The following is a 49376-nucleotide window of genomic DNA, read 5'->3' as shown; positions in this document are numbered from 1 at the left end:
GCGGTGAAGGGTGGGGACGCCGCCGCGGGGGCGCCGCCCGGCACCCCCCCCCCCCCCCCCCCCCCCCCCCCCCCCCCCCCCCCCCCCCCCCGCCCCCCCCCCCCCCCCCCCCCCCCCCCCGGCCGGCCGCCGGCCAGACGCAGCGCGCGCCTCCCGGCGCGCGCTGCGTCCGTTCCAGACAGATGTCGTGGGGAGAGGGTTGGTCCGATGCGAGCGATGGTGGTCGAGGCCGAGTGGGAGCCGCGTGCGAGCGCGGTGCTCGGGGACGACGAGCTGCGGGAGCGCTGGGCGCGGGACGGCACCCAGGTCTGGCGCCGCCCGCGCTGGTCGGTGGGGAGCCGGCCGGACCCGGTCATCGCGGCGCCCGACGACGTGATCGTGCGCAGCCGGGCGGTGGGCATCTGCGGCTCGGACGTGCACATGTACGAGACCGACGACGACGGCTACGTGCTCCTGCCCTATCGCATGCGGCTGCCCCTCGTCCCGGGGCACGAGGTCGCCGGTGAGGTGGTCGAGGTGGGCAGCGCCGTGCGCTCGCTGCGCCCCGGTGACCCCGTCGCGGTGGAGACGCTGCAGTACTGCGGCCGCTGCCGGGCGTGCCGGGCAGGGCTGTTCAACCACTGCCTCGACGCCCACGACCGGGGCTTCAGCCTCGACGGCGGGATGGCGGAGTTCCTCGTGACGCGGGAGGCGAACGCCCGGCCGCTGAGCTCGCTCCAGGAACGCCTGGACGCGCAGCAGGTCTTCGAGGTGGGTGCCCTGTGCGAGCCCGCGGGCGTGGCCTACGTGGGCATGTTCCTGCGGGCGGGGGGCTTCCTGCCCGGTTCCGTCGTCACGGTCTTCGGCTGCGGGCCGATCGGGCTGGCCGCCGTCGCACTCGCGCGGTGCGCAGGGGCGGCCACCATCCTCGCCTTCGACACCGAGCGGGCTCGCTGCGACCTGGCCCTCGCCGTCGGTGCCGACGTCGCACTCGACGTGACCGAGCTGCGCGCGGCCGGGATCCGCCCGGCGGAGCAGGTCCTCGAGCACAGCCGCGGCGCCGGTGCCGACATGGCGGTGGAGGCCTCGGGAGCGGGTCGGGCCGTCCTGCCCGAGATCGAGTCCTCGCTGGCCGTCGGAGCCAAGGTCGTCTACCTGGGCGCGGAGGGGCATGCCGTCCCGACCCGGACCTTCGCCTACCAGCTCAACGCCGCCTCCGCGCACGGCACCATCGGGCACGTCGGCGGCTTCGACCCGGTCATCGCGCTGCACGCGGCCGGCCGGGTGGACCTGCGGCCGGTCATCAGCGCCCGGTACCAGCTGGGACACGGCCCCGACGCGCTGGCCCGGGCCGCGCTGCGGCAGGACGCCAAGATTCTGATCGTCCCCGACGGAACGGACGGCGCGGCGTAGCCCGCAGCCCGTCCCCGCCGGCGCTCAGGCGCGGGCGCCGTCGCGGGGGGCCGTCCGGGGCCGGCGGCGCAACGAGCGGGCGACCGCGGCGCCCCACTCGTACTTGGTGAGGCCGACGGCGATGAGCAGGGCCAGCCCGTTGAACAGGTTCGGCAACCACACGGGGGCGCCGGCCAGTTGCAGGCCCTTGACGCCCACTGCGAGGACGTAGACGGCCAGTACGGTCCCGGCGATGTTGTAGCGCCCGCCGCGGAACTGGGTCGAGCCCAGGAAGACGGCGGCGAAGGCGGGGAGCAGGTAGGAACCGCCGACGGTCGGATCGCCGGTCGCCAGCTGCGACGTGAGGAGGATGCCGGCCACGGCGGCCAGCGCGGCCGACGTGACCAGGCTCAGGACGATGACGCGCGAGGTGGGGACGCCGGCCAGCCGGGCGGCGTCGGGGTTGCCGCCGGTCGCGTACACCCTCCGGCCGGCCGGCGTCCGGTCCATGACGTACCAGACCAGCAGTGCGAGCACGACCAGCACGTACACCGGGTAGGTGATGCCGAACAGCTGTCCGGTGGCGAGCTCCTGGAAGCCGACCCCGAGGTCGAGGATCTGCTGGCTGTCCGACACCCACGCCGTCAGCGCGGTGAGGACCGAGCTCATGCCCAGGGTGGCGATGAACGAGTCGATCCGTGCCTTGACCACCAGCAGGCCGCTGACCACCCCGATGAGCGCGCCCACCGCCAGGGCGAGGAGGACGGCCGGGACGACCGGCAGGCCGGCCTCGGCGAGCAGGTAGGCGACCACGATGGCGCCGAAGCCGACCTCCGCTCCGACCGCGAGGTCGAAGCAGCCGGCGGCGATGGGCACCGTGAGCCCGACCGCGACGATCGCAGTGATCGCCTGGTTGTCCAGCAGCGTGCGCCAGGTCCCCGGCGTCAGGAACGTCTCGGGGACCCACAGCGAGAAGATCGCGATTAGGGCGATCAGGATGTAGACGGCGCTGATGTTGCGGAACGACAGGGCGTGCGCGAGCCGGGCAGCCACGGACGGCGTGCCGGTGGCCGAGCTGGTCGTCGCCACGGCCGGCGGTTGCGGGGCGCCGCCGACCGGCGCGTCGGATCGCTCGTCATCCAGCATGGACATCGCGGTCCTCACTCCCTTGTCCGAACAGTGCTTCTGCCGCCGCGTTCTCGATGCCGAGGCTCTCCATCACCAGGCGGGTCTCCGAGAGCTCCTCTCGAGGTAGCTCGTTGACGAGCCGGCCCTCCCGGAACACGAGGACGCGATCGCACAGCGCCGCCAGCTCCTTGGTGTCGGAGGAGGTCACGAGCACCGCCGACCCGCGGTCGGCCGCCAGCCGGATCAGCTGGTAGATCGAGGCTTGCGCGCCGACGTCGACCCCCTGGGTGGGCTCGTCCAGCAGCAGCACCGGCGGCTCGTTGCGCAACCACTTGGCGAGCACGACCTTCTGCTGGTTGCCGCCGCTGAACAGCTCGAGCCGCCGCTCGGGCTCTGCCGGCCGCAACCCGACCTCCGAGGCCCAGTGGCGGGCCTCGGCGCGCTCGGCCCGGCCGTCCAGTCGCCCCGACCGGCGGCGCAACGAGGACAGGCGGGGGAGTGTCAGGTTCTCCCGTGCGTTCATGGTCATCACGGCTCCGGCCACGCGGCGGTCGGCGGGGACGAACCCCATGCCGGTCCGGATCGCGGCCCGGGGGTCCCCGCGGCGCAACGGCCGCCCGGCCACCCGCACCTCGCCGGCCCAGGAGGCGGTGGACCCGAACAGGAGGCTGCACAGCTGCTCGCGCCCGGAGCCCAGGATCCCCGTGACCCCGACGACCTCGCCCGGGTACAGCGTCAGGTCCACCCCGTGCACCGTCGCCCCGGTCAGCCCGCTGACCTCGAGGGCCGGCTGCGACGAGGCCGCCGGCCCGCCCCGGGCGAACTGCCGCTCGGCGACGTCCCGGCCGATGATGAGCCGGACCAGGCCGGCCCGGTCGAGCCCCGCCACGGGCACGTCGGCGACCTTGCGGCCGTCCCGCAGGACGACGACGCGGTCGGCGAGGTCGATGACCTCGTCGAGCCGGTGGGAGATGAAGACGACGCCCGCCCCGGCCGCGGCCACCCGCCGCACCGCCTCGAAGAGCCGGCCGACCTCCTCCCCGTGCAGCGAGGCGGTCGGCTCGTCGAGCACCAGGACGTTGTCCGGCCGGCTCCACCCGTCCAGGGCCCTGGCGATGGCGACGATGGTCCGCTCGCTCGCGGTCAGCTCCGACACCGGCACGTCCACGGGGAACGAGGCGCCGAACCGGGCGATGAGTTCCTGAGCCCGACGGCGTTCCTGGGCACCGCGCACGGCGGCGAGCGTCCGCAGACCGTGGGAGCGGCCGAGGTCGAGGTTCTCCACCGTGCTGAGCATCGGCACGAGACCGAGGTCCTGGTGGATGAAGTGCAGTTCGCCGTGTGCGGCCGGCCCCCCGGCGAGCGCGCCGCCGGGGCCACGGAGCTCGATCCGCGCCCCGGGATCGGGGTCGTGCAGGCCGGCCAGGACCTTCACCAGGGTCGACTTGCCCGAGCCGTTCTGCCCCACGACGGCGACGACCTCACCGGGGTAGACGTCGAGGTCCACTGCGTCCAGCGCCCGGAGACCCGGGAAGGTCTTCGACAGTCCGCGGACCCTGAGCAGCGGCTCGTCGGCCACGGGGGTGGCCGGTGTGCCGGGTGTCCCGCCGTCCATGAGCGCCTCCTCGCGCCGTGATTCGACCGGACGGACCCCCGCCGGGAGCCGGCGGGGGATCCGGAGGTCAGACCTCCCGGGGAGCGCGCATGGACTTCGGCCAGACGCCCTGCTTGCCCGGCTGCAGGATGCCGTTGGGGTCCAGGGCGTCCTTGAGCGTCTCGTGGAAGCGCAGGAGGGCGTGGTCGTTGAAGTCGAACGTCTTCGCCACCACGTCCATGTTCTGGATGTTGGTGCGGTACAGCGGATAGCCGATCTCCGCGAGCGCCTCGACCATCGGCGCGTAGTTGTCGTAGATCCGGCGCGTCATGGCCTCGTCCTTGGGGTCGAAGAACGAGACCGAGACGTGGATGATGCTCGAGGGGAGCAGCAGCAGCCCGGCGGCGTACGGCTCGCCGAGGCGCTGGTACAGCGAGCGCACCAACTTCACCGTGCTGAGCACTTCCTTGCCGCTCAGCGGGCCGACCGGGGAGAAGTCCAGGTGACCGGTGTCGGGGCCGTAGGGGATCTTGTACAGGTCGAGCAGCTCCATGCCCGGGATACCGGCCTGCACACGGTCCTCGTGGTTGGTGTTCGGCCCCACCCGGTCGTCGCCGCGGAAGGTGCGCCGGCCCAGCTCGACGCCCGGGATCGCGCCGAGGGTGCGCTCGACGACGCGGTACTGCGCCTCGACCACCTCCTCGTAGCCGTACAGCGCGAAGCGCATCGCCCAGGCCTCACCGGTCGGGTCCAGGTCGGGCTGGCCGTTCTCGTCGGCGACGACGCCGCGGCCGAGGAACGGGTAGTTGGAGATGGTGCCGTCCTGCATCAGCTGCCGCATGACGTCGATGACGGGCTCGAGGATGGCGTCCCCGTCGAAGCGCACCCAGCAGGAGACGTAGGTCTCCGGGCGGGGCATGAGCCGCCAGCCCATGCTCACCACGATGCCGAGGCTGGACTGCATGAACAGCCCGTCGACCGAGGGGCCGAACGCGCAGGGGTACACGTGCGCGGACTTGCTGTTGGTCATGGCGCCCATGCCGGTGCGCATCAGCTCACCGTTGGGGAGGACGACCTCCATGCCCACGATGTTCTCCGCGTGGGTGCCGAACCGCGTGTGACCGCGGCCGTACTCCAGGCTGTTGCCGATGACGCTGCCCCAGCCGAGGTCGGGGATGGACGACCAGTGGGTGTTGCCGGCGGTCTCGAGGGCCTCGCACAGGTCGAACCAGCGGACGCCGGGCTCGACGACCGCGTAGCCGAGCTCCTGGTTGATCTCCCGGACCCGGTTCATCCGGCTGAGGTTCACCAGGATCGAGCCGCGGATGCGGGGGGCCGCGCCGCCGTAGCCGTAGTTGCGGCCGGTACTGACCACCCACAGGGGGACCTGGTGCTCGTTGGCGATGCGGACGACGGCCTGGACCTCCTCGACCCTCGTCGGGAACACCGCGGCGGCGAGGTCGAACTCCTCGGAGCCCTGTAGCCAGAACGGGTCGCGGAACTCGGCGAGTTCCGCGCGCGACGTGAGCACGGAGCCGGCGCCCAGCGCGGCGGTGAAGGCCTCGATGGCCCGCGCGACCTGCTGCTCGTCGACGGTGACGGGGGCGAGTGCGCCCATTCTGACTCCTCACATACCCGCGCGGTCGCCCGAGGAACGCCACCACCGGGGCCGGATCCCGGGGTCGTGGACGAGCGTCCGCGCTCGCGGCTCGATGGCGCGGGACGCTATCAGACATAAGCGCAAGGATGGCAACGGTCTGAGGATAGACCACTCGACTTCTGTCCTCTACCGTCGCGGACATCCCCGCACGAACTGCGGCCGCGCGACGCTCGCTCGTTCGGCCACGACACCCTGCCCGGGCGCAGTCGCCCAGAAGCGGGGGACGGAAGGAAGGTCACCAGTGAGCATCGAGTCCGTTTCCCGGGCCCCCGTCGTGATCGCCGGCGGCGGCCCGGTGGGCATGTCGTTGGCCATCGACCTCGCGCTGCGGGACGTGCCGAGCATCGTGCTGGAGCAGCGCGAGGCCGGCGTGCCGTTCCTGCTCCGCACGAACATGACGAACGTCCGGTCGATGGAGCACTTCCGCCGCTGGGGCATCGCCGACGCCCTGCGGCGCAACGACCCGGTCAGCGACGTCATCCAGCGGGACGTCTCGTTCGTCACGCGGCTCAACGGCCACGAGGTCCTCCACCTCCCCAATACCTACGAGTGGACCGAGCCGCTGCCGTTCGCCTCCGAGGTGGCGGAGTGGGCGCCCAACGAGGCGATCGAGAAGACCCTCTGGGAGCGCGTGGCAGAGCTCCCGCAGATCGACTACCGCTACGGGCACGCGGCGCAGTCGTTCACCCAGGACGACACCGGCGTGTCCGTCCGGGTCATGACCTCTCACGGTCCGGTGCAGGTCGAGGGCGACTACCTGGCCGTCTGCGACGGCAGCCGCAGCACGCTGCGCCGCGAGTGCCTCAACGTGCGCATGGAGGGCATCCCCAACCTCGCGCCCAGCTTCTCGTGGCACTTCCGGGCGCCGAAGCTGCACGAGCTGTGGACCGCCGGGCCGATGGTCTCGATGGTCTACTTCTACAACGAGGACCGCGGGTCGGACCTGCTCGTCGCGCAGGGGTCGATCGACCGCTGGCAGTACTTCGCCGGGCCGACGCCGGAGGGCGTCGACGGCGACAACTGGGAGCACGTCCGCGAGATGCTCTTCCGCGCGGTGGGCCAGGAGTTCGAGGTCGAGCCGCTCGGCGGCGGGGCTTTCGCCCAGCACTCGCTGCTGGCGCCGCGCCTGGACTACGGCCGGGTGGCGCTGCTCGGCGACGCGGCGCACCTGGTCTCCCCGCAGGGCGGCTTCGGCATGAACCTCGGCATCGGGGACGCCGCCGACCTCGGCTGGAAGCTCGCGGCGATGGTGCAGGGCTGGGGCGGGCCGATGCTGCTGCCCAGCTACAGCATCGAGCGGCGCGAGGCCATCCGCTTCATCCAGCAGGGCGCCGAGGCCAACCACGCCCTCGGCGCGATCGAGCTGGTGCGGCCGGGCATCGAGGACGATGGCCCGGCCGGGGACGCCGTCCGAGAGGCGGTCAAGCAGGACATCCTGACCAGGAAGATGGTGCAGTTCAAGCGGATGGGCGGGCAGCTGGGCTACAAGTACACGCTGTCGCCGATCATCGTGCGGGACGGGACGGAGGAGCCGGCGCCCACCTTCGCGGACTACACCCCGTCGGCCCGGCCCGGTAACCGCGCGCCGCACCTGTGGCTGGCCGACGGCACCTCGCTGTTCGACCACTTCGGCCTCGGCTTCACCCTCCTGGACCTCGGCGGGCTCGACGCCGCTCCGCTGCTGGCGGCGGCGGCCGCGCGCGGCGTGCCGGTCGAGGTGTTCACGCCGGCCGAGGCGGACCTGCCGGCGCTGCGGGAGCTGTACCGGGCCGGCGGGGCGCTCGTCCGCACCGACCACCACGTCGCGTGGCGCGGTGACGCGCTACCCGAGGACGTCGACCACCTGTGGGCCGTCGTCACGGGGTCGCTGGCGTGGAGCCGGGCGGCGGCCGATGCGCCGGTCCCGGCCGCGGTGTGAGCATCCGCCGGTCCGAGGGGAGGCGGCCGTGAGCGACGACGCGTACGACGACGGCATGAGGGTGCGGCGGTCCGTGCTCGGGGACGCGGTCGTCGACCGCGCGATCGAGGCGACGACGCCGTTCACGGCCCCCTTCCAGGACCTCATCACCCGGTACGCGTGGGGGGCGGTCTGGAGCCGCGAGGGCCTGGACCGCCGCACCCGCAGCTGCATCACCCTCGGCATCCTCACGGCACTGGGCCGTGAGGACGAGATCGCGCTGCACGTCGGCGTCGCCCGGCGCAACGGGCTGACCCGCGAGGAGATCTCGGAGGTGCTCCTGCACTCCGCCGTCTACGCCGGCGTCCCTGCGGCCCGGGGCGCCTTCATCGTCGCCCAGCAGGTGCTGGATCGCGAGGAGGAGCAGCAGGACTGACCGGTCCGGGGCGCGGTCGCCGCGCCCCGGACCGGACACCAGCAGGCGGGACGCAAGCACGCCGGCCGGCTCCGGCGGAGCCGGCCGGCGTCGTCAGCGGCGGGTGCCGGCCGGGGGCGTCAGGCCGGTGAACGCGTCCAGGGCGGTGGGGTCGTCGACCGCGTCCAGGCTGAGGGCCTGGTCCGGGCGCGCACCCTGCAGGATCCGCTTGATCGGCACCTCGAGCTTCTTGCCGGTGCGCGTGTGCGGGATCGCCGGGACCTGGAGGATCTCGTCGGGCACGTGCCGGGGCGAGGTCTCCCGGCGGATGGCGCCGGCGATCTCGCTGCGGAAGGCCTCGTCGAGGGTCCGGCCGTCGTCGAGCACGACGAACAGCGGCATCCAGTAGCCGCCGTCCGCGAGGTCGACGCCGATGACCAGCGCCTCGCGGATCCCGGGCAGCTGCTCGACCACCTCGTAGATGTCGGCGCTCCCCAGTCGCACGCCGTGCCGGTTGAGGGTCGCGTCGGACCGTCCGTGGATCACGACGGTGCCCCGGTCGGTGACGGTCGCCCAGTCCCCGTGCCGCCAGATGCCGGGGAACGTGTCGAAGTACGCGCCTGCGTACTTCTCCCCGGTGGAGTCGTTCCAGAGGGTCACCGGCATGGTGGGCATCGGCCGGGTCACCACGAGCTCACCGACCTCGCCGTGTACCGCGGCGCCGGTCGGACCGAGTGTGTCGACCGCGGCGCCGAGCGCGCGGCAGGAGATCTCGCCCGGCCAGATCGGCTTGTTGGGGGCGCCGGTCGCCAGGGCCGAGACGATGTCCGTGCCGCCCGACATCGAGACCAGCGGCACCCGCGGGCCGAACTCCTCGCGCACCCAGTAGTAGGCGCCCGGCGGCACCGGCGACCCGGTGGCGCCGATCATGCGCAGGCCGGCCGGGCGGGGGACGTCGCCCCCCGCGCGCTCGGTGGCCAGGAGGTAGCCGGGGCTGGTGCCGACGACGGTCGCGGCGTGCTCGGTGGCGACCCGCCAGAACTGGTCGGGGACCGGATGGGCCGGGCTGCCGTCGTAGACGATGATCGACGCCCCGGTGAGCAGGGCGTTGACGTTGAAGTTCCACATCATCCAGTTGGTCGTGGTGTACCAGAACAGCCGGTCGTCGCCGGTCATGTCGAGGTGGAGCCCGGCCATCTTCTGGAAGTCCAGCGTGACGCTGCCGTGCCCGTGCACGAGGCCCTTCGGGATGCCGGTCGTGCCGGAGGAGTAGAGCACCCAGAGGGGGTGGGCGAAGGGAACGGCCTCCGGTCGCAGCTGGGGGGTGCCCGCGGCGGCCAGCGCGCCCTCCCACGTCATGACGCGGCGCCCGGGGACGTCCATCGGGTCCAGGCCGAGGTGCTGCACGTGGAGCACGTCGGTGGCCGTGGGCAGCAGGCCGGCGAGCTCCGCGGCCTCGTCGCGGCGGTCGTACGTGCGGCCACCGAAGTGGTAGCCGTCGGCACAGATGAGGACCCGCGGCTCGAGCTGGGCCAGCCGCTTGGCCGCCGCCTCGGCGGCGTAGTCGGGACCGCAGCACGACCAGACCGCCCCGAGAGCGGCCGTGGCGAGGAACGCGACCACCGATGCCGCGCAGTTGGGCACGTAGCCGACGACCCGGTCACCGGGAACGACGCCGAGCCCGCGCAGGGCCGCCGCTGCCGTCGCCACCTGTCGTTCCAGCTCGGCCCAGGTGAGGGAACGCGAGGCGCCGCTCTCCACCACCTCGACCACGGCGACGGCGTCCGGGTCACGATCGCGGAACACGTGCGCCACGTAGTTGAGCCGGACCCCGGGGAACCACTCGGCCCCCGGCATGTCGGACGACGCCAGGACGACGCCGGGTGCCGGGTCGCTGCGCATGTCGAAGAAGTCCCAGCATGCCTGCCAGAAGTCCTCGAGCGAGTCGACCGACCACCGCCAGAGCGCTTCGTAGTCCGGGAGGTCGACCCCATGGGTCCGCTCGACCGTGCGCATGAAGGCCGTAATGCGGCTGCGCTCGACCTGTGCGGGATCCGGTTCCCAGATGGGGGGGACGGCGACGACGGGGTCGACCGTGGAGCCGGTCATGTGGCTGCACCTCCGGGCGGGCGGGCGCACCGCGGCAGGCACGCCTGCCGCGATGCAGGGGGAGTGGGAGACACCGTCCACGCCGACTGACGGGGTAGGACTCAGGTCTTGACGCAACCGACCGTACCATTAGAGGCTGTCTGGGCTATTAGGCAATTGTTGGACCGAAGCACGGTCCGGTCCGGGCCACGGTCGTCCGCGCCGGAGTGCCGACGAGAGGTGAGATCGATGTCCGCCCCCGCCCCCACCCCCGCCCCCACCGCGTCGCCTCCGGTCAGCAAGCTCCGGTCGCTGGGGTACATCGGCCTGACCGCACCCGACCTGGGGGAGTGGGAGCGGTTCGGGACCCAGGTCGCCGGTCTGCAGGTCGCTCCCGAGTCGACCCCCGAGCGGCTGCTGTTCCGGGCCGACGAGCGGGCGTGGCGGATCGCCGTCACCCCCGGCGACGGCTCGGTCGCCCACATCGGCTGGGAGGTCTCCGGCGAGCGGGACCTCGAGGACCTGGCGGCGACCATGGAGGCGGCGGGCGTCCCCGTCACCCACGACCCGGAGACGGCGCGCGAGCGCATGGTGACGGGGCTGTTCCGGGCGAAGGACCCGGCCGGCATCGAGCTGGAGTTCTTCTACGGCGCCAAGGTCTCCTCCGAGCCCTTCCTGTCCCCGCGCGGAGCCACGTTCGTCACCGACGACATGGGTCTCGGCCACGTCGTCCTGATGATGCCGGACTTCGCCGAGGCGCAGGCCTTCTACGTCGACACCCTCGGCTTCCGCGTCAGCGACCGCGTGGTGACCGCGGACGCCAGCGTCCTGTTCACCCACCTCAACCCCCGCCACCACACCCTCGCCGTCTGGGAGGCGAAGCACGCCGTCGGGCTGCACCACTTCATGCTGGAGGTCACCGAGCTGGACACGGTCGGCCGCGCGCTCGACCAGGTCTACGCCGGCGGAGCGCAGCTGACCAGCACGCTCGGCAAGCACCTCAACGACCGGATGACCTCGTTCTACTGCCGGACGCCGTCGAACTGCGAGATGGAGTACGGCTGGAACGGCCGGCGCATCGACGACGCCACCTGGGTCACCGCCGAGTACGACTCCGCGCACCTGTGGGGACACGCCCGCGTCCCGGGTGCCCCGCCGGACGAGGACGGCTGAGCGACCGGCGCCGGCGCTCCGGAGGTGGACCTCGGTCCCTCCGGGCGCCGCGCCGGACCGGCAGGACCCCCAGCAACCGCTCGGACCCTCGAGGGCCGCGGCCCATCACCCCCGTAGAGGAAGTGCACAGTGGAGCTCCCCCCCGGCGGCGGGCCCCTCGACGGGGTGCGGGTGGTCGACATGACCACGTCGTACGCCGGCCCCACCGCGTCCATGTACCTGGCCGACCTGGGCGCGACCGTGATCAAGGTGGAGCGGCCGCGCTCCGGTGACGACGCCCGGAGCTGGGGGCCGCCGTTCTCCGACGGCACCTCGGCCTGGTTCGCCTCCGTCAATCGGAACAAGCGGTCGGTCGCCCTGGACATGCGCGCCCCGGGTGGGCGGGAGGCGCTGCTGCGGCTGGTGGACTCCGCCGACGTCTTCCTGCAGAGCACGAACCCGGCCAAGCTCGAGCAACTGGGCATCGACGGGCCGGCGCTGCTGGCGCGCAATCCACGGCTGGTCTACTGCGCGCTGTCCGGGTTCGGGCTCGACGGCCCGGACCGCGCCCTGCCCGGGTACGACCTTGTGGCCCAGGCCCGGTCGGGGCTCATGTCGGTCACGGGGGAGCGGGGGCGCAGCCCGCAGCGGGTCTCGACCGCCCTGTCGGACATCGTCACCGGCATGAGCGCCGCGGTCGCGATCAACGCCGCGCTCGTCCGGCAGGCCCGCACCGGCCGGGGCGACATCGTCGACGTGGCGCTGCTGGACACCGACCTGGCGCTGATGGCCCCCCGGATCGCGGCCTTCCTGGCCGGCGAGGCCGAGCCCGCGCCCAGCGGCGGCACCGACAGCGTGCTCGCGGTGTACCAGCCCTTCCAGGCCGCCGACCGCACGCTGGTCGTGGCGATCGGCAACGACCTGATGTGGCAGCGCTTCTGCCGGGCGATCGGCCTGGAGCACCTCGCCACCGACCCGGAGCTGGCCGACAACGCGGGCCGGCGGGCGCACCGCCCGCGGGTCACCGCGGAGGTCGCCGAGGTCCTGGCGTGCCGGCCAGCGGAGGAGTGGCTGCGGCTGCTCGCGGCGGTCGAGGTCCCCGCGGCGCCCGTGCAGTCGTTGTCCGAGGTGGTGCGCGATCCCCAGGTCGTCGCCCGCGGCGCCCTGCTGCCCGTGCCGGGCAGCGACGGTGCCCTGACGACCGTGCGCAGCCCGTTCCGCTTGACGTCCGTGCCCGTCCCCCGCAACGAGCGCTTCCCCGACCTGGGGGCGCACACCGCCGAGGTGCTCGCCGAGCTCGGCTACGACGACGCCGAGATGGCCAGGCTGCTGGCCGCCGGCGCCGTCGCCGGGCCCGGGCTGGGCGTCGGTGCCGCGTCGGACTCCGAGGAGGCCCTGCGTGTCTGACGTCGTGGTGGTGGAGCCCGCAGGGGCGGTGACCGTCGTCCGCATCGACCGGCCCGAGGTCCACAACGCGTTGAACGGGGAGGTCCTCGCCGGCATCAGGGAGGCGGTCCTGGCCGCGGCCGGCGACCCGGCGGTCCGGGCCGTCGTCCTCGTCGGCACCGGGGTGAAGGCGTTCAGCGCCGGCGCCGACCTCCGGGAACTCGACGGCATGTCCGCCGACCAGGCTCTCGAGCAGATGCGCGCCGGCCAGCAGGTGATGCGCGACATCGAGCGGGCCGCCGTCCCGGTGATCGCCGCGGTGAACGGCGTCGCCCTCGGCGGCGGGTTCGAACTGGTGCTCGCCGCCACCTTCCCGGTGCTGTCTACGCGGGCCTCGCTCGGCCTGCCGGAGTCCGGCCTGGGCCTGATCCCTGGCTACGGCGGCACCCAGCGGCTGGCCCGCGCGCTCGGGGCGCCGGTCGCCGCGCACCTGATGCTCACCGGGACCCGGCTCGACGCGGACCGTGCCTACGCCCTCGGTCTCACCCCGGTGCCACCGGTCGCACCCGACGAGCTGCTGGAGACCGCCCTGGGGATCGCCGGCACGATCGCGGCGCAGGGCCCGCGTGCCGTCCGCGCGATCCTGTCCGCCCTGGAGACGGGCCGGGACGCGCCGCTCGACGCCGGCCTCGCGCTGGAGACCGGGTACGCCGCGCTGGCCATCGCCGGCGCGGAGTCCACCGAGGGCATCGCCGCCTTCCTCGAGCGCCGTCCGCCACGCTTCGACGCCGCCGGCGGGGCCGCATGAGCCGGCTGCTCGAGCCACTCGAGCTGGACACCGATCCCCAGGCATACCTGGCCCTGCACGACCTGCTGGACGAGCCCGTCGCCGACGCGGCCCTGACGCCGCGCGAGCGGGAGATCCGGGACCGCACCCGCGACGTCGTCGCCCGCGAGGTCGCGCCGCGGGCGGCGCACGCCGACGCCACCGGCGAGTTCGTGCACGAGAGCTACCAGGCGCTGGCGGCGGCCGGGCTCTCCGGGCTGGTCTTCCCCGAGCACCTGGGCGGCACGGGGGACACCCACGTCGCCTACGCGGTCGCCATGGAGGAGGTCACCGCCGGCTGCGCGGCCACCAGCCTGGTCTTCATGACCCAGATGCACGCCGCCTTCCCGATCCTCCTCGCGGGGACCCGGGAGTTGCAGGAGCGGTACATCCCGCGGCTGCTGGACGGCAGCTGGTACGGCTCGCTGGGCATCACCGAGCCCGAGGCCGGCAGCGACGTCGCGAGCATGCGCACCACAACCCGGCCGGACGGGGACGGCTACCGGATCGACGGCGCGAAGACCTTCATCACCACCGGCGACCGGGCCCGCGTGGTCATCTGCTTCGCCAGCACCGACCGGTCCGCCGGGCGCCGCGGCATCAGCGCCTTCGTCGTCGACCGAACCTCGCCCGGGGTCTCTGCCGGACGGCCGTTCGCCAAGATGGGCATGCACGGCTCCTCGACCGCCGAGCTGTTCTTCGACGGCGTGCAGGTGCCGGCCGACCACCGGCTCGGCACCGAGGGCGGCGGCTGGCAGGTCGTCATGAGCTCGGTGGTGAAGTCGCGCATCAGCGCCGCCGCGCAGGGGGTGGGGCTGGCCCGGGCGGCCTATGCCCGCGCGCTGGCCCAGCTGCGCCGGCTGCACGGCCCCCGGCTGCCCGACGAGGCGCTGGGCGTCCTCGCCGAGCTGCGCGGCCGGATCCTCCAGGGGCGGCTGCTGCTGCACGGCGTGGCCCGGCACGTGGACGCGACCGGCGACGCCTCGCCCGGCCAGATCGGGATCATGAAGCAGAGCTGCACCGACCTGGGCTGGGAGACCGCCGTCGCCGCCACCCGGCTGCTGGGCGCCCACGGCGACCTGGCGGTGCTGGGCGTCGAGCGCTGCCTGCGGGACGCCAAGGTCACCCAGATCTACGACGGCACCAACGAGATCCAGCGGCTGCTCATCGGCCGCGAGACCACCCGCGCCATGGAGGAGCTCTCATGACCACACTCGACGGCAAGGTCGCCGTCGTCACCGGGGCCGGCCGCGGGCTCGGCCGTGCGATGGCCGCCGCGCTCGCCTCGTCCGGGGCGGCGGTCACCGTCGCGGCCCGCACCGGCACGGAGCTCGACGCCTTCGTCGCGGAGGTGGAGGACGCCGGGGGGCGGGCGCTCGCCTGCCCGACCGACGTCACCGACGAGCACGCGGTCGAGCGGATGGTGGAGAAGACCGTCGCCGCGTTCGGGCGGGTCGACGTCCTCGTCAACAACTCCGGCGTGCTCACCACGACCGCGCTGCTGGACCAGCCGGCCGACGACTGGGACCGGATCGTCGCGACCAACCTGCGCGGCACCTTCCTGGCCACCCGCGCCGTCGGCCGGCACCTGGTGGCGCAGGGCTCGGGAAAGGTCGTCAACATCGCCTCGAACTTCGCGCTCAAGGGCATCCCGCACCACGCGGCCTACTCGGCGTCGAAGGCCGCGGTGATCGCCTTCACCAAGTCGATGGCCGTGGAGTGGGCGCGGTACGGCGTCCAGGTCAACGCGATCGCCCCCGGCTACTTCGAGACGGACATGAACGCCGAGCTGCGCGCCGACCAGGAGATGACGGCGAAGGTGCTGCGCACCGTCCCGGCACGGCGCATCGCCGACCCCGCCGAGCTGACCCCGTGGGTCCTGCTGCTGGCGGGCAGCTCGTCCGACTTCACCACCGGCACGGTCGTCGTCGTCGACGGCGGCCAGGCCGCTACGTGAGCCGCCACGTGAGCCGCCACGTCAGCACCGACCCCACCGACCGAGCCGGAGGCCGCTCGTGAGCACTGACCACAAGACCGTCGGCGTCCTCGGCGCCGGCACGATGGGCTCGGGCATCGCGACCGTGACCAGCCGGGCCGGCCACCGGACACTGTTGTTCGACGTGGACGAGGACAACCTGCAGCGGGGGATCGACACCGTCCACGGCTTCTTCGACCGCAGCGTCTCCCTCGGCAAACTCGACGCGGACGCCGCCACCGCCACCAAGGCGCGCCTCGAGGGCACCACGGACATGGCCGACCTGGCCGGCTGCGACGTCGTCATCGAGGCCGTGTACGAGGACCTGGCGCTCAAGAAGGACCTCTTCGGCCGGCTGGACGCCGTCGTGTCCGACCGCACGCTGTTCCACACCAACACCTCGACGCTGTCGGTCACCGGGATCGCCTCGGGCTCCACGCTGCCCGAGCGCGTCGTGGGCACGCACTACTGCAACCCGGCGCCGCTGATGAAGCTGGTCGAGGTGGCCGACGGCCGGCACACCGCCGGGTGGGCGCACGAGGCCACCGTCGCGTTCCTGCACTCGCTGGGCAAGACCACGGTGGTGACCAAGGACCGGCCCGGGTTCATCGTGAACCGCTTCCTCATCCCCTGGGAGAACAGCTGCATCGCCGCACTCGAGGCGGGCCTGGGCACCAAGGAGTCCATCGACGCGGCGGTCACCGGCGCGCTGGGGCACCCCATGGGCCCCTTCCGGCTGCTCGACATCGTCGGCATGGACATCCACCAGCAGGTCGCCACCCGGCTGTACGAGCAGCTGCGCGAGCCGAGGTTCTTCCCGCCGCCGATGGTCGAGCGGATGGTGGCCGCCGGCGACCTCGGCCGCAAGACCGGCCGCGGCTTCTACACCTACGACGACACGCGACTGTTCGGCTCGTGAACACGCCGGCGCACGAGGAGGGAACGGCATGACCGATCTGCAGCACGTCGGCGTCCTGGGCTTCGGGACCATGGGTGCCGGGATCGCGCAGGTGCTGGCCCAGTCGGGCCGCACCGTGACGGTCCTGGAGACCGACCAGGCCCGCATCGACGCCGGCACCGGCATCCTCACGGCCTTCCTGGACGGCGGGGTCACCCGCGGCAAGACCACCGGGCAGCAGCGGGACGAGGTACTGGCGCGGGTCTCCGGCGTCACCGACGCCGCCGGGCTCGCCGAGGTCGACCTGGTCATCGAGGCGGTGACGGAGGACCGCGACGTCAAACGCGACCTCTTCGCCCGGGTCGCGGCGGAGGTGGGGGAGCAGACCGTCCTCGCCACCAACACCTCCGCGCTGTCGGTGACCGACCTGGCGACCTCCGTGGCCAACCCCGGCCGGTTCGCCGGCCTGCACTTCTTCAACCCGGCGCCGCTGATGCGCGTGGTCGAGGTCGTCCGGGCGCTGCAGACCGACGAGGCCGTCGTCGACCGGCTGGTGGCGCTCGTCGAGTCGATGGGGAAGACGCCGGTGGTGGTCAAGGACCGCCCGGGCTTCCTGGTCAACCGGCTGCTCATGCCCTACCTCAACGACGTCGTGCAGGCGTACGACGAGGAGCTGGCCAGCGCCGAGGACATCGACGTCGCCGTCAAGCTCGGCCTGGGCCACAAGCAGGGACCGCTGGAGCTGCTGGACATGATCGGCCTCGACGTCCACGACCACGCGACCACCAGCGCCTACGAGGCGACCCTCGACCCGCGGTTCGCCTCGCCGCCGCTGCTGCAGCAGATGGTGGCCGCCGGCAACCTCGGACGGAAGAACGGCCGGGGCTTCCGCACCGGGACGGAGCAGGGCTGATGGCCTACGACGACATCACGGTCAGCGCCGACGACGCGGTCCTGACCCTCACGATCAACCGCCCGGACGCAGGCAACAAGCTCCGCGCCCAGACGTGTCTGGAGCTCTTCGACGCCCTGCAGCGCTTCCGGCTGGACCCCGCGCTGCGGGTCGCGGTGCTGACCGGGACCGGCGACAGGTTCTTCTGCATCGGCGGCGAGCACGACCCGCTGACCTCGCTCGACCAGTCCCAGGTGCTGCCGATCATCGACGTCTACCAGGCGATCGACACCATCTCCAAGCCGGTGGTCGCCGCCGTCAACGGTTTCGCCGTGGGCGGCGGCAACGTCCTGCACACCGTCTGCGACCTGTCGATCGCATCGGAGACGGCGGTGTTCCGGCAGGTCGGGCCCATGGTCGGCAGCTTCGACGCCGGCTACGGCACCTGGTACCTGGAGGACACCATCGGGCGCAAGCGCGCCAAGGAGATGTGGTACCTGAACGCCAAGTACAGCGCTGCGCAGGCGCTGGCCATGGGCCTGGTGAACGAGGTCGTCCCGGCCGCCGAGCTCATGGCGCGGGCCACCGAGGTCGCCCGCACGATCGCCACCCGCAGCCCCCTGGCGATCGGGGCCCTCAAGACGGCGTTCTCCGGCCGCCACAACGGCGTCTCGGGGCAGGCGCGCTTGGCTCACGACCAGTACCTGACCGCCTACCTGACGACCGGTGAGGCGCACGAGGTGAGCGCCTCGTTCGCCGAGCGCCGTCCACCGAACCCGGACCGGTTCTGGTCGTGACCTGGCTGGGTCCCGTCCTCGACGACGACCAGCGGGACGTCGTCGCGGTGCTCACCGCGCTGACGACCGGGCGGGACGTCGTCCTCACCGACGATCCCGCACAGGTCGCCGAACTGCGCGGGGGGCTGGCCGAGCTGGGGCTGTGGACCCTCGGCACTGCCGAGGCGCTCGGCGGCGGAGGAGCGCCGTGGCCGGTCACCGCGGTGGTCCTCGAGGGGCTGGGCCGCTCCTGGCCGGCCCTGGGTCTGGCCGCGGCGCACGCCCATGCCGCCGTGGAGGCGCTGGCGCCCTCGGGCGCCGACCCCGACCTCGTCGCCGCCCTGCACGAGGGCCGCGCCGCCGTGGCGGTGGTCGAGCCGGACGGCACCGCGGTGCACCTGTCCCGCGACGCGCAGACGGTCACCGGGAGCGTCGACCGGGTCGACGCCGCCGCCGAGGAGGTCCACCTGCTGGTGCTGACCGGCGGGGACAGCGCCCTGCTGCTGCGGCCCGCCGCCCTCACCCGGGGTGCGGTCCTGCGGCGGACCGGCCTGGCGGGGGCGCTGACCGCCCCGCTGCGCGTCCTCGGGCGCCTGGGGGAGACGGCGCAGGAGCTGACCGGCGTGCCGGTGCCCGCTGTCCGGGCGCGACTGCGCCTGGCCGCCGCGGCCGTGGCCGTCGGGATCGCCGGTGCCGCCGCCGACGCAAGCCGCGAGTACGCCCGCGCACGGCGGCAGTTCGGCGGGCCGCTCACCGACCTGGCCTCCGTCCGCGCGGCACTGCTCGCCCAGGCGTCGCGGACCTCCGTCGTCCTCGGTGCGCTGCTCGCGGCCGACCCCGGCTCGTCGCTGGGGGCGACCGCACTCCTGCGGGAGGCGTGCGACGCGGCAGTCGACGTCGCGGCCGGCGCGCTGCAGTCCCACGGCGGCTACGGCTACCTCGCCGAGTACCCCGTCGAGCGGTTGCTGCGGGACGCGGTCTCGCTGCGCGCGGCGGTCGATGCCATGGGCACGGCAGCCCCCCAGGGACGCGCCCTCGTCGGCGCGGTCCCCGCCTGAGCCGGACCGGACGGAGGAGCAGTCGTGCGGGACGCGGTGGTGGTGGAGGCGGTGCGTACGCCAGTGGGGCGGCGCAACGGGAGCCTGGCCGGGGTGCACCCGGTGGATCTGTCGGCGCACGTGCTGGGCGCGCTGGTGGAGCGGGCGGGCGTGGACCCCGCGCTGGTCGAGGACGTCGTCTGGGGATGCGTGTCCCAGGTGGGCGAGCAGACGTGGGACGTCGGCCGCACGGCGGCGCTCGCCGCAGGGTGGCCCGAGACGGTGACCGGCGTGACGGTCGACCGGCAGTGCGGTTCCTCGCAGCAGGCGCTGCACTTCGCGGCCGCCGGCGTGGTCGCCGGCCACTACGACGTCGTCGTGGCCGGCGGCGTCGAGTCGATGTCCCGCGTACCGATGGGCAGTGCGGTGGGTACCGCCGATCCGTTCGGCTCCCGCTACGCGAGCCGGTACGGCGGGCCGCCGGACCAGCGGGTCGGCGCGGAGATGATCGCCGAGCAGTGGGGGCTGACCCGTACCCGGTGCGACGAGTTCGCCGTGGCGTCCCACGAGAAGGCGGCCGCGGCGCGCGCCGTCGGCAGCTTCGCCGGGCAGATCGCGCCGGTGTCGCTACCCGACGGCACGCTCGTCGAGGAGGACGGCGGCATCCGCCCGGGCACCACGGCGGAGGTGCTGGGTCGCCTGCGGACGGTGTCGCCCGACGGCGGGGTGGTCACCGCGGGCAACGCCTCGCAGATCTCCGACGGCGCCGCGGCGCTGCTGGTGACGACCTCCGCACGCGCCCGTGAGCTCGGGATGACCCCGGTCGCGCGGGTCCACACGGCGGTCGTGGCCGGCGCCGACCCGGTGATGATGCTGACCGCGCCGATCCCCGCGACGGAGAAGGCGCTGCGCCGCAGCGGCCTGTCCCTGGACGAGATCGGCGTCTACGAGGTCAACGAGGCCTTCGCACCCGTGCCGCTGGCCTGGCTGGCCGAGACCGGTGCGGACGAGGCCCGGCTGAACCCGCTCGGCGGGGCCATTGCCCTCGGGCACCCGCTGGGTGGGTCGGGTGCCCGCATCACCACGACCCTGCTGCACCACATGCGCGAGCGCGGGATCCGCTACGGGCTGCAGACGATGTGCGAGGGCGGCGGCCAGGCCAACGCCACGGTCTTCGAGCTGCTCTGATCCCGCGCGGCCCCGACGACGGAGGGCCGCCCGGTCGACTCGCGTCGACGGGGCGGCCCTCTGTCGTGCTCGCTGGGATCAGCGGTTGCCGTACAGCGTGGGCAGCTGCGCGTCGTAGTTGATCCACACGGCCTTTGCCTCGGTGTACTCGTGCATGGCCTCGAAGCCCATCTCGCGGCCGTACCCGCTCTGCCCGACGCCCCCGAACGGGGACCCGGGGTTGACCCGCTTGTAGGAGTTCACCCAGACCATGCCCGCACGGAGGGCGTGCGCGACCCGGTGCGCCCGGGCCAGGTCCCGGGTCCACAGCCCGCCGCCGAGGCCGTAGTCGGCGTCGTTGGCGATCGCGAGTGCCTCCTCGTCCGTGCGGAACCGCTGGACCCCCACGACCGGGCCGAAGACCTCCTCGCGGGCGAGCCGGTGGGTCGGCTGCGTCGCCACGACGGTGGGCTCGATGTAGCAGCCCCCCGTCAGGGCGGGGTCCGTGGGTGCCTTTCCGCCGGTGAGAATGGTGTCGCCGTCGTCCTCCGCGATCTTCATGTAGTTGATCACGCGGTCGCGGTGTCCCGGCGAGGTGAGCGGACCCATCTCGGTGCCCGGGTCCTTCGGGTCGCCGAGCCGGATCCCCTCGGTGAGCGCGGTGAACCGCTCGAGGAACTCGTCGGCGATCGCCTCGTGCAGGATGAGCCGGCTGCCTGCGATGCAGGCCTGCCCCTGGTTGTGGTAGATCGCGAAAGCGGCGCCGTTGACGGCGGCCGCCACGTCGGCGTCCTCGTACACGATGTTCGCGCCCTTGCCACCCAGCTCCAGGTGGACGCGCTTGAGGTTGCCCACGCTGGCGCTGACGATCCCGCGCCCGACGGCCGTGGACCCGGTGAACGACACCTTGTCGATCCCGGGGTGCTCGGCGATGCGCTGGCCGGCCGTCGCCCCGTAACCGGTGACGATGTTCACCACACCCGGCGGGAAGCCGACCTCCAGCATCAGCTCGCCGATGCGCAGGGTCGACAGCGGGGTGAGCTCCGAGGGCTTGAGCACCACCGTGTTGCCGGCCGCAAGCGCCGGGCCCATCTTCCAGCTCGTGAACATGAGCGGGAAGTTCCAGGGCACGATCTGACCGACGACGCCGACCGGCTCGCGCAGGACGTAGTCGAGGAACCCGGCCTCGACCGGGACGACGGTGCCCTGCAGCTTGTCGGCCATGCCGCCGAAGTAGCGGAAGGTCGCCGCGGTCCGCGGCACGTCCAGTCCGCGGGTGTCCCGGATGGGGTGACCGGTGTCCCGGGTCTCCAGCAGGGCCAGTTCCTCGGCGTTGGCCTCGATGGCGTCGGCCAGCTTGAGCAGCAGCCGGCCGCGCTGGTCGGCCGGCGTCCCCCGCCACCCCTCGAACGCCGACCGTGCCGCCTGCACGGCACGGTCGACGTCAGGGGCCTTGGCCTCGGCCACCTGGGCGAGCAGCGACCCGTCGTGCGGGTCGTGCACGTCGATGGTCGCGCCGTCGGCACCGGTGACGAACTCGCCGCCGATCAGGAGCTGTGTCTGCATGAGGCTCAGAAGTCGATCGGGTAGGTGGGGGCCTGACCGCTGGCGATCAGGTCCGGGATGGCCTCCGAGCCGTTCTCCCACACCAGCAGCATCGAACGCTTGGGGGAGTAGCCCTGGTGGCGGATGTCGGCCGGCATGGCACAGACGTCACCGGCCTTCATGACCACGCGGGCGCGCACGTTGCCCGTCTCCCGGTCCTCGACCTCCCAGGTGATCTCGTCGGAGATCTGGATGAACCACTCGACCCGGTCGTTGCCGTGGATAATCGGGAGGATGTACTCCTCGGTCGTGGGGCAGAACAGCGACTCCTTGCAGACGCTGGCCACGGAGGGGTTCCACGTCACGTCCGAGCGCGACAGGTAGGCGAAGAGCGAGAACGAGGAGACTTCGCCCTCGAAACCGGGCTCCGGGTAGATCTCCGGCTCGTCCTGCGGCACGTCCGCGAACATGCGGTTGACGGGGTAGCCGGACTCGTCGGTACGCAGCGGCGCGTCGCCGGGCAGCCCGACCATGCGGGACGCGGTGACGCGCTCACGGGTGACTGCGCCGGTGTTGTCACCGTTCTTGATGCCGAAGGCCGACCCGGTCTCGTGCGGCGAGGCGAAGGGGTCGAAGGACTCGTTGGTCCAGTCGTCGAGCACGGCCTTGAACGTCTCGCGGATCTGGGGGGTCTCGACGTTCTCGGAGTAGTCCAGCTCCGCCTTGCGGTAGGACTCGTTGAAGCGGCCCGCGAAGATGTCGACGGTGCCGTAGTGGTTGACCGTGCCGAAGACACCGTCGAAGTTCACGGTGCCGTAGAAGAAGTCCCACGCCACGTCGCGCTGCATGGCGCGCAGGAAGGCGTCGACGCTCATGACGTGGGAACCGGTCGGCCAGCTGATGTAGGCGAAGTACTCGTCGCGCTTGAAGTGGAACTGGCCCAGCGAGAACTCGCGGTAGCCCTCGCTGTTGGGCTCGGTGGCCTGGACCTGGACCTGGGGCTCGGCGATGACGGTCATCTCGGTGCTCCTAGCGTTTCGTCGGATCGGTCAGAGGGACTGGCAGATCTCGGCCCAGCGGAACAGCGTGTCCGGCCCGGCGATGGTCTGCTGCAGCATCACGCCCGGGCGCTCCGCGGAGAAGCGGTAGGCGCAGTTGGCCGGGAGGAGGGTCAGGTGACCGCGGCGGGCCACGACGCGGCCCATCCGCCGGCCCTGCGGCTCGCCGGAGAGCTCGATCGACCCCTGCGAGTCGGCCGGGAGCGCGGGGCTGTCCAGCTTGACCAGCGTGATCTCGACCTCGCCGTCCATGACGAGCGCGAACTCGTCGTGCGCGGCGGTACGCCAGGTGCTGACGCCCTCGGCCCGGATGGCCTCGATGACGTACTCCATGTTCTTGCCCACGGCCGTCTTCTCGTACGGCCGCGCGTTGGCGGCGACCTCGAAGACGTTGGAGAAGGCGTAGTGCCGCGGGTCGTCGTTGATGATCTCGACGCCGCCCTTCTCGAACTGTGCGAGGGAACCGAACTTCGTGGTGTAGCTGGAGCGCTGCTTGCCGTGGAGGGTGTCGGTCGACGTGCTCATGAGCCTGCCTTCTTGTCCATCCGTGACGACACGGTCTTTGTGCGATCGAGGATGCCTGGCGGTGCGGTCTTCGTCAATTGTCCGACCGTTGGAGGATTAGTTGGTGTCAGTCCGTGAGGGCGCGCCGCTGGGCGGCGGCGTGGAGCACGGGTGTGGGGCCGGTGACGACGGCGCGGAACTGCGCGAGGAGGTCGGCGACGTCGTGCTCGTCGGCGAAGTTCAACCGCAGGAACCCCACGCCGGCAGCGGCCAGCTGCAAGACCTGCTCCTGGGCGTCCTCGAAGGTGCCGAACAGGGCGGATCCGCGAGCGGCGGGATCGGCGAGGTGCAGGTCGCGCAGGGCGCGCGCCTCGGCCTCGCTCATCGTCCGGCCGATCGAGACGCCCAGCGCGACGGCGATGCGCGGCCGCACCGCGACGCCCCGGGCAGCCACGGCCCGGCGGGCGTCGTCGGCCAGCGCGGCACGGGGGGCGGCGGCGAGTACGAGAGCGGCGGCGGTGGGGTCGAGAGCGCGGACGAAGGCCCGCTCCGCCCAGGCGCGGTCGCCGCCGAGGGCGGACACGAACTCGGCCCGCGTGTCGCCGGGGGCGTCCACTTCCACCAGGAGGTCCGGGCGCGAGGCGGCCACCGCCGCCAGCCAGCGTGGCGCCTCGGTGACGTCGACGACCGCACCGACCCGGCTGGTCGTGGCCGCCCGGAGAGCGTCCAGTTCGGCCGCCGAGTCCGCCGCCGTCGCGTCGTCCACCGGCAGCCACACGCTGTGGTAGCCCAGCCGGCCTGCCAGCATCGCGATGTGCTGACGCCGGTCCGGGCTGTGATCCCGGCGCAGCGTCAGGCCCAGGCTCAGCAGCATGCTCGACGGTTCCACTACCACTCTCCGAGTGTTCTAATGTCTAACAGTTGCCTTGAACGTACTTCTTGAGCTGACGGGTGTCCAATGCCGATCGCCGTGGTTCCGCAGCTGGTGGTCACGTTGGCCGCCGAACTGCGCCGGCGCGGCGTCCCGGTGGCCTCGAGCGACGTGATCGACGCGGCCCGCGCTCTGCTCCGCGTCGACCTCGGTGCCCGGGACGAGGTCTGTGGCTCGCTGCGCGCGACCCTCGCCAAGAGCCAGGAGGACGCCGCCATCCTCGACCAGCTGCTCGACCGGTACCTGCCACGCGCCCGCCCCGGCGTGGAGCGGTCCGGGGTCGTGCCGTCGCCGGAGGCCGGGGACGGGACCGGGAGCGAGGACGGGGACGGGGCCGCGCCGGGCGATGCCCCGTCCGACGAGGACCTCCTGCACGCGCTGCGCGCCGGGGACGACGCCGCTCTGGAGGAGCTGGCCGAGCGGGCCGTCGACACCTGGTCGGGCCTGGACCAGCAGGTCCGCGGCGAGCGGCACCACACTGCCCGGGTGCTCCGCGGCATGGGACTGGACGCCGTGCTGCGCCAGCTCATCGCCGCCGGACGACCCGACGGGGAGACCGAACGGCGGTTGTCGGCCGCGGAGGCGGAGCGGGACGTCCGGGCCCTGATCCAGATGGTGGAGCGGCTGGTGGGCGAGCGGCTCGCTGCTCTGCACGGCCCCGACGCCTCGGCCGACGAGCGGCTCGACGCCCTCCCGATCCTGACCGCGGGGCCCGACGAGCTCGACGCGCTCCGCCGCGCGGTGCGTCCGCTCGCCCGGCAGATCGCCGCCCGGCTGGGCCGACGACGCCGGCGAGGGAGCGGCCACCTGGACATGCGCCGCACGATCCGGTCCAGCATGGCTTCCGGCGGGGTGCCGCTCGCACCGGTGTTGCGCCGCCGTCGCCCGACCCGGCCGGAGCTGGTCGTGCTGTGCGACGTCTCGGGGTCCGTGGCGCAGTTCGCTCCGTTCACCCTCGCACTCCTGCACGCGCTGCAGGACGAGTTCCAGCGGGTGCGCTCCTGGGTCTTCATCGACGGCATCGTCGAGATCTCCGGGCTGCTCGAGGAGTCCAACGGCATGCTCGACGCCCGCCAGCTGCTGGGACGCCGCGGCCTGGTCGAGGGTGACGGGCGCAGCGACTACGCAGGCGCGCTCCGCTCCTTCCTCGAGCGGTGGCCGTCCGCGATCGGACCGCGCACGACCCTGCTGCTGGTCGGCGACGCGCGCAGCCACGACCGCTCCCCGGCGCTCGCCGAGCTCGCCGAACTGCACCGCAGGTGCCGGCACCTGTACTGGTTCAACCCCGAGCCGGCCGCCGAATGGGACACCGGCGACTCGCTGGCGGGCGACTACGCCGCACACGCCGACCTCATGCGCGAGGTGTCGACGCTGCGGCAGCTCGGCGACGCCGTGGCCGCGCTGCGCTGACCCGACCACCCCGCTCGACGTACGGAGGACCCTCGTGGAGGACGTGTTCGACTCGGTGCAGGACACCCAGGCCCGCCTGGTGGCCACCGGGTACCTGCCCACCGCCCAGATCGCCACGGCGGCCTTCCTGGCCGCCTCCCTGGGCAAGCCGCTGCTGGTCGAGGGGCCGGCGGGGGTCGGCAAGACGGAGCTGGCGAAGGCGATCGCGCAGGCCGTCGGTGCCGCGCTGATCCGCCTGCAGTGCTACGAGGGGCTCGACGAGTCGCGGGCGCTCTACGAGTGGAACTACAAGAAGCAGCTGCTGCGGATCCAGGCCGCGCAGGCCGGCGACGGCGGGGACTGGGGCGCCGTCCACGACGACATCTTCGGCGAGGAGTTCCTGCTCGCCCGCCCCCTGCTGACCGCGATCCGCCGCAGCGACCCGACGGTGCTGCTCATCGACGAGATCGACAAGGCGGACGTGGAGCTGGAGGGACTGCTGCTCGAGGTGCTGGCCGACTTCCAGGTCACGGTGCCCGAGCTCGGCACCATCACGGCGGAACGCCGGCCGTTCGTGCTGCTGACCTCGAACGGCACGCGGGAGCTCTCCGAGGCGCTCAAGCGCCGGTGCCTGTACCTGCACATCGGCTATCCGACGCCGGAGGGGGAACGCGACATCGTGCTCTCCCGGGTCCCCGAGCTGTCGGAGGAGCTGGCGGACGGCGTCACTCGGGTCGTCGCCGCGCTGCGCGGGATGGGCATGCGCAAGCCGCCGTCGATCGCGGAGACCATCGACTGGTCCCGGGCGCTGGCGCGGCTGGGACACGACCGCGTCGACGGGCCCGCCATCGAGCAGACGCTGGGGGTCCTCCTGAAGGACGCCGGCGACCACGAGCGGGCGGTCGAGGCGCTGCAGCTGCGCTGAGGCGCGGCCGGCGGCTCCGGGGTCAGGAGCCGCCGGCCCGCCGTGCGCGGGGGAGTGTGGGCCGGACGCGGTAGCCGATGGGGAACAGCTCCACCCGGCCGCGGGTGAGGCCCCACAGCCCCTTGGGCGCCAGCAGGGTGACCAGCACGGCCACGCCGCCGACCACGACGAGGTACCAGTTGCCGAGGTCGGCCAGGGTGTCCTGGAGCAGGTAGAAGACCAGCGCGCCGATCAGCGGACCCTCGATCGTGCCCAGACCCCCGATGACGACGATGAAGATCATCATCGCCGAGTAGTCCACGCTGAAGATCGCGCCCGGCTGCACCCGCAGCGTGTTGGCCACGATCACCGCGCCGGCCAGGCCGGCGCCGGCCGCGGCGAGCACGAACACCAGCCGCTTGGCCCCGGTCACCCGCACGCCCGAGGACGACGCGGCGGTGGGGTCGTCGCGGATCGCGGTGAGTGCCAGGCCCAGCCGGGAACGCATCAGCAGGTACACGCCGACCACGACCAGCACGGCGATGGCCAGCGCCATCCAGTAGACGTAGGCGATCCGGTACAGCGGCTCGATGCCGGCGAAGGCGGTCAGCGAGGCACCCGAGCCCGCGCCGACCGCGTCGACCTGGGTGACCAGCAGCCGCACCACCTCGGCGATGACCCAGGTGCCGATGGCGAAGTAGCCGCCGGAGAGCCGGAACGCGAGGTAGGACGTGGGCCAGGCGAGCAGGCCGCAGACGACGGCGGCCACCGGCACGGCGAGGAAGGGGTCCACGCCCAGGTTCTGCGCCAGGTACACCAGGCCGTACCCGCCGAGGCCGATCCAGGCCTGCTGGCCGATGGAGACCATGCCGCCGTAGCCGGCCAGCAGGTTCCACGTCGTGCCGAGGACCACCAGGGCGTAGAAGCCGACCAGGTCCACCTGCGTGCCGCGGGTGACGACATAGGGCAGGTAGGCCAGCACGGCGACCAGGGCGACCAGCCCCAGCCCGCCGATGCGGGAGGTCCAGCCGCCGCGCCGGATCCGCGGCACGCCGCCGGGATCCGCGGCGGCCGCACCCGCGCCGGTGGTGGGGGGCTGCAGCTGCGTCACGCGGTCACCGCCGAGGGGAGCAGGCCACGCGGGCGCAGGGCCAGCACGGCGAGGAACACGAGGTGGCCGGCGAGCACGCCGTAGGCGGGGTCGATCGCCGCGCCGACGTTCTGCGCGACCCCCAGGACGACCCCACCGATCAGGGTGCCCCACAGGGACCCCAGACCGCCGATGACGACGGCCTCGAAGGCGAAGATCAGCGTGGTGGCGCCGGCCGCGGGGTCGAAGCTGGACCGGGCACCCAGGAACACCCCGGCGATCGCCACGGTGCCCAGAGCGATCGCGGTGGCCACCGCGTACAACCGCCGGTTGTCGATCCCCATGAGGCGTGCGGCCTCCTGGTCGTCGCTGGTGGCGCGCATCGCGCGGCCGGTGCGGGTTCGCGCGAGGAACTGGCCGAGGCCGGCGATGACCAGCACGCCGATCAGCGCGGCCAGCAGCGGGAACCAGCCGATGGACAGCCCGTCGGCCACCCGGAACCCGCCGGTGCCCAGGCCGCCGACGTCCAGCCGCCGGCTGTCGGCGGAGAAGACCTCGAGCAGCACGTTCTGCAGCACGATGGCCAGGCCGAAGGTGACCAGCAGGGGGGAGAGCTCGCCGCCGCGCAGTGCGCGGTCCAGCAGCCCGCGCTGGAGGAGGTAGCCCACCGCCGCCATGACCGGCACGACGACCAGCAGCGACAGGAACGGGTTCCAGCCCAGCTCGTCGGCCAGCAGCAGCGCGCCGTAGGCGGCGAGGATCGCCAGCACCCCGTGGGCGAGGTTCACGATGCGCATGACGCCGAACACCAGCGACAGCCCGGCGGCCACCAGCGCGTACAGCCCGCCCAGCAGCAGGCCCTGGACGACCGCGTTGACCCAGCTCATCGGCCCACCCCGAAGTACGCGGCGGTCAGCTCCGCCGGATCGATCCGGTCCGCCGGGCCCTCGAGCACCGTGCGGCCCTCGAGCAGGCACTGCACGCGGTCAGCGACGGCCATCGCCTGGTGCACGTCCTGCTCGACCACCAGCACCGTGGTGCCCTGCTCGGTGATCCGCGGGAGGGCGGCGTACAGCTGCGCGACCACGACCGGCGCCAGGCCGAGGGAGACCTCGTCGAGCAGCAGCAGCCGCGGGTTGGCCATGAGCGCGCGGCCGATCGCGACGGCCTGCTGCTCGCCGCCGGACAGGTTCGCCGCGGGGCGGTCGAGCCGTTCGGCGACCAGGGGGAACAGCTCGCAGACCGAGCGCAGGTGCCACGGGCCGGTGCGCCGGGAATAGCCGCCGACCAGCAGGTTCTCCTCGACGGTGAGGCTGGGGAACAGCCTCCGTCCCTCGGGGCTCATGGCGATGCCGTGCTCCACCCGGCGGTGCGCCGGGACGGCGGCGACCGAGGCGCCGTCCAGCCGCACGTCGCCGCGTCGGGGCCGGAGGAGGCCGCAGACGGTCTTCAGGAGCGTGGACTTGCCGGCGCCGTTGGCGCCGATGACCGCCAGGGTCTCGCCCTCGGCCACCGACACGGTGAGCCCGTGCAGCGCGGGGACGTCGCCGTAGGACACGTGCACGTCATCGACCTCGAGCAGGGGAGCGCTCACGCGGTCTCCTCCGCGGCGGGGTCGTCGCCGGCGATGGTGGAGCCGAGGTAGACCTCGACCACCTCGGGGTCGGCGAGCACCGCGTGCGGGTCGCCGACGGCCAGCACCCGGCCGTAGGTCAGGCACATCAGCCGGGTGACGACGGCGACCAGCGCGTGCACGACGTGCTCGATCCAGACCACCGCCACGCCCTGGCGGCCCAGATCGCGAACGGTCTCCACCAGCGCGGGCACCTCGCCCTCGGTGAGCCCGCCGGCGATCTCGTCGAGCAGCACCAGCCGGGGTTCGGTGGCCAGGGCGCGGGCCAGTTCCAGGCGCTTGCGGTCCAGCAGGCGCAGGGCGCCCGCCGGGCTGTCGGCCTGCGCCGCCAGGCCGGCGGTCTCCAGTGCCCGCCACGCCCGCTCGGCCGCGGCCCGCCCGTGGGCGCCGCTACCGAAGGTGGCGGCCACCAGGGCGTTCTCGAAGACCGTCATCCCGCCGAAGGGCCGCGGGATCTGGTAGCTGCGCCCCACGCCGGCGCGGCAGCGGGCCGCCGCGCCGGTGCGGGTGACGTCGGTGCCGTCGAAGCGGACCGTGCCGCTGCCGGGGCGCAGCACCCCGTTGACCACGTTGAGCAGGGTGGACTTGCCGGCCCCGTTGGGCCCGACGATGCCGAAGGCCTCGCCGGGCGCCACGGTGAACGACACGTCGTCGAGGACGGTCAGGCGGCCGAAGCGCTTGCCGACGCCGGCGACCTCGAGCAGCGGTGCGGTCATGAGCCGAGCGGCTCCACCGTGCCGGCGGTCGGGATCTCGGGCGCCTCGCTGTTGCTGACGATGACGAGCTCGAACGGGTGCTCGCCGCCGTCGGTCAGCCGCCACTGGCCGCCGACCAGCGGGGTCTTGGCGACGTTCGGCACCGGGCCCGACGTCCAGTCCAGGGGCCCGACGATCGTGTCGGCCTGCAGGCCGGAGAGCGCGTCGGCGACGGCCTGGCCGTCGGTGCCGTCGGCCTCGGTGAGCGCGGCGACGGCGACCTCGAACAGCGCGTGCACGAAGCCGATCGGCTGGGTCCACTGCCGGCCGGTCTCCTCCTCGTAGGCGTCGGCGAGGTCCTGGGCGCCCTGCCCGGTCAGCGAGCTCTCGTAGGGGTGCTGCGGGCTCCACCAGACCTCGGTGCCCAGGCCGTCGGCGGAGTCGCCGATCGCCTCGACGGCCGAGGGGAACAGGATCGCCTTGGCCACCGTGGCGATGACCGGGCGGAAGCCCTGCTGCTGGGCCTGCTGCCAGAAGGTGGCGAAGTCCGGAGGGATCGGGACGCCGGCCAGGATCTGCGCGCCGGCGCCCTGGAAGGCCGAGATCTGCGCCGAGAAGTCCTGCGTGCCGTTCTCGTACAGGCCCGGGTCGGTGATCGTGTAGCCGTTGGGCTCGACCGCGCCCGGGAAGTCGCCGCTCCACGCGTTGCCGTCGGGGTCGTTGGGCCACAGCGCGCCGACCTGCTGGTTGGTGGTGACCTGGCTCCACATGTCCTGGTAGACCGCCTCGACGTCCTCGAGGCCCCAGAAGAAGTGGTAGGTCCAGTCGAAGGCCTCGTCCTCGGTGCCGCCCCGGCCGAAGAAGAACGGCTGCCACGGGGCGACGGTGGTGATGCACGGGACGCCGTTGGCCTCGCACTGGTCGGCGACCGGGTTCACGGTGTCGGGCGTGGAGGCGGCCAGGATCAGGTCGGCGCCGTCGTCGTTGATCAGCTCCGCGGCCACCTCGCCGGCGCGCACGCTGTCGGACTGGGTGTCCTTGACGACGATCTCGACGGCGTAGGTCGTGCCGCCCAGCTCGAGCGGGTTGTCGGCGAAGTAGGTGGTCATCTGGTCGACGACGAACGCGTCGGCCTCGCCGAAGGCGGCCAGGGGGCCGGTCTGCGGGGTGACGTAGCCGATGGTGAGCGTGGCGTCGTCGCCGCCTCCGCCGGCACCGCCCCCCAGCTCGCCGCCGCAGGCGGTGAGGGTCAGCAGGCCGGCGCTGACGACGGCCAGCACCCGGACGGTGGAGCGGGACGTGCGACGGTGCACGGGATCCTCCTCAACGGTCGAACAATTGACCTATTTGTCTGTTGGGCGTCTACTAGGCAGTGAGTGAACGGCGCGGCGAAGACTGTGTCAACGCCGGGAGCGCATCCGAGTGGACCTGGAGGTCACGGTTTGAACACGTCGCCCTGGAGGCCGGAGGTCAGAGTCCTCGCGGTCGCCGCCGTCACCTCGGGGGCCGGGCGTCGTCCGGGTGCGCGCCCCGGTCCCGTCCGCCGGGACGTGCAGTGACCGCCGCGCGGGAGTCCTTCACCGAGGAGCGTTCGGCCGAGGTGGTGGCGGCGAGTTTCGCGGACACCCCCGACCCGCGGCTGCGCCGGGTGATGACGTCGCTGGTGGAGCACCTGCACGCCTTCGTCAAGGACGTGGAGCTGACCGAGGAGGAGTGGGGCGTCGCCGTCGACTTCCTGACCCGCACCGGGCAGGCGTGCGACGACGTGCGGCAGGAGTTCATCCTGCTGTCCGACGTGCTCGGGGTGTCGATGCTCGTGGACTCGATCAACCACCGCAGCGGGGGGACCGCGACCGAGTCGACGGTCCTCGGTCCGTTCCACGTGGTGGAGTCGCCGCGGCGGGAGCTCGGGGACGACATCGCGCTGGACGGCAAGGGCACGCCCTGCCTCGTGTCCGGGCGCGTGACCGGCGAGGACGGTGAGCCGTTGGCCGGCGCGCTGGTGGACGTGTGGCAGGCGAACGACGACGGCTTCTACGACGTGCAGCAGCCCGGCATCCAGCCCGAGCGCAACCTCCGCGGTCTGTTCACCGCAGCGGCCGACGGCCGGTTCTGGTTCCGGTCCGTGGTGCCGCGCTGGTACCCCATCCCGAGCGACGGTCCGGTGGGAGAGCTGCTGGCCGCCACGGGGCGGCACCCCAACCGGCCGGCGCACCTGCACTTCATCGTGACCGCGCCCGGTCACCGGCCGGTGACCACGCACGTCTTCGTGGCCGACAGCCCTTACCTCGATTCCGACGCGGTCTTCGGGGTCAAGGACGGCCTCGTGCGTGAGGTGCCCGAGGTGGACGACGAGGCCCGTGCCGCCGCGGTGGGTCTGGCCAACCCGTTCCGCACCCTCACGTTCGACGTGACGCTCCGGCGTGCCGGCGGGTCGGTCGGGGCGGCGTCGTGATCGACGCCTTCACCTACCAGGCGCTGCCCATGCGCGTGGTCTTCGGGGCGGGGTCGCTGGACCGGCTGGCGGACGAGGTCGCCGCGCTGGGGATGGACCGGGTGCTCGTCCTCTGCTCGCCCGAGCAGGAGGACACCGGCCACGGGGTGGCGGCGGCGCTCGGCGACCGTGCGGTCGGCGTTCTGGCGGAGGCGCGCATGCACGTCCCGATCGAGGTCGCCGGCAGGGCCCGGGACGTCGCCGGCGAGCTCGGTGCCGACGGCTGTGTCGCCGTCGGGGGAGGCTCGGCGATCGGCCTGGGCAAGGCCGTCGCGCTGGCGCACGGCCTGCCCGTGATCGCCGTCCCGACCACCTACGCCGGGTCCGAGATGACACCGGTGTGGGGCCTGACCGAGGCGGGGGAGAAGCGGACGGGGAGAGACGAGCGGGTGCTGCCCCGCAGCGTGCTGTACGACCCGGCCCTGACCCTCAGTCTGCCACCGGAGCTCTCGGTGACGAGCGGGATCAACGCGATCGCGCACGCCGTGGAGGGGCTGTACGCCCCGGACGCCACGCCGATCGTCTCCCTGATGGCCGAGGAAGGGGTCCGCGCGCTGGTCGCCGCACTCCCGAGGGTGTCGGCCGACGGCGCGGATCTCGAGGCGCGCACCGAGGCCCAGTACGGGGCGTGGCTCTGCGGGGCCGTCCTCGCCGCGACGACCATGTCGCTGCACCACAAGCTCTGCCACACGCTGGGAGGGACGCTGGACCTCCCGCATGCCCAGACCCACACGGTCGTGCTGCCCCACGCGCTCGCGTACAACCAGCCGGCCGCTCCCCGGGCGGTGGCTGCCCTGTCCCGGGCGATGGGCGGGGTCCCGGACCCGGCTCACGCGCTGTGGGAGTTCGCCCGACGGCTGGGAGCGCCCGCCTCGCTGCGGGATCTCGGCATGGCGGAGGCGGATGTCGACCTGGCCGCGGATCTCGCCGTCTCGAGGCCGTACGCCAATCCGCGGCCGGTCACCCGTGACGGGGTCGCGGCACTGATCCGTGCCGCCTGGGCGGGGGACGCGCCCGCGACGGCACTCGAGGGCGTCCGCCCCCCGGCGGGACCGGCGTCCTGACGCGGGAGGCGGCCGCCGTGCCGTCCCCGCGCGACCGTCTGCCCCGACGGTCACGGCAACGAGAGGAGCGCACGCGGTGTCCCAGGACGAGGACTGGAGCGTGACCGGCCTGGTGGTCCACGGCCAGCAGCGGGGCCGGACCATCGGGTTCCGACCGCCAACGTCAGCTGCCCGCCGTCCGCCGTCCTGCCGGACGACGGCGTGTACGCCGGTGTCGCTCGCACCCTGGACGGCCGTCCACCGGTGTACCGCGCCGCGGCCATCTCGGTCGGAACCAACCCCACCGTCGACGGCGCCGAGCGGACCGTGGAGGCGCACCTGCTGGACTTCCACGGCGATCTGTACGGGCGCCGACTGTACGTGCGGTCGGTCCTACGGCTCCGGGGCATGGTCCGGTTCCCCGACATCGACACGCTCGTGGACGCCATCACCCAGGACGTGGTCGACACGCGGTCGGTGGTGGCCGGCTCCTTCCCGGACGCGTTGGTGCCGGAGTCCGACCCGCTCCGTCTCGTTCCGTGAGGCCGCCGCGACACGACCTCGTCCGCCCACCCGGCACGTCGCTGCCACATGACCGGGCATCCGCAGGTGGTGATGCTCGGCGCGGGACGAGCCGGCCCCCGGCTGCTCCCGGCGTACTGCGTGGGCACCGGTGTCCTGGGCTGGGGCGTCGGGACGATCGATGCCGACGAGACGGAGCAGGAGAGCCTGGATGACAGGGTGGCAGTGGGCGTTGTCGGCCTGGGTCGGGGTGGGGATCGTCGTGGTGATGCCCATCGTCGTGGCAGCCACGCCGGACATCCTTCGAGCGCGGTTGCATCGCGCCCGCAGGATGGACGCCGTCGATGGGATGGAGCAGGCCTCGACTGCCTTGCGCCTGAGGCCCGGGACGGGATGTCCCTCGGGCGGTGGTCGAGGTGGGGCAGCGCACTCCACCTCGGTCATCGGTCTGACTCCAGGCATTGGTACGGGAATGAACCAACGGGCGGCTTTAGGTTGCCCTGCACATGCGCGTGGACGTGTGGATCGACATCGGGTGCCCCTGGTGCTACATCGGGAAGAGGCGGCTCGAGGTCGCCCTCGCCGCCTTCGGCCACGCCGACCAGGTGGCGGTCCGCTGGCGGTCCTACCAGCTGGACCCGGACATCCCGGAGGGGCAGGTCTTCCGGAGCACCGAGCGGGTGGCCCAGCAAACCGGCCGCTCCGAGGACGAGATGGCGGCTGCCCAGGAGCGCATCGCCCGGGTCGCGGCCGGTGAGGGTCTGCACTACCGGCTGGGCGAGAACATGGTGGGGAACACCAGTCGTGCGCACGAGTTGGTGCAACTGGCGGCCGACCGTGGGTTGCAGGAGCAGGTCGTGGAGCGGCTGCTGCACGGGCACTTCGCCGAGCACCGCTCGGTGCACGCGGTCGACTCCCTGGTGGAACTGGCCGCCGACGGCGGGCTCGACCCCGACGAGGCGCGGGCGGCGCTCACCGACCGGCGATACCGGGCCGCCGTGGTGGAGGACATCGCCGTCGCACAGCGCCTGGGCGTCACCAGCGTGCCGTTCTTCCTCGTGGACCGGACGTATGCCGTGGCGGGTGGGCAGTCGGCCGAGGCGTTGGAGCAGCTGTTGTCGACGGCCTGGGACGAGCAGGTCAAGTCCCGGACGGCGGCCGGTGACTGAGAGTCGCCCCGCCGGCTGGCACCGGGCGTCGTCGCGTTCCCGCCCGGCTCGATGCAGCGTGTCAGGTGCAGACGCGGCTATGGCCTGACATTGAGCTACTTGCACCACTTGGCTCAACTGGACCGCCCCGTTGCCGAGACTTCCGCCGACGAGCTCCGCGGAGCAGCGGGGCCAGCATCGGAGGAGTCGGGCATGGATGCCGCGGAGTCTGTGGGCGGGGAGAACCGAGTGGATCCGGGGTGGGGGCTGCGCAGCCGGCTGCTGGGCTCCGTACTCGTGGTCGCGCTGACCACGCTGGGGGTGGGCATCCTGGGCATCAGCCGGATGTCCACGCTCGACGAGAAGGCCGATGCGGTCTACACGGAGGGCGCCGAGCCGCTCGACGGCCTGCGCCGTCTGCAGGCCGGCTGGTGGGAGATGACAGCCACGACGGCCCGCACCGCGATCCCGGGCCTGCCCGCGGAGACCGTCGCCCGAGCCGAGCAGGACGCCGCCGCTCTCGGCGACCGGCTCATGGCGGACGTCGAGTCCGTGGCCGGGATGCCGTTGTCCCCCGAGGCGGCGGCGGCGTTCGCCGAGTTCCGCCTGGCAGTCGCCGCGTACCTCGAGGCGCTCGGCGAGCTGCGCGCGACCGGTGTCGGCAACACGTCGCCGGCGCGGCTCGCGCAACTGCTGCAGACGATCAACGAGAGCGAGGCGCTCATCGCCGAGGCGCTCGCCACGGCGACCGCGGCCGCCGAGGAGCGCGCCGTCCAGGTGACCGAGGAGGCGCACGACGCCTACACCTCGGCGCGCACCGTGACCGTGGTGATCATCGTCGCCGGTCTGGTCATCGCGATCAGCCTGGCGCTCCTCGTGGCGCGCAGCGTCACCGCCCCCGTGCGGCGGATCCGCCAGGTGCTGGCGCAGGTCGCCGACGGGGACCTGCGGGTGCGCGCCGGGCGGACCGGCGGCGGCGAGCTCGGCGAGGTCGCGCAGTCGCTGGACCACACGCTGGACTCGCTGGGCTCGGTGCTGCACCTGGTCGGCGACTCCGCGCAGCGACTGGCCGGCGCCTCGGACAAGCTGAACTCAGCCTCGGGCGCCATCGCCGACAACGCGCGGACCGCAGCCGGTCAGGCCGACGCCGTCGTCACCTCCGCCGGTGACGTGGCCTCCAGCGTCGACACCGTCGCCGCCGGGTCCTCGCAGATGGAGGCCGCGATCCGGGAGATCGCCACGAACGCCGCCCAGGCGGCGCGGGTGGCCGGTCAGGCGGTGACGGTCGCCGAGGCCACCACGCGGACCGTCGGCAAGCTGGGCGACTCCTCGCAGGAGATCGCCACGGTGGTGAAGCTGATCAACGGCATCGCCGAGCAGACCAACCTGCTCGCGCTCAACGCCACCATCGAGGCGGCCCGCGCGGGCGAGGCGGGCAAGGGCTTCGCGGTCGTGGCCAGCGAGGTCAAGGAGCTCGCGCAGGAGACCGCCCGCGCCACCGAGGACATCTCGCGGCGGGTCGAGGCCATCCAGGCCGACACCGCCGGCGCCGTCGAGGCGATCGGGCAGATCAGCTCGGTGATCGGCGAGATCAACGACTTCCAGGCCACCATCGCCGCGGCGGTCGAGGAGCAGACGGCGACGACCAACGAGATGAACCGCAACGTGATGGAGGCGGCCAACGGCTCGCAGCAGATCGCCAACGCGATCTCGGGCCTGGCCGCGGGCACGCAGGAGACGAACTCCCGGGTGGAGGACGCCCAGCGCGCCGCCGCCGAGCTGGCGCGGATGAGCGACGAGCTGCAGCAGGCGATCGCACACTTCGCGGTCTGACGCACCCGCGCGACATGCGCCGGCCGGTGCGACCCTGCACTAGTCACTCATCGGAGACAGCCGTTCACGACCGTCCCCCACTGATGCAGCCGGCGATCGAGAGGCCGTTCGAGCTGCCTGCTCCGAGCTAGCCGACGACAGTCGGGGAGCCCCGGATCACGAAGGATGGGTCGCCGCGAGACGTCGTCAGGGATGTTCGAGGTCCGACGTCATGGGTCGGGTCCGCGCGTCGAGCAATCGGTGCAGGGTGCCACGATGGTGGCCGAGCGACCGGGCTCGTTCGTCCACAGCGAGTGGTCAGGAGGTCTCGCTGGCAGGACGCCTGGCCCGGCTCGGCTGCACCCGCATCGGCTCGCCCGGCATCTTCGGGTAGTCCGGCGGATACGGCAGGTCGCCCATGCCGAGGTCGGCCGCCTGCCGGTCGGCCAGCTCCAGCAGCGGCTCGATGCCGAACGCGTGGTCGGCCAGGCCGGCGTGCTTGTCCCCGACCTCCCGGAAGCGGGCGGGCATCGTCAGCACGTCGAAGTCGGTGGGGTGCACGTCGGGCAGCTCGTCCCAGTCCAGGGGCGCGGACACCGGCGCGTGCGGCTTGGGCCGGATGGAGTACGCCGAGGCGATCGTGCGGTCCCGGGCCATCTGGTTGTAGTCGATGAAGATCTTCTCGCCGCGCTCCTCCTTCCACCACGACATCGTCACGCGGTCGGGCAGCCGGCGTTCCAGCTCGCGGCCGAAGGCGATGACCGCGCGGCGCACCTCCGAGAACGTCCACCGCGGCTGGATCGGCACGTAGATGTGCACCCCGCGGCCGCCGGAGGTCTTCGGCCAGCCCTGCATGCCGAACTCGGCGAGCAGCTCCCGCACGTGCGGGGCGACCCAGACGGCGTCGGAGAAGTCGGTGCCCGGCTGCGGGTCCAGGTCGATGCGGATCTGGTCGGGGCTCTCGACGTCGGTCTTCGACACCGGCCACGGGTGGAACGTCAGCGTGCCGAGGTTGGCGCACCACGCGACCACGGCGACCGAGTCGGGCGCGATCTCGTCGGCGGTCCGCCCGCTGGGGAAGGTGATGTGCGCCGTCGGCACCCAGTCGGGCGCGTTCTTCGGCACCCGCTTCTGGTAGAAGGCGTCGCCGGTGTTGTCCACGCGCGTGGAGATCCGGGCGCCCTCGAACACCCCGCCGGGCCAGCGCTCCAGCGTCGTCGGCCGGTCCCTGAGCGCGAACAGGATCCCCGGGCCGACGGAGATGAAGTACTCGACGACGTCGATCTTGCGGATGCCCCGCTCGCCGAAGTACGGCTTCTCCGGGTTGGACACCCGCACCTCGTGCCCGTCGACGGTCAGGACGACGGCGTCCTTGCTGCTGGCCACGAGCGGCTCCGCTCCGCCGGGCGGCTCAGCCGGCCGGGCAGGTCAGGCCGTCCTGGGGGACGGCCAGGTCGATGAGGTACCGGTCGACCGCGGCGTTGATGCAGTCGTCCTTGGGATAGGCGGTGTGCCCCTGACCCTGCCAGGTCACCAGCACGCCGGAGGTGAGGTCCTCGGCCATGTCCACCGCACCGGGCAACGGAGTCACCGGATCGCCTGAGGTGCCGATGACGACGATCGGCGCGGCGCCCTCGGCGTCCCGGTCCGGCACCGGCGTGCGGGGCGCGTCCCACACCGAGCAGGTGTAGAGCGACAGCGCCGCGCCCGCGCCGAACAGCGGATAGCGACTCGCGAACTCGCGGGCCAGCTCGCCGACCTGCGCCTCGGTGGTGACCTCGTCCTCCGGGGTGTCGGCGCAGGTGATCGCGATGTTGGCGTCGAGCCGGTTGGTGTAGCTGCCGTCGGCGAGCCGGCCGGCGTAGGTGTCGGCGAGCGAGAACACCCCGGCGGCGTCGCCCCGCTGCGCGGCGGCCAGCGACTGCGAGAGCTGCGGCCACGACGAGGGGGAGTACAGCGCCGAGACGACGGCGGTCATGATCACACCGGGCGTGGCGGTGCGGGTCTCGCCCTCCCGGAGGCTGGGGATCGGCGCCGCCGCGGCCTGGGCGAGCAGGTCCTCGAGGAAGCGGCGCGGGTCCCCGCCGATCGGGCAGCCGGAGACCAGCCCGGTGCAGTTGGTGGCGAACGCGTCGAAGCCGGCCTCCAGCCCGGCGGCCTGGGCCTCGGCGGCCTCCCGCGGCTCGGCGTCCGGGTCGACCGCGGCGTCGAGCACCAGAGCGCGCACGTTCTCGGGGAACAGCTCGGCGTACGTCGAGCCGAGCGTGGTGCCGTAGGAGAAGCCGAGGAAGGTCAGCTGCTCGTCGCCCAGCGCCTCGCGGATGCGGTCGAGGTCACGGGCGGTGTCGACGGTGTTGAAGGTGCCCAGCGCCTCGCCGTACTGCTCCTCGCACCCGGCCGCGATCTCCTCGGTGCGGTCGAAGAACTCCTGCAGCTGCTCGTCGGTGGTCGGCCGCGGCTCGGCGGCGACCAACTCGTCCTTGAGCTGGTCGGGGATGCACTCGATCCCGGTGGAGGCGGCCACGCCGCGCGGGTCGAAGCCGACCAGGTCGAAGCGGGTCAGCACCTCCTCGGGCAGCCGCAGGGCCAGGCTCAGCGCCGCGTCGGCGCCGGAGGCGCCCGGCCCGCCCGGGTTGACCACCAGCGAGCCGATCCGGTCGGTCTGCCCGCCGTGCCGCACCCGCACGAGGAACAGCGGCAGCGTCTCGCTGTCGGACTCCTCGTAGCTGATCGGCACGTCGGAGCGGCCGCACTCGAACGTGAGCGGCCGCTCGCTGCCCGGCCGCCCGGCGATGAAGGACTGCAGGTCGGCCGTGCAGTCCTCCCAGGCGATCTCCTGGACCTCCGGCTGCTCGGCCGCCGTGCCCTCCGCCGAGCTGGAGGGGGAGGAGTCCGGCGAGTCCGAGGACGACGTGCAGCCGGTGACGGCGACCAGCAGTCCGGTGGTGGCGGCGAGGAGGCCGCGGCGCAGACGCATGATCACGAGCGTATGAGGAGGCGACGGCCGCCGCAGGGGAGTGAGCCCAGCAGCACCCGGATCAGGGGTCGACGGTCACGTCGGTGAACGGCAGCAGCGGCTCGACCTCGGGGAAGACGACGAACAGCAGCAGCGCGCTGACCGCGGCCAGCAGCAGCAGCGCGCACAGCGCCTTGGCCGCCGTTCCGCCGGGCAGCTTCCGCCAGATCCACGAGTACACGGCTCAGCCCTCCCGCAGCACCGGCGGCCCGTTGGGGGCGTCGGCGCGGGCGATCGGTGCCCCGTCGAGGACCGCGTGCACGATGAGGCGCTGGCGTGCCGAGTACTCGGGGTGGCAGGTGGTCAGCGTCAGGTAGGCGCCGGTGGGCGGGGCCCCGGGGACGTCGGGGGAGGGCGCGATGACCGAGACGTCGCTCGGGTCGACGATCCGCTGCCCGGGGACGGCGCCCGCCGCGAGGTCGCCGGTCGACGGGTCGCCGAGCACCCGGTAGACGTACCAGGCGCCGGCGGTCTCGACGACGATCGGATCCCCCGGGCGCAGCTCGTCCAGGTCGAGGAACGGCGAGCCGCGGCCGACCCGGTGGCCGGCGACGGCGAAGTTGCCCTGCTGGCCGGGCAGCGCGGTGCCCACGTAGTGCCCGGGGCCCTCGGCGAGCTCCTCGGTGCCGGTGCCCTCGACGACCGCCCGCGACCAGCCCTGGCCCAGGCCCGGGATGTGCAGGAAGGCGAACGGCTCGCCGACGGTGGGCGTCAGCGGGTCGGCGACGGCCGCCGGGGCGTCCTGCCACTCCTCGCGCAGCTGCTCGGTCAGCTCCTCCTGCTTCGCGTCGCTCTGCAGGTCGGTGACGTACAGCTCGTAGACCACGAACAGCAGCAGCACGAAGCCCACGGTGAGCAGCAGCTGCCCGAGACCGCGGATCCCGGTGCGCAGCAGGTCACCACCGCGGCTCTCGGACACGGGCCGACTCTAGGTCGGCGCCGGCCCCGGCCCCGGCGCCGACAGGCGGGGCGGGACGGGTGGGGCGGCCGGGGTTCAGCCGGCGAAGACCTCCGCGAGGTCGTACCGCACCGGCACGTCGAGCTGGTCGTACGTGCAGCTGCGCGGCTCGCGGTCGGGCCGCCAGCGCAGGAACTGCCCGGTGTGCCGGAGCCGGCGGCCCTCCAGCTGGTCGTACTTGATCTCCACCACCAGCTCGGGCCGCAGTGGCACCCAGGAGAGGTCCTTGCCGGCGTTCCAGCGGCTCTGCGCGCCGGGCATCCGGTGCTCGCCGTCCTCCCCGGTCTGCGCGTTCGCCCAGTCCTGCCACGGGTGCCCGTCCAGTGCCTGGGCCCGGTAGGGGGCCAGCTCCTCGACCAGCTCGGCACGCCGCGCCATCGGGAAGGAGGCGGCGACGCCGATGTGCTGGAGGTCGCCGGCGTCGTTGTACAGCCCCAGCAGCAGCGACCCGACGATCGGCCCGCTCTTGTGCCACCGGAAGCCGGCGACCACGCAGTCGGCGGTGCGCACGTGCTTGACCTTGGTCATCAGCCGCTGGTCGGGGCCGTAGGGCAGGTCGGCGGCCTTGGCGACGACGCCGTCCAGACCCGCGCCCTCGAACTCCTCGAACCAGCGCTGCGCGGTGGCGGCGTCCTGGGTGATCGCGGTGACGTGCACCGAGTCGGTCGGCGTGAGCACCGCGCGCAGCCGCTCCTGCCGCTGTGCGAACGGCACCTCCAGCAGCGACTCGTCGCCGACGGCGAGCAGGTCGAAGGCGACGAAGGAGGCCGGCGTCTGCTCGGCCAGGAGGGTGATCCGCGACTCGGCGGGGTGGATGCGCTGCAGCAGCGCCTCGAAGTGCAGCCGGTCGCCCTGCGGGACGACGATCTCGCCGTCGACCACGCAGCGCTCGGGCAGCGCCGCCTTGACCGCCGCGACGACCTCGGGGAAGTAGCGGGTCAGCGGCCGCTCGTTGCGGCTGCCGAGCTCCACCTCGTCGCCGTCGCGGAAGACGATGCAGCGGAAGCCGTCCCACTTGGGCTCGTAGAACAGGCCCTCGGCGGTGGGCAGCTTGGTCGAGGCCTTGGCCAGCATCGGCTTGACCGGCGGGAGCACGGGCAGGTCCATGCCGGTCAGTCAAGCAGCAGGGCCCGACGGCCGGTCCCCGGAACGCCGCCGCGGCGCTACCGTCGCCCGGTGGACGCCCTCCTGGAGCGGGAGGCGCCGCTGGCCGCGCTCGCGCGGGCGAGGGACGCGGCGGCGGCGGGCTCCGGCTGCGTGGTGCTGGTGACCGGGGAACCGGGCATCGGCAAGTCCGCGCTGGTCGCCGCCCTGGCCCGCGATCCCGGCGGCGCACGGGTGCTCGTCGGCCTGTGCGACGACCTGTCCACCCCGCGGCCGCTCGGCCCGCTGCGCGACCTCGCCGCCGCCCTGCCCGGGCTGCCGGCCGACCCCGCCGCGGTGCACGACCGGGTGCTGGCGCTGCTGGCCGGCCCGCCCGCGCCGACCGTGCTGGTGCTCGAGGACGTGCACTGGGCCGACGACGCGACGGTGGACCTGGTGCGGACCGTCGGCCGCCGGATCGGCCGGCTGCCCGCCGTCCTCGTGCTGACCTGCCGGGACGGCGAGGTGCCCGCCGACGCCCCGCTGCGCGCCGCGCTGGCCGCGGTGCCCGCCCGCCACCTGGTGCGGCTGCCACTGGCGCCGCTGTCGGAGGACGCGGTCGCCACGCTCGTCGGGGACGACGCCGCGCGGGTGCACGCGGTGACCGGCGGCAACCCCTTCTACGTCACCGAGCTCGCCGCCGCCCGGCCGGCGGGGCTGCCGCCGTCGGTCGCCGGCGCGGTGGCCGGCCGGGTGGCCGTGCTGGCGCCCGCGGCCCGGGAGCTGCTCGAGCTGGTCGCGGTGGTGCCGTCGCGGACGGCCACCGCCGTCCTCGACCTGGCCGAGCCGGGCTGGGAGGCCGCGGCCGAGGAGCCCGAGCGGCGGGGCCTGCTGCAGGTGACCCCGGGCTGGGTGCGGTTCCGCCACGAGCTGGCCCGCACGGCGGTCGAGGCCGGGCTGACCGCGGGCTCCCGGCGGCGGCTGCACGCCCGGGTGCTCGGCGCGCTGACGCGCCTGGGCGCCGACCCCGCCGAGCTGGTGCACCACGCCGAGGCGGCCGGCGACAGCGAGGCACTGGCCGCCGCCGCGCTGCCGGCCGCCCGGCGGGCGGCCGCGCTCGGGGCCCACCGGGAGGCGCACGCCCACTACCGGCGGGCCGCGTGGACCGCCGACCGGCTGCCGGCCGGCGAGCGGGCCGCGCTCCTGGAGGAGCTGGCCGGTGCCGCCTACCTCGTGGGGCGCATCCCGGAGGCACTGGCGGCCGTCGACGCCGCCGCGGCGGCGCACGGGCCCGGGGACGTCGCCGCGCAGGCCCGCTGCGCGCGGCTGCGCTCGCGGCTGCACTGGTACTCCGGCGACGGCCCGGCGGCGCGGCGGGAGGCCCGCGCGGCCGTGGCGCTGCTGGCCCCCCTCGGCGACTCGGTCGAGCTGGCCCGCGCCGCCGGCTCCCTGGCGCAGCTGGCGATGCTGGCCGGCCGCTCGGCCGAGGCGCTGCGCGAGGCCGGGCGGGCGGTCGACGGCGCCCGCCGGTCCGGCGACCGGCCGACCGAGGCGCACGCGCTGGTGACCATCGGCGTGGTGCGGGCCCACGACGACCCGGACGACGTCGCGGGCATCGAGGCGGCCGAGGCGGCCGCGCAGGCCTGCGGCGACGCGCACGAGGCGGTGCGCGCGGTGGTCGGCGGCGCGTGGGCGCAGCTGATGTGGCTGCGCCCCGACCGCGCGCGGGAGCAGGCCGAGCGCGGGCTGGCCCTCGCCACCGCCACGGAGGTGGACGCGCTCGGTGCCTACCTGGAGGTGACCCTCGCCTGGCTGCGCGCCCGGGCGGGCGAGGACGGCGCCGCGGTGGCGGTGGCCGCCGCGGCGGCGGAGCGGGGCGCGACGGTGACCCAGCTGCTGGCGCGCACGGTGCTGGCGGAGACCGCCGTCCGCCGCGGGGCCCCGGACGCCGCGCGGCAGCTGGCCGCCGTCGCCGCGCAGGCCGACCGCACCGGCGAGCTGCAGCGGATCGTGCCGGTGCTGGAGCTGCAGGTGGAGGTGGCGCTGCTGTCCGGCGGGCCGATGCCGGTCGACGCCGTCACCCGGGCGCTCGCGCTGGCCGAGGACGGCGGACGGCGGCAGTGGGGTGCCGGCCGGCTGGCCGCCGTCGCCGCCCTCGCCGGCGTCCCGGACGGCTGGCGCGGGCCGGCCGCCCCGGCGTCGGCCGCCGTGATCGCGGGCGATCCGGCGGCCGCGGCCGACGCGCACGGCGCTGCCGGCTGGCGCTACGACCGGGCGCTACTGCTGTCGCTGCTGGACGACCCCGCCGCGCTGCGGGAGGCCCTGGAGACCGCGCGGGCGCTCGGCGCCGGGCCGCTGGCCGCCCGGGTCGCCCGGCGGATGCGGGCCCTGGGCCTCGCCGTCCGGCACGGCCGGCGGGGAACCACGCGGACCAATCCGGCCGGCCTGACCGACCGCCAGGCCGAGGTCGCCCGGCTGCTCGCCGCGGGCCTGACCAACGCCGAGATCGCCGCGGCGCTGGTCGTCTCCCCGCGCACGGCCGAGCACCACGTGGCCGCGGTGCTGGCCAAGCTCGGCGTCGGCTCGCGGCGGGACGCCGCCCGGCGGGCGGCGTCCCTGGGCCTGGTCAGTAGCTGAACGTGGTGGCGCCCTCCTCGCCGATCCACGCCCACAGCGGCACCGTGCCGCCGAGCTCGGCGCCCTTCACCAGCGCGCCCTGGTCCAACTGCTTGGCGGTGAAGCAGATCGGGCACACGAAGTACCGGCCGCCGGCGGCGGCGTAGCGGTCCAGCAGCGTCGGCAGCGGCGGGCAGCCCTCGCAGGCGGTGCCCACGGCGATGCCGTCGAGGGCCAGCCGCACCGCCTCCTTGGCCAGGAACATCGCGGTGGGCCGGCCGGACTCGGCCGCGCCGACGGCCATGAGGAAGGCGACGGTGACCGTCTCCGGGTCCTCCAGGCCGGTGCGGAGACTGATGACTGCCTTGGCGTCCACGACGGACCTCCTCGCGGGGTGCGGATCGACCCCTCCGAGGCTGGCCCGCGGCACCCGTCCCGCCATCGGCAGCGGCTGCCCATCCGAGCTGTCGCGTCCCCCAGACGAGCGCCCCGCGGATGCCCCGCCCGGCCGCATCGGGGAGCATGCGGGGTCGGACCGCGCACGCACCGAGGAGGACCACCATGGGACCGGGACCCCGCCTGCTGGGCGGGCGGTACGCCCTCGAGTCCCTGCTGGCCACCGGCGGCATGGGCCAGGTGTGGCGCGGCCGCGACACCCTGCTCGACCGGCCGGTCGCCGTGAAGGTGCTGCGCCCGGAGTACACCGCCGACCCGGCCTTCCTCGCCCGCTTCCGCGCCGAGGCCCGGCACACCGCGGTGCTGGGCCACCCGAACATCGCGACGCTGCACGACTACGGCGAGGTCCCCGGCGATGCCGCGGCGGGCACCGAGCCCCAGGCCTACCTCGTCATGGAGCTCGTGCCGGGGGAGTCGCTCGCCGACGTCCTCGCCCGCGAGGGCCGGCTCGACCCCCGGCGCACCGCCGACCTGCTCCGCCAGGCCGCCGCCGGGCTGGGCGCCGCGCACGCGGCCGGGGTGGTGCACCGCGACGTCAAGCCCGGCAACGTGCTCGTGACGCCCGACGGCACGGTGAAGATCACCGATTTCGGCATCGCCTGGTCGGCGTCCAGCGTGCCGCTCACCGGTACCGGGCAGATCATCGGCACCGCCCACTACCTCTCCCCGGAGCAGGCCCAGGGCGCACCGGCCGGCCCGGCCAGTGACGTCTACGCCCTCGGCCTGGTCGGCTACGAGTGCCTGGCCGGGCGGCGGGCCTTCGACGGCGAGAGCTCGGTGCAGATCGCGCTGCGGCAGATCCGCGAGGAGCCGCCACCACTGCCCGGCGACGTCCCCGAGGCGGTGCGGCGGCTCGTCGAGCGGGCCATCGCGAAGGACCCTGCGGCCCGCTTCCCCGACGGTGCCGCCCTCCGCGACGCGGCGGCCGCGGTGCTGGCCGGCCCCGACCAGGCGCGCCGGGCGACCGCCGTGCTCCCCGGTCCGCCGGCGGCCGCGGCACCGGCAGCCGCGGCGGCGGCGGTGGCCGGCGGGTTCCCGGCCACCCGCGTCCTGCCGCCGGCCGCGTCCGCCGCCGCGCCGGCGCCCGCCGGACGGCCCCGCCGGCGGCTCGCGGTCGCCCTGGGCCTGCTGCTCGTGCTGCTGGTCGCGGGGGTGGTCGCCCTGGCCGCGCTGACCGGCGGCGACGACCCGGCGTCCTCGGCAGCGGGGACGACGTCGGCGACCCCCACGTCCAGCGCGGCCCCGGCCCCCGGCACGCCCGAGCCGGTGCGCGTGACCGGTGCCGACCTCGTCGGCCGCCCGGTCGGCGAGGTGCAGGCCGAGCTCACCGCGCTGGGGCTGGCGGTCACGCTGCGGCCGGTGCAGACCTCCGACCTGCCCGACGGCCAGGTCATCGCCGTCAGCCCGGAGGGCGAGCTGTCCCCGGGCAGCCCGGTGACGGTCACGTACGCCGTCGCCCCGCCCCCCGCGCCGGCGCCCGGGGGGAACGGCGGCGGCAACGGCGACGAGGGCGGCGGGAACGGCGACGAGGGCGACCAGGGCAACGGCAACGGCAACGGCAACGGCAACGGCAACGGCAACGGGAACGGGAACGGCGGGGGAGACGACGAGGAGGGCGACGGCGAGGAGTGAGCTCAGCCGCCGACGGCGTACCGGGTGAACAGCACGCCGTCCTCCTCCAGCACCTGCAGCAGCCGCGGCCGGACGACGGCGCCCAGCGCCCGGTCCAGCAGCCGGGCCTGCCCGCCGACCAGCGCCGGGGCGATGCTCAGGTCGAGCTCGTCGACCACGCCGGCATCGAGGGCGGCCGACAGCAGCGACGGCCCGCCCTCGCACAGCACCTGGTCCAGCCCGCGGTCGGCGAGCGCGTCCAGCGCGGCGGGCAGGTCGACGTCGTCGTCCCCGCAGACCAGCACGGTCACCCCCGCGTCGGCCAGCGCCGCGCGGCGGCCGGGGTCGGCCGCCGCGCAGGTGACCAGGATCGTCGAGTCGACCGCCAGCCGGTCGCCGGGTGCCAGCGACGCCCGGCGGGAGACCACCGCGATGGGCGCGGTCCCCGGCCGGCCCAGGGCGCGGCGGAGCCGGCCGACCGCGGAGTCCGCGGCCATCGGCCGGTAGCCCTCGCCGGCCGCGGTGCCGTGCCCGACCAGCACGACGTCGGCCAGTGCCCGCAGCAGCCGGAACACCCGCTGGTCGCCCGGCGAGCCGAGACCCGCGCTGGCGCCGGCCACGGTCACCGCCCCGTCGAGGGAGGCGACGAAGTTCACCCGCAGCGAGCGGCCGGTCGGGAGCCGGTAGGCCGCGGCCAGGGCGGCGTCGTCGAGGTCGGCCGCGGGCGACGGCAGCAGCCGCCGCACGTCAGCGGGTGCTGACGACGGCGGCGCTCTCCGCGGGCAGCGTCACCGTCGGCCCGGCGACGGCGGGCAGCTCGCCGGTCGCGAACAGCACCTCGCCGGCCGGCCGGTCCAGGTCGATCTCCCGCGGCTCGGCGGCCAGGTTGGCCACCACCCGCAGCGACCCGCGGTGCACCACCAGCCAGCGGTCGGCGTCGTCCCAGCTGACCTCGACCGACGCGAGGTCGGGGTCGACCAGCTCGGGGTGGGCCTTGCGGAGGGCCAGCAGGGCGCGGTGCACCGCCAGCAGCCGCTCGTGCGGCTCCCGGGTGGGCTCGGACCAGTCGAGCTTGGACCGGGTGAAGGTCTCGGGGTCCTGCGGATCGGGCACCACGTCGGCGTCCCAGCCGTGCTCGGCGAACTCCCCGATGCGCCCCTTCGCCGTCGCCTCGCCGAGCTCGGGTTCCGGGTGGCTGGTGAAGAACTGCCACGGCGTGCTCGCACCCCACTCCTCGCCCATGAACAGCATCGGCGTGAAGGGGCTGGTCAGCACGATGGTGGCGCCCACGGCGAGCAGGCCGGGGGAGAGGGAGGCCGAGATGCGATCGCCGACCGCGCGGTTGCCGATCTGGTCGTGGTCCTGCAGGTAGCCGAGGAACTTCCAGCCCGGCAGCAGCGCGGTGTCCACCGGCCGGCCGTGGTGCCGGCGGCGGAAGCTGGACCACGCGCCGTCGTGGAAGTAGGCGCCGGTGAGCGTCTTGGCCAGGCCGGAGAGGCCGGCCGCGGCGAAGTCGGCGTAGTAGCCCTGGCCCTCGCCGGTGAGCGTCGAGTGCAGCGCGTGGTGGAAGTCGTCGCTCCACTGCGCGGTCAGCCCCATGCCGCCGGCCACGCGCGGGGTGACCATCCGCGGGTCGTTGAGGTCGCTCTCGGCGATCAGGGTGAGCGGCCGGCCGGCGGCGACCGACAGCCGGTCGACCTCCTGCGCCATCTCCTCGAGCACGTGGGTGGCGCGCTCGTCGACCAGCGCGTGGACGGCGTCCAGCCGCAGCCCGTCGACGTGCATGTCGCGCAGCCACATCAGCGCGTTGTCGATGATGTAGCGCCGCACCTCGTCGGAGTCCGGGCCGGACAGGTTGATCGAGTTGCCCCAGGTGTTGGCACCGCCCTCGGCGAACACCGGGAAGAACAGCGGCAGGTAGTTCCCCGACGGGCCCAGGTGGTTGTAGACGACGTCCTGGATCACGCCGAGGCCGCGCTGGTGGCAGGCGTCGACGAAGCGCTGGTAGGCGGCCGGGCCGCCGTAGGTCTCCTGGACCGTGTACCAGAGGACGCCGTCGTAGCCCCAGTTGTGGGTGCCGTTGAAGCCGTTCACCGGCAGCAGCTCGACGAAGTCGACGCCCAGGCCGACGAGGTGGTCGAGCCGGTCGATCGCGGCGTCGAGCGTGCCCTCGGCCGTGAACGTGCCGACGTGCATCTCGTAGACGACGCCGCCGGCCAGCGGGCGCCCGGTCCAGGCGCCGTCGCCCCAGGTGTAGGACGCCGGGTCGTACCGGCGGGACAGCCCGTGCACGCCCTCGGGCTGCCGCCGGGAGCGCGGATCCGGCCGGGGGGTCTCGTCGTCGTCGAGCAGGAAGCCGTAGTCGGCGTCGGGGCCGGCCGCGACCTCCGCGCGCCACCAGCCGCCGTCGTCAGGCTGCATGTCGTGCACGGTGCCGTCGAGCACGAGGCGGACACGCTCGGGCACGGGGGCCCAGACGGCGAACGGGACGGGTGCGGACATGCGGGCACTCCAGAGCTGGTCGGACGGCGGTGCCCCGATCATGCCCGGGACGTCGGCGTCCAACCGTGCCCGTCGCGGGGCGGGGTGGCCGCTCGGCCACCCCG

43 protein-coding genes are annotated in these 49376 nt (G+C 73.9%); 22 read left to right on the top strand and 21 right to left on the bottom strand.

Annotation, left to right across the window (positions count from 1 at the left end; translation table 11 throughout):
- Positions 1-207 precede the first annotated feature (207 nt).
- Positions 208-1392 (top strand): scyllo-inosose 3-dehydrogenase, encoded by a 1185-nt coding sequence (gene iolM / locus ACI79R_RS22275; protein ID WP_456575867.1) that lies wholly within the window; start codon positions 208-210, stop codon positions 1390-1392.
- A gap of 24 nt (positions 1393-1416) precedes the next feature.
- Here iolM and ACI79R_RS22270 read toward each other — a convergent pair whose 3' ends face one another.
- From ACI79R_RS22270 to ACI79R_RS22260, 3 genes are all read right to left on the bottom strand, one after another.
- Entirely contained in the window at positions 1417-2523 is a 1107-nt protein-coding gene (locus ACI79R_RS22270; protein WP_456575866.1) for an ABC transporter permease, read from the bottom strand.
- Positions 2507-4114, bottom strand: coding sequence for a sugar ABC transporter ATP-binding protein (locus ACI79R_RS22265; protein ID WP_456575865.1), 1608 nt, complete (start codon positions 4112-4114; stop codon positions 2507-2509). The genes ACI79R_RS22270 and ACI79R_RS22265 overlap by 17 nt, the downstream gene beginning before the upstream one ends.
- Positions 4115-4181: 67 nt before the next feature.
- The gene (locus ACI79R_RS22260; protein ID WP_456575864.1) at positions 4182-5711 is read right to left on the bottom strand and encodes an FAD-binding oxidoreductase; all 1530 of its coding nucleotides are present in this window, start codon (positions 5709-5711) and stop codon (positions 4182-4184) included.
- A 283-nt stretch (positions 5712-5994) separates the two neighbouring features.
- Between ACI79R_RS22260 and ACI79R_RS22255 the strand changes: the two genes are divergently transcribed.
- On the top strand, positions 5995-7671 hold the full coding sequence (locus ACI79R_RS22255) for an FAD-dependent monooxygenase (RefSeq protein ID WP_456575863.1): 1677 nt from the start codon (positions 5995-5997) through the stop codon (positions 7669-7671).
- A gap of 28 nt (positions 7672-7699) precedes the next feature.
- Positions 7700-8086 carry a 4-carboxymuconolactone decarboxylase gene (pcaC, locus tag ACI79R_RS22250; RefSeq protein ID WP_456575862.1) on the top strand — a complete coding sequence of 129 codons (387 nt, stop codon included), beginning with the start codon at positions 7700-7702 and terminating at the stop codon, positions 8084-8086.
- A gap of 93 nt (positions 8087-8179) precedes the next feature.
- Here the strand turns inward: pcaC and ACI79R_RS22245 are convergent, their stop codons facing one another.
- Complete coding sequence (locus tag ACI79R_RS22245; RefSeq protein WP_456575861.1) at positions 8180-10174, bottom strand: acetoacetate--CoA ligase; 1995 nt, start codon at positions 10172-10174, stop codon at positions 8180-8182.
- Positions 10175-10402: 228 nt separating this feature from the next.
- Here ACI79R_RS22245 and ACI79R_RS22240 point away from each other — a divergent pair, with 228 nt between their 5' ends.
- From ACI79R_RS22240 to ACI79R_RS22195, 10 genes are all read left to right on the top strand, one after another.
- A complete protein-coding gene (locus ACI79R_RS22240; RefSeq protein WP_456575860.1) occupies positions 10403-11326 on the top strand; it encodes a VOC family protein in 924 nt (307 codons plus the stop codon).
- Positions 11327-11455: 129 nt separating this feature from the next.
- Positions 11456-12712, top strand: a complete 1257-nt coding sequence (locus tag ACI79R_RS22235) for a CaiB/BaiF CoA transferase family protein (RefSeq protein WP_456575859.1) — start codon at positions 11456-11458, stop codon at positions 12710-12712.
- Complete coding sequence (locus ACI79R_RS22230) at positions 12705-13499, top strand: enoyl-CoA hydratase/isomerase family protein (RefSeq protein ID WP_456575858.1); 795 nt, start codon at positions 12705-12707, stop codon at positions 13497-13499. Before ACI79R_RS22235 ends, ACI79R_RS22230 begins: the two co-directional genes overlap by 8 nt.
- Positions 13496-14725 carry an acyl-CoA dehydrogenase family protein gene (locus ACI79R_RS22225; protein WP_456575857.1) on the top strand — a complete coding sequence of 410 codons (1230 nt, stop codon included), beginning with the start codon at positions 13496-13498 and terminating at the stop codon, positions 14723-14725. The genes ACI79R_RS22230 and ACI79R_RS22225 overlap by 4 nt, the downstream gene beginning before the upstream one ends.
- Positions 14722-15474 (top strand): SDR family NAD(P)-dependent oxidoreductase, encoded by a 753-nt coding sequence (locus ACI79R_RS22220; protein WP_456575856.1) that lies wholly within the window; start codon positions 14722-14724, stop codon positions 15472-15474. The genes ACI79R_RS22225 and ACI79R_RS22220 overlap by 4 nt, the downstream gene beginning before the upstream one ends.
- 58 nt (positions 15475-15532) lie before the next feature.
- Positions 15533-16411: a 3-hydroxyacyl-CoA dehydrogenase family protein gene (locus ACI79R_RS22215; RefSeq protein WP_456575855.1), complete on the top strand. Its 879-nt coding sequence runs from the start codon at positions 15533-15535 to the stop codon at positions 16409-16411.
- Positions 16412-16439: 28 nt separating this feature from the next.
- On the top strand, positions 16440-17303 hold the full coding sequence (locus ACI79R_RS22210; RefSeq protein ID WP_456575854.1) for a 3-hydroxyacyl-CoA dehydrogenase family protein: 864 nt from the start codon (positions 16440-16442) through the stop codon (positions 17301-17303).
- A complete protein-coding gene (locus ACI79R_RS22205; protein ID WP_456575853.1) occupies positions 17303-18079 on the top strand; it encodes an enoyl-CoA hydratase-related protein in 777 nt (258 codons plus the stop codon). The genes ACI79R_RS22210 and ACI79R_RS22205 overlap by 1 nt, the downstream gene beginning before the upstream one ends.
- Positions 18076-19116 carry an acyl-CoA dehydrogenase family protein gene (locus tag ACI79R_RS22200; RefSeq protein ID WP_456575852.1) on the top strand — a complete coding sequence of 347 codons (1041 nt, stop codon included), beginning with the start codon at positions 18076-18078 and terminating at the stop codon, positions 19114-19116. Before ACI79R_RS22205 ends, ACI79R_RS22200 begins: the two co-directional genes overlap by 4 nt.
- 24 nt (positions 19117-19140) lie before the next feature.
- Complete coding sequence (locus ACI79R_RS22195; RefSeq protein WP_456575851.1) at positions 19141-20283, top strand: thiolase family protein; 1143 nt, start codon at positions 19141-19143, stop codon at positions 20281-20283.
- A 78-nt stretch (positions 20284-20361) separates the two neighbouring features.
- Here ACI79R_RS22195 and ACI79R_RS22190 read toward each other — a convergent pair whose 3' ends face one another.
- The 4 genes from ACI79R_RS22190 to ACI79R_RS22175 all read right to left on the bottom strand — a co-directional run bounded on the left by ACI79R_RS22190 (position 20362) and on the right by ACI79R_RS22175 (position 24243).
- Positions 20362-21828: an aldehyde dehydrogenase family protein gene (locus ACI79R_RS22190; protein ID WP_456575850.1), complete on the bottom strand. Its 1467-nt coding sequence runs from the start codon at positions 21826-21828 to the stop codon at positions 20362-20364.
- Between the two features lie 5 nt (positions 21829-21833).
- On the bottom strand, positions 21834-22826 hold the full coding sequence (locus tag ACI79R_RS22185) for a hypothetical protein (protein ID WP_456575849.1): 993 nt from the start codon (positions 22824-22826) through the stop codon (positions 21834-21836).
- Positions 22827-22856: 30 nt separating this feature from the next.
- On the bottom strand, positions 22857-23390 hold the full coding sequence (locus ACI79R_RS22180; protein WP_456575848.1) for a hypothetical protein: 534 nt from the start codon (positions 23388-23390) through the stop codon (positions 22857-22859).
- A 106-nt stretch (positions 23391-23496) separates the two neighbouring features.
- Entirely contained in the window at positions 23497-24243 is a 747-nt protein-coding gene (locus tag ACI79R_RS22175) for a hypothetical protein (protein ID WP_456575847.1), read from the bottom strand.
- An 84-nt stretch (positions 24244-24327) separates the two neighbouring features.
- On the opposite strand from ACI79R_RS22175, the gene ACI79R_RS22170 reads away from it, so the two are divergent.
- Together ACI79R_RS22170 and ACI79R_RS22165 are read left to right on the top strand one after the other, a co-directional pair.
- Positions 24328-25710, top strand: a complete 1383-nt coding sequence (locus tag ACI79R_RS22170; protein ID WP_456575846.1) for a VWA domain-containing protein — start codon at positions 24328-24330, stop codon at positions 25708-25710.
- Between the two features lie 34 nt (positions 25711-25744).
- Positions 25745-26614 carry an AAA family ATPase gene (locus tag ACI79R_RS22165; protein WP_456575845.1) on the top strand — a complete coding sequence of 290 codons (870 nt, stop codon included), beginning with the start codon at positions 25745-25747 and terminating at the stop codon, positions 26612-26614.
- Between the two features lie 22 nt (positions 26615-26636).
- Here ACI79R_RS22165 and ACI79R_RS22160 read toward each other — a convergent pair whose 3' ends face one another.
- From ACI79R_RS22160 to ACI79R_RS22140, 5 genes are read right to left on the bottom strand one after another with little or no spacing between them, the layout of a single operon-like run.
- Positions 26637-27704 (bottom strand): branched-chain amino acid ABC transporter permease, encoded by a 1068-nt coding sequence (locus ACI79R_RS22160; RefSeq protein ID WP_456575844.1) that lies wholly within the window; start codon positions 27702-27704, stop codon positions 26637-26639.
- On the bottom strand, positions 27701-28570 hold the full coding sequence (locus ACI79R_RS22155) for a branched-chain amino acid ABC transporter permease (protein WP_456575843.1): 870 nt from the start codon (positions 28568-28570) through the stop codon (positions 27701-27703). The genes ACI79R_RS22160 and ACI79R_RS22155 overlap by 4 nt, the downstream gene beginning before the upstream one ends.
- On the bottom strand, positions 28567-29277 hold the full coding sequence (locus ACI79R_RS22150; protein ID WP_456575842.1) for an ABC transporter ATP-binding protein: 711 nt from the start codon (positions 29275-29277) through the stop codon (positions 28567-28569). The genes ACI79R_RS22155 and ACI79R_RS22150 overlap by 4 nt, the downstream gene beginning before the upstream one ends.
- Positions 29274-30032 (bottom strand): ABC transporter ATP-binding protein, encoded by a 759-nt coding sequence (locus ACI79R_RS22145; RefSeq protein WP_456575841.1) that lies wholly within the window; start codon positions 30030-30032, stop codon positions 29274-29276. Before ACI79R_RS22145 ends, ACI79R_RS22150 begins: the two co-directional genes overlap by 4 nt.
- Positions 30029-31324 carry an ABC transporter substrate-binding protein gene (locus ACI79R_RS22140; RefSeq protein WP_456575840.1) on the bottom strand — a complete coding sequence of 432 codons (1296 nt, stop codon included), beginning with the start codon at positions 31322-31324 and terminating at the stop codon, positions 30029-30031. The genes ACI79R_RS22145 and ACI79R_RS22140 overlap by 4 nt, the downstream gene beginning before the upstream one ends.
- A 242-nt stretch (positions 31325-31566) precedes the next feature.
- Here ACI79R_RS22140 and ACI79R_RS22135 point away from each other — a divergent pair, with 242 nt between their 5' ends.
- From ACI79R_RS22135 to ACI79R_RS22115, 5 genes are all read left to right on the top strand, one after another.
- Positions 31567-32466: an intradiol ring-cleavage dioxygenase gene (locus ACI79R_RS22135; RefSeq protein ID WP_456575839.1), complete on the top strand. Its 900-nt coding sequence runs from the start codon at positions 31567-31569 to the stop codon at positions 32464-32466.
- Positions 32463-33569 carry a maleylacetate reductase gene (locus ACI79R_RS22130; protein WP_456575838.1) on the top strand — a complete coding sequence of 369 codons (1107 nt, stop codon included), beginning with the start codon at positions 32463-32465 and terminating at the stop codon, positions 33567-33569. Before ACI79R_RS22135 ends, ACI79R_RS22130 begins: the two co-directional genes overlap by 4 nt.
- Before the next feature lie 93 nt (positions 33570-33662).
- Positions 33663-34091 (top strand): riboflavin kinase, encoded by a 429-nt coding sequence (locus ACI79R_RS22125; RefSeq protein ID WP_456575868.1) that lies wholly within the window; start codon positions 33663-33665, stop codon positions 34089-34091.
- Positions 34092-34576: 485 nt separating this feature from the next.
- Entirely contained in the window at positions 34577-35239 is a 663-nt protein-coding gene (locus ACI79R_RS22120; protein WP_456575837.1) for a DsbA family oxidoreductase, read from the top strand.
- Positions 35240-35431: 192 nt separating this feature from the next.
- Entirely contained in the window at positions 35432-37051 is a 1620-nt protein-coding gene (locus tag ACI79R_RS22115) for a methyl-accepting chemotaxis protein (protein ID WP_456575836.1), read from the top strand.
- 297 nt (positions 37052-37348) lie between these two features.
- Here ACI79R_RS22115 and ACI79R_RS22110 read toward each other — a convergent pair whose 3' ends face one another.
- From ACI79R_RS22110 to ACI79R_RS22090, 5 genes are all read right to left on the bottom strand, one after another.
- Positions 37349-38416 (bottom strand): DNA polymerase domain-containing protein, encoded by a 1068-nt coding sequence (locus tag ACI79R_RS22110; protein ID WP_456575835.1) that lies wholly within the window; start codon positions 38414-38416, stop codon positions 37349-37351.
- Positions 38417-38441: 25 nt separating this feature from the next.
- A complete protein-coding gene (locus tag ACI79R_RS22105) occupies positions 38442-40007 on the bottom strand; it encodes an alpha/beta hydrolase (RefSeq protein WP_456575834.1) in 1566 nt (521 codons plus the stop codon).
- 61 nt (positions 40008-40068) lie between these two features.
- Positions 40069-40227 (bottom strand): hypothetical protein, encoded by a 159-nt coding sequence (locus ACI79R_RS22100; protein ID WP_456575833.1) that lies wholly within the window; start codon positions 40225-40227, stop codon positions 40069-40071.
- A 3-nt stretch (positions 40228-40230) separates the two neighbouring features.
- Complete coding sequence (locus tag ACI79R_RS22095) at positions 40231-40965, bottom strand: class E sortase (RefSeq protein WP_456575832.1); 735 nt, start codon at positions 40963-40965, stop codon at positions 40231-40233.
- 75 nt (positions 40966-41040) lie between these two features.
- Positions 41041-42111, bottom strand: a complete 1071-nt coding sequence (locus ACI79R_RS22090; protein WP_456575831.1) for an ATP-dependent DNA ligase — start codon at positions 42109-42111, stop codon at positions 41041-41043.
- Positions 42112-42180: 69 nt separating this feature from the next.
- On the opposite strand from ACI79R_RS22090, the gene ACI79R_RS22085 reads away from it, so the two are divergent.
- Positions 42181-44724 (top strand): ATP-binding protein, encoded by a 2544-nt coding sequence (locus tag ACI79R_RS22085; RefSeq protein WP_456575830.1) that lies wholly within the window; start codon positions 42181-42183, stop codon positions 44722-44724.
- Here the strand turns inward: ACI79R_RS22085 and ACI79R_RS22080 are convergent.
- Positions 44714-45079 (bottom strand): peroxiredoxin, encoded by a 366-nt coding sequence (locus ACI79R_RS22080; RefSeq protein ID WP_456575829.1) that lies wholly within the window; start codon positions 45077-45079, stop codon positions 44714-44716. The two genes, ACI79R_RS22085 and ACI79R_RS22080, sit on opposite strands and share 11 nt — an antisense overlap.
- A 185-nt stretch (positions 45080-45264) precedes the next feature.
- On the opposite strand from ACI79R_RS22080, the gene ACI79R_RS22075 reads away from it, so the two are divergent.
- Entirely contained in the window at positions 45265-46791 is a 1527-nt protein-coding gene (locus ACI79R_RS22075; protein WP_456575828.1) for a serine/threonine protein kinase, read from the top strand.
- 2 nt (positions 46792-46793) lie between these two features.
- Here ACI79R_RS22075 and ACI79R_RS22070 read toward each other — a convergent pair whose 3' ends face one another.
- Together ACI79R_RS22070 and treZ are read right to left on the bottom strand one after the other, a co-directional pair.
- Complete coding sequence (locus ACI79R_RS22070) at positions 46794-47516, bottom strand: dihydrofolate reductase family protein (protein WP_456575827.1); 723 nt, start codon at positions 47514-47516, stop codon at positions 46794-46796.
- Between the two features lies 1 nt (position 47517).
- Positions 47518-49272, bottom strand: coding sequence for a malto-oligosyltrehalose trehalohydrolase (gene treZ, locus ACI79R_RS22065; RefSeq protein WP_456575826.1), 1755 nt, complete (start codon positions 49270-49272; stop codon positions 47518-47520).
- Between the last annotated feature and the right edge of the window lie 104 nt (positions 49273-49376).

The organism is Blastococcus sp. SYSU D00820, assembly GCF_054050695.1.
This window is presented reverse-complemented; position numbering and strand designations above follow the sequence as displayed.

Excerpts from the sequence above, each read along its gene's own strand:
- iolM (WP_456575867.1), top strand. The coding sequence starts at position 208 with ATGCGAGCGATGGTGGTCGAGGCCGAGTGGGAGCCGCGTGCGAGCGCG.
- ACI79R_RS22270 (WP_456575866.1), bottom strand. The coding sequence starts at position 2,523 with ATGTCCATGCTGGATGACGAGCGATCCGACGCGCCGGTCGGCGGCGCC.
- ACI79R_RS22265 (WP_456575865.1), bottom strand. The coding sequence starts at position 4,114 with ATGGACGGCGGGACACCCGGCACACCGGCCACCCCCGTGGCCGACGAG.
- ACI79R_RS22260 (WP_456575864.1), bottom strand. The coding sequence starts at position 5,711 with ATGGGCGCACTCGCCCCCGTCACCGTCGACGAGCAGCAGGTCGCGCGG.
- ACI79R_RS22245 (WP_456575861.1), bottom strand. The coding sequence starts at position 10,174 with ATGACCGGCTCCACGGTCGACCCCGTCGTCGCCGTCCCCCCCATCTGG.
- ACI79R_RS22240 (WP_456575860.1), top strand. The coding sequence starts at position 10,403 with ATGTCCGCCCCCGCCCCCACCCCCGCCCCCACCGCGTCGCCTCCGGTC.
- ACI79R_RS22225 (WP_456575857.1), top strand. The coding sequence starts at position 13,496 with ATGAGCCGGCTGCTCGAGCCACTCGAGCTGGACACCGATCCCCAGGCA.
- ACI79R_RS22220 (WP_456575856.1), top strand. The coding sequence starts at position 14,722 with ATGACCACACTCGACGGCAAGGTCGCCGTCGTCACCGGGGCCGGCCGC.
- ACI79R_RS22210 (WP_456575854.1), top strand. The coding sequence starts at position 16,440 with ATGACCGATCTGCAGCACGTCGGCGTCCTGGGCTTCGGGACCATGGGT.
- ACI79R_RS22205 (WP_456575853.1), top strand. The coding sequence starts at position 17,303 with ATGGCCTACGACGACATCACGGTCAGCGCCGACGACGCGGTCCTGACC.
- ACI79R_RS22190 (WP_456575850.1), bottom strand. The coding sequence starts at position 21,828 with ATGCAGACACAGCTCCTGATCGGCGGCGAGTTCGTCACCGGTGCCGAC.
- ACI79R_RS22185 (WP_456575849.1), bottom strand. The coding sequence starts at position 22,826 with ATGACCGTCATCGCCGAGCCCCAGGTCCAGGTCCAGGCCACCGAGCCC.
- ACI79R_RS22180 (WP_456575848.1), bottom strand. The coding sequence starts at position 23,390 with ATGAGCACGTCGACCGACACCCTCCACGGCAAGCAGCGCTCCAGCTAC.
- ACI79R_RS22175 (WP_456575847.1), bottom strand. The coding sequence starts at position 24,243 with ATGCTGCTGAGCCTGGGCCTGACGCTGCGCCGGGATCACAGCCCGGAC.
- ACI79R_RS22170 (WP_456575846.1), top strand. The coding sequence starts at position 24,328 with ATGCCGATCGCCGTGGTTCCGCAGCTGGTGGTCACGTTGGCCGCCGAA.
- ACI79R_RS22155 (WP_456575843.1), bottom strand. The coding sequence starts at position 28,570 with ATGAGCTGGGTCAACGCGGTCGTCCAGGGCCTGCTGCTGGGCGGGCTG.
- ACI79R_RS22145 (WP_456575841.1), bottom strand. The coding sequence starts at position 30,032 with ATGACCGCACCGCTGCTCGAGGTCGCCGGCGTCGGCAAGCGCTTCGGC.
- ACI79R_RS22120 (WP_456575837.1), top strand. The coding sequence starts at position 34,577 with ATGCGCGTGGACGTGTGGATCGACATCGGGTGCCCCTGGTGCTACATC.
- ACI79R_RS22115 (WP_456575836.1), top strand. The coding sequence starts at position 35,432 with ATGGATGCCGCGGAGTCTGTGGGCGGGGAGAACCGAGTGGATCCGGGG.
- ACI79R_RS22105 (WP_456575834.1), bottom strand. The coding sequence starts at position 40,007 with ATGCGTCTGCGCCGCGGCCTCCTCGCCGCCACCACCGGACTGCTGGTC.
- ACI79R_RS22090 (WP_456575831.1), bottom strand. The coding sequence starts at position 42,111 with ATGGACCTGCCCGTGCTCCCGCCGGTCAAGCCGATGCTGGCCAAGGCC.
- ACI79R_RS22075 (WP_456575828.1), top strand. The coding sequence starts at position 45,265 with ATGGGACCGGGACCCCGCCTGCTGGGCGGGCGGTACGCCCTCGAGTCC.
- treZ (WP_456575826.1), bottom strand. The coding sequence starts at position 49,272 with ATGTCCGCACCCGTCCCGTTCGCCGTCTGGGCCCCCGTGCCCGAGCGT.